This window comes from Erythrobacter epiphyticus, from assembly GCF_034653295.1.
GTDB lineage: Bacteria > Pseudomonadota > Alphaproteobacteria > Sphingomonadales > Sphingomonadaceae > Erythrobacter.
Map to the genome: position 1 here is coordinate 675204 of NZ_JAYEEU010000007.1, position 57671 is coordinate 732874.

Genomic DNA, 57671 nt, shown 5'->3' on the forward strand with positions numbered 1-57671 from the left:
TCGATCCCGCCGCGCGAGGTCAGCAGCAGAAAGGCCAGCCCCGCGCTGATCGTCAGCGCGAGAATGAACAGATAGGCGCGCGCCCGTTCTGGCCCAAGCCATTCTGCCTTGCGAAGAAGATTCCAGTTCATCCGTCTTGCCCCTGCCCTGCGTCGCTGCATCATGGCTGACGCAGGATTAGGCAAGCCCTGCGCGCGCGGAAAGGCGATACGAAGGCTTGTGGACAGGCAGCCCGCGTGCCCCGCCACAAGCATTTTGCAAACCCTATTTTCGCACCGCCGGTGAAAATTCGTAAGTAGATGCGAGACTCCAGCGAAAAAATATGAGACTTTTGATTTGGGGGCTGAGTCAAAAAAGGGGAAAACTCATGAGTAAAATGCGTTATCTAACTAGCGCCGGACTGATCGGTTTGGCGGCGCAGGCATGGGCTGTTCCATTGCAAGCGGCCGAAGTTGAAGAGGGTTCGCGCGAAGATATTGCTCTTGAGGCACAAGGAACTTTCCAAGGATTTACAGATAATTCGCAGATCATGGCTGTTACGGCGCCCGATGTGTCCGTGCTGCCCGATTTCATGGTGCGCCGCACCCTGGATGCCGTCCCGGTTCGACCAACCCCCGAACTGCTCATGCGCGATGATGTCGGCGTCAATTTCGGCGATCCGACAAATTCGCAGCCCGCGGTTGTCCAGCTTTTTGTCCAGGACAACCAGACAGGCGGCGTCTTTCTCAATTGTACCGGCACCTTGATCAATCCGCGCACGGTGCTTTCCGCGGCGCATTGCTTCAACAGCCGCTCCTCCGAAGCCTATGGCTTGCCCGGGCAGACGCCCTTCTCGTTGCTCGTTGCGACGGGGCCGAACACGCAGGCGAGCGTGTTCAATTATATCCGGACAGGGGCACGCTACAGTCAGGGCGGGGTGGCGACGAGCACCGATGTCGTGATCCATCCGACCGCGAATCTGGACAATGGCGGCCTGCCCTTCCCCTGGGCGGATGTGGCTTTCGTGGCGCTCGATGAGCCGATCACCGATGCCGGGGCGATGCCGTTGCTGCTGTCGCCGCTTACCGAACTCACGCGCGTCATTCAGGTCGGCTATGGCACCAATGGCACGGGCAGCGGAACGGCTGCGCCCGGTTCGAGCTTCCTGCGCCGGGTTGGCGAGAACCGCCTCGGCCTGATTGGCAGCTTGGGCGATTTCATCGACGGGGTGTTCCCCGATTTCGCCCCTTCGACCCAGGTTCTCGGGTTTGAGTCGCAAGCGTTCTATTGGACGGATTTCGACAACCCGGATCGAACCCCAGAACAACAGGCGGGCTGCGACTTCACTGGCAGCAATATCAGCTGCAACAGCATTGATGCCGTGCTGGCGATTGATTTCTTCGATGATGATGCGCTGCCGCTCGAATCGGGCACGGCGCCCGGCGATTCCGGCTCGCCGCTGATTATTGCAGACAAGTATGCGTTCCCCGTGATCGCTGGCGTGCTTTCGGGCGGCTTCGATTTCTTCGGGCTCGGCGGAGTCTATAGTGATGTAAGCTTCTACAACCCGCTTTATCCTTTCTTCCAGTTCATTACCGAAAACACGCCCTACAAATATGTTGCGGCCAAGCGGGGGAATGGCGACTGGTCTGACCCCAATCACTGGACGCAGGAACTCGATCCGGGCTTCTTCATCGATGATGGCAATGGCAATCTGGTGAACGGCATTCCCGCCGGGGCTGAACCGGGCATCCTCGAAAGCGGTCCCAAGCTCGGCACGGTGCTGGGCACGGACATTTCCGGGAATACGGGCGCACCAACGCCGGGGTTCGAGAATTTCGATACCAGCCTGCCGAAATCCTCGGCGCTGCTCGGGCCGGGTTCGACCGGGTTTGTCCCCAACAACACCGATGGCACCCCGGGCACAGCCTTTGCCGCACCGGCGCAATATTTTGACGTGATGCTCAATCGGCCCGGTCGCACAACGGTCGATATCAATGTCGAGATCGATAAGCTCGCGCTGGATAACTGGCTCGCCAAATTCGTGCTGCCTCGCGGGCAGACCTTCACAACGATCATCGGCTATGAACAGTTCAGTGGCCGGGCGCAGATTGATGGCCAGTTCAATGCCGGGCTGGTCGCGCTGTTCGGCGGCCTCACCGAAGGCGAAGGCACGATTGCGAGCGAGGCGGTGTTCAACTTCGGCGCGGGGATCGCCCCGGGCGGGTTGTTCAATGTCGGCACGCTCACCATTGATGGCGACTATATCCAGCTGGCCGACGGCGCGCTGGTGATTGACGCCAGCAAGCGGCGCCAGACCATCACCAGCGATCTGCTGGCGATTACCGGCGACGCGAGCCTTGCGGGCAACCTGCTGATTACGGGAACCGGCAATATCCGGTTTGGCGATACCTTTACGGTGCTGAACGCGAACTCGGTAGCCGGGGCCTTTGACAACACGGTTCTGCTGACCCTGTCGCCGCTGCTCTTAGCCAAGTCGCGGACCGAGGGCGGCGAAGTGATTGTCGATATCACCGCGCGCCGCTTGGCCGATTTGTTTGCAGGGCGCAGCGGCAATCTGCAATCGCTCGGCGCGGCGCTTGACGCGCTGCGGTTCGGGGGGCGCTACACCCAGTTTGCGGGCCTGTTCAATATCATCGACGCGGCCGGGTTTGAATCCTTCGTGCCGACCCTGTTCTCGCTTACCCCGGTGAGCGCGTTCAATCAGACGATGATCGCGACCAACTTCTCGCAGCGCTTCACCGGCCAGCTTTCGCAGCGCACCTTGTCGTTGCATGGCGGCAACAAGGCGGCAGCCGGGTTCTCGGCCGCGGGCGGTGCGGTTGCGGGCATTGCCCAGACCAACGCCACCGAACCGGGCAAGATGGGCTTCTTCGGGACGGTGAGCGGCAGCTTCCTTGTCAGCGCGCAGGAGCGCAATTCCGGCATGAATGCGCTGGAAGAAGCGGCCTTCACGCAGGCCGGGGAGCTGACCCTGGGTGCCGATATGCGCCTGTCGCAAGACCTCACGGTCGGGTTCGCGATGACCAGCATCCGCAACGGCATGGCCATGGCCGGATCGCAGCCGCGGGCAGACGATACCAGCGTCTCGGGCGCGGCCTATGCTGCGATGCGGATGGGCCGGGGCTTCAGCGACATGTATGTCGGGTTCTCGCGCCAGAACTTTGCGCTGTCGCGCGCCGCGCAGGGGGATTTTCGCTCGGCCTTCGACATGGTGCAGGGCGATGCGGATGGCATGCAGAGCTTTGCCGGCTTGCGTCTGGGCTATGCGTTCCGCATTTTGCCGGGGCTGGAAGCCGGCCCGGTGGCCAGCATCGACTACGTGCGCAACGACCTCGGCGGCTATTCAGAGTTCGGAGCCGGCAATTTCAGCCTGACCGTGCTTGAGCGGTCGTTCACCTCGGTCGGCAGCAAGGCCGGTGTGATGGCATCGCTGAACACCGGGATCGGGCGTCGCGGCCGCTTGAGCGCCTTCGGTTCGGTCGCCTATGCCCGCGAACTGGCTGACACCAGCGATGCGGTCACGGCGTTCTTCGCCGGTGCTGCTGATGTGCCCTTCACCATTGTCAGTGCGCTCGAACCGGACTGGGTGTCCGCCACGCTCGGGGCGGACCTTTCCCTCGGCAAGCGCTTCGGTGTCGGGGTCTCCGGTCACTCCGACTTCGGCCGCGGGGTCCTGACCAACAATCAGGCGCGCTTCAACCTGAACTGGAAGTTCTGATTGCTGCTTTGGCGATGGCGGCTGTGATCACAACGCGAAACCGTTGGTGAAAGCAGCGCCTTCGCCACCACCAGCGCCGCCCCCATCCGCAGTGGGGGCGGCGTTGCCTTTTCTGGCCGCTGATGGGGGCATGTTCTGTCCGCTCCGCGGGAAGGCGTGTTCTCAGTACTACTAAGGAGATTTTCCTGCTGTCTGGCAGTGTCCTGTTAAGCAAGTGGGTTTATCAGCGGAGGAAAACCAATTGCTTACAAGAGGCCGTTATGCGTCTTCCCTCCGTTTTCAAGGCCCGCTCCGCGTCTCCTGTTGAGGTGCTCGAAGGTGACGAGGTGCCTCCTGCCCCATCCCCTGAAAGTCGGGTCAAAGAGGCCCGCGATGATTTGTTGGAACGCATCAGTGCGTTTGTCACTCAGCATGACCTGGCGGTAACGGCACAAAACATGGCGACCATATGCGGCGCACTTTCAGGCTCGCATCCGCAGCTTTCCGAGGCATTTGTAGCGCGCGAGATTTCCGGCGATCCGATCGATCAGCGCTGGCTCGACACGCTTGCGCGTTTCGACCCCGACGGCCACAGCCGTATTGCCGAGATCGAGGCTCTGATGGACAAACTCGAGTATGCGCTCATGCGGTTTGCCCAGACGACGCGCTCGGCCCAATCGGAGACCAGCGATCACCGCGGCGCTCTCGGCGTCCATATTGATGATCTGGCCGAAATTGCTTCAGCCGGGGATCAAGCGGGTGATCTGGCAGCAGTGCTCGATCTGTCGCGCGCCATGCTGGCCCGGATCGAACAGGTTGAAAGCATCATGTCCCGCAGCCAACGCGAAACCGAACAACTGCGGGAAAGCCTTGCCAAGGCGCGCATGGAGGCAGACGTCGATCATCTCACGCGGTTGCCCAACCGCCGTGCATTTGAGCGCAGGCTGGTGTCTGCCGCCCTGGAGGCGCGCGCCAAGGGCGAACCTCTCAGCCTCGCATTCTGCGACGTTGACCATTTCAAGATGATCAATGATCGCCACGGCCACGACGCGGGCGACCGCGTGCTGTGTGCGTTGGCGGCGACACTCAATGAATATGGCGGCGATAGCTGCTTTGTCGCCCGGCATGGGGGCGAAGAGTTCGTGTTTCTGTTCTACGGGCTGGACAAGGAAGCGGCCCGATCCCGCCTTGATGGCATTCGCCGCGCGCAAGCGGCTCGGCGATTGGTCAACCGGGACACGGGGAAGGGCTTTGGCCAGATCACTTTCTCTGCCGGGGTTGCCGAGATAACCGAGTATAGTGATACACGCAGCGCCTTGGCCCGCGCTGACGCGGCGCTGTACCGCGCGAAGAATGAGGGGCGCAACCGGGTGGAGCTCGGTTGACGGAAGGTCTGTCATTCGCCTGTGCGGCCTGATCGCTGGATGCCTCGCGATGCCGACCTGCCGAATGCGCCGTGAATTTTAAAATTCCATGATAGAGGCACTGTGCGCATTTCCGGTCGTCGCCGATCAAGGCGGGATTTCCTTTGGGGTACGCCCGATAGGCTGTTAAGGGCGCCCCAATGCTTACAATCGACGGTGTCACAGTGCGGCTTGGTGGCCGGGCCATTTTGGAACGCGCCAGCGCAACCGTGCCGGTGGGCGCGCGCGTCGGGTTGATCGGCCGCAATGGCGCGGGCAAGTCCACGCTGATGAAGGCGCTGATCGGCGAGATCGAGCCGGACGATGGCGAAATTTCCAAGCCCGCCCGCGCCAGGATCGGCTATATCGCGCAGGAAGCCCCGAGCGGTGCGATGACGCCCGAAGAGGTCGTGCTCGCCTCCGCCACCGAACGCGCGGAATTGCTGGCCGAGCTGGAAACCTGCACCGACATGGACCGCATGGGCGACGTGCACGAACGCCTGCTGGCCATCGACGCCTATTCCGCCCCGGCGCGCGCGGCCAAGATCCTCAACGGGTTGGGCTTTGACGAAGAGATGCAGCAACGCCCGGTCGACAGCTTCTCGGGCGGGTGGAAGATGCGCATTGCGCTCGGCGCGCTGCTGTTTTCCGAGCCCGACATCCTGCTGCTCGACGAACCGTCGAACCACCTCGACCTCGAAGCGACGCTGTGGCTGGAGAACTTCCTCAAGTCCTATCCCGCCACGCTGGTGGTGATCAGCCACGAACGCGACCTCCTCAACAAGGTGGTCGATCACATCCTGCACCTGCAAGGCGGGCAGCTGACGCTCTATCCGGGCGGCTACGACGCCTTCGAAAAGCAGCGGGCCGAGCGCGCGGCGCAGCTTGCCGCGGCCAAGGCCTCGCAGGAGGCGCAGGCCGCGCGGCTGCGGGATTACGTCGCCCGCAACTCCGCCCGCGCCTCGACCGCCAAGCAGGCGCAATCGCGCGCCAAGATGCTGGCTAAGATGCAGCCCATCGCCGCGCTAATGGAAGACCCGACGCTGAGCTTTGATTTCCCCGATCCGGCCGAGATGAAATCGCCGATGATCACGGTGGAACAGGCGGCGGTCGGATACGGGGAGGCGCCGCCGATCCTCAAGCGGCTCAATTTCCGCATCGAGGCCGATGATCGCATCGCGCTCTTGGGCCGCAACGGCAACGGCAAGACCACGCTGGCGCGGCTGCTCGCCTCGCAGCTTGTCCCGGCGGAGGGCGCGGTCAATGCGCCCGGCAAGCTCAAGGTCGGATATTTCACCCAATATCAGGTCGAGGAGCTGGCGGGGGAGGATACCCCGCTCGATCTGATGAACCGCGCGATGGAAGCACAGTCGCAAAGCGCGGTGCGCGCACAGCTGGGGCGCTTCGGCTTTTCCGGCCCGCGCGCGACCCAGCGGGTCGACAAGCTTTCGGGCGGGGAGCGCGCGCGGCTGGCGCTGGCGCTGATCACCCGCGACGCACCGCATCTGCTGATCCTCGACGAGCCGACCAACCACCTCGACGTCGATGCGCGCGAGGCGCTGATTCAGGCGCTCAACACCTATTCGGGCGCGGTCATCCTCATCAGCCACGATCGCCACATGGTCGAATTGACGGCGGACCGCCTGATCCTCGTCGATAGCGGGACGGCGCGCGAATATGCCGGCAGCATGGAGGATTACATCGACTTCATCCTCGGTAGGAACCAGCCTAAGGGCACAAGTAACGGTGGCAAGGCGAAAGGGCAGCGCCGTACCGGCCCGGATCTGCGCGCGGCGCAGGCCGATCTGAGCCGCGCCGAAGCCTGCGTGACGCGGCTGACGGCTGAGCTTGAAGAGCTTGATGCGCACATCCTTGCGCAAAGCGCTGCGGCTGGCCCCGCCATCCAAAGCCTGCTGAGCAAGCGGGCAACCACCGCCTCTGCGCTCGCCGCAGCGGAAGAAGCCTGGCTTGCTGCCGGGTCGTTGCTGGAGGCGATCGAGGCGGCGTAGTGCAACGCCCGATCGGGGCACGCGCGGCGCCCTTTCCGGTCATCCCGTAAACCTCGCAAAGTTTTCGCAAGCCGTGCGCGCCAAATTGCGCTAAGGGCCGCGCGAACCCTGCGGGATGCGCGCTGACATTGTCTCCGCTTCCGCCTTTGACCGCCCTTCCAGCCTTTCCCTGCACATTGCTGCGTGACCTTCGCAGGCATGCGCCGCAAACCCCATGATTCGAGCTTTCTGATATGACGACCTTTCCCACCCTTCCCGCCGCCATCGAAGCGGCGCTTGCCGAACGCGGCTATAGCAGCGCCACCCCGGTGCAGGCCGAAGTGCTCCGCCCCGAAGCAGCGGGGCGCGACCTTGTCGTCTCGGCGCAGACCGGTTCGGGCAAGACCGTCGCCTTCGGCCTCGCGATGGCGGGCGATCTGCTCGATGGCGATGGCCGCATCGGCTTTGCGCCGGCCCCGCTGGCGCTGGTCATCACCCCGACGCGCGAACTCGCCTTGCAGGTGAGCCGCGAACTCGCCTGGCTCTATGGCCGCACCGGCGCGCGCGTAGCGACCTGCGTCGGCGGGATGAACCCTTCGGCGGAGCGCAAGGTGCTTGCCTCCGGCCCGGCCATTGTGGTCGGCACGCCGGGGCGCCTGCGCGATCATTTCGAACGCGGCGCGCTCGATCTCTCGGCGCTGGCCGTGGCTGTGCTCGATGAAGCCGACGAGATGCTCGACATGGGTTTCCGCGAAGAGCTCGAAGCGATCCTCGATGCCACCCCGCAAGGGCGCCGCACGCTGCTGTTCTCGGCCACCATGCCGCGCCCGATCGAAGCGCTTGCCCGGCGGTATCAGCATGATGCCTTGCGCATCGCGACGATCAGCGAAGGGCGCGGGCATGGCGATATTGCCTATCAGGCGGTCACCGTGTCTCCGACCGAGATCGAGAACGCGGTGGTCAATCTGCTGCGTTTCCATGAGGCCGAAACCGCCATCCTGTTCTGCGCCACGCGCGAAAAGGTGCGGCATCTCCATGCCACCTTGCAGGAGCGCGGCTTTGCCGTGGTCGCGCTTTCGGGCGAGCATTCGCAGTCCGAGCGCAATCAGGCGTTGCAGGCCTTGCGCGACGGGCGGGCGCGGGTGTGTGTGGCGACCGATGTCGCCGCGCGCGGCATAGATCTGCCGACGCTCAGCCTTGTGGTGCATGTCGAAATTCCGCGCGATGCCGAAACCCTGCAGCACCGTTCGGGGCGCACCGGACGCGCGGGGCGCAAGGGCGTGGCCGTGCTGATCGTGCCCTTCTCGGCGCGCCGCCGGGTTGAGGCGATGCTGGGCCGGGCGCGGATCGCCGCCGAATGGCAGGATGTGCCCGACCGCGAGGCTATCGGTGCGCGCGATCGGGCGCGGCTGCTGGAAAGGCTGCTTGCTCCGGTCGAGATTGAGGAAGCAGACCGGGCGCTCGCACTGCATCTGCTGGCCGAGCGTTCGCCCGAAGACATCGCGGCGATGCTGGTGCATGCGCACCGCGCCAGCCTGCCCGAGCCCGAAGACCTCATTGCCAACACGCCGCAAGCCCGCGCTGACGCGCAGAAGGACCGTCACCGTCCCGGGTTCGAGGACACGGTGTGGTTCCGCATGGATATTGGCCGTAGCGACAATGCCGATCCGCGCTGGATCCTGCCGCTGCTGTGCCGCCGTGGTCACATCACCCGCAACGAAATCGGCGCGATCCGCATTGCCCAGGAAGAGACCTGGTTCCAGATCCCGCGCGCCATTGCCGACAAGTTCGCTGCCGCTGCCGCGCGCACCGGCGAGGCCGAAAGCGATGAAGCCGCGCTGGTGATCGAACGCTCCGAGGCAGGCCTGCGCGAAGTGGCCCGCAACAATCGCCAGCGTCGCCCGTCGCGCAGCACCCCGGATAATGGCTTCGTCAAAGCCAAGCCGGTGGCGCGCAAGTTCGGCAAGAAGCCGCACCCGCGCCCGGCCTCGGCCGCGCCTGCGGGCGGCAAGCCCGCAGGCCGCCCTCACGCCAAGAAGCCGCACAAGCGCAAGCAGCCCTGAGGCGCGCGCGTTCGAATCGCTGGAAAACTTCGCGGGCTGGCTTTGCGCCAGCGCGGCGGCTGCCTAATCCGGTCGGGTGAGTGCACCCATCGACATCGGCCGCGACGCGAGCGGGCAGAGCCTCGCGATTGATCTCGAGGAGCTGCTTGCCACGCGTCTGCTGGTGCAGGGCAATTCGGGATCGGGCAAATCGCACCTGCTGCGCCGCCTGCTTGAGGAATGCGCCGGCACCGTCCAGCAGGTGGTGATCGATCCCGAGGGCGACTTCGTGACCCTCGCCGATCATTTCGGCCATGTGGTGATTGATGGCGCGGCCTATGCGCCGCGCGAGATTGAGGCCTTGGCCCTGCGGGTTCGCCAGCACCGCGCCTCGGTGGTGTTGGCGCTTGATGAGCTTGAGGTTGAACAGCAGATCCGCTGCGCCGCCCTGTTCCTCACCGCCCTGTTCGATGCTCCGCGTGAGCATTGGTATCCCGCGCTGGTGGTGGTGGACGAAGCGCAGATGTTCGCGCCGGCGGTGGCGGGCGAGATCAGCGATGATACCCGGCGGCTCACCCTTTCGGCGATGACCAACCTGATGTGCCGCGGGCGCAAGCGTGGGCTTGCCGGGATCGTCGCCACCCAGCGCCTCGCCAAACTGGCCAAGAATGTCGCGGCGGAAGCCTCCAATTTCCTGATGGGGCGCACCTTCCTCGATATCGACATGCAGCGCGCCGCCGATCTGCTCGGCATGGACCGGCGGCAGGCCGAACGTATCCGCGATCTGCAACGCGGCCAGTTCCTCGGGCTCGGCCCTGCGATCAGCCGCCGCCCCGTGGCGGTTCATGTCGGCCCGGTTCGCACCGCGGCGCGCCGCGCGGCGCAAATGCTGGTGCCGCTGCCCGATGCGGCAGGCGAGGCAATGGAAGCGCTCCTGACCGACCGGCTAGCCGAGGCGGCGAGCGAGCCCGCGCTGCCGCTTCGTCCTGCCCCGTCGCCGCGCCCCGCCGCCGAGATTGAGCGCGCGCTTTCCGCCGCGCCCGCGGCCCCGCTGGTGGCGCCTTCCGAAACGCGGGTGGACGTGCCTGCACCAAAGGTTGAAGTGCTGCCTCAATCCGCCGATTCTGACGGCGACGCGACTGTTGATGATGTGGTGCGGATGCTCGCCGCCGAGGATGGCGCGACCTTCACGCCCGCCGCCCAACTGTTCCGCGATTTCGCGATCCGCTGCCGCCAGCGCGGCATCGCCAGCGCGCATATCGACATCGCCCGGTTCCGCCGCCTGTTCGCCTGTGCCGTGGGCGGGCTCGATCGTCTGGATGCGCCTGCGCGGGCATCGGTCGAACAGATGATTGATGGCATCGCGGATGATGTGCTCGCGCCCTATCTCGCGATGCTTGTGGCTGCCTCGCTTGGTGAGCCCATGCCCGATGAGGATGCGCTCGCACGCATTTATGGCAGTGCCTCGCCCAGCCGCGTGCGCCGCATGCTCGATCATCTCGAACGCAGCGGGCTGATTGTGGTGCGCGAGGAATTTGGCGGCGAACGCCGCATCACCGTGCCGGGCGTTCCGGGGCGCGCGGCCGCCGCAAAAGTCGCCTGATTTCCCGCGTCATACGCAGGCGGGCGTCGGCCTGTTCACGGGCTGTTGTACCCGAAGGCGATTTCTGATTTTCGGGAGAGACCATTTGGTGCGCATAAGAGGGCAAGAATGGGCACTCAAGCCATTGAAAATAATATTTAAAATGCTATTCACCCCCTGAACGAGACGAGGTGCAGATAGACGGCCTGTTGAAGGGAAGGTGCGCGATGATGCGGGGCAGAAGCGCGGTGCCAGTAAGCGCACCGGTCTTTCGCTTTACTTCTGCCTTTGCAGCATTCCGATGTTGTGCCGATTTGCTTTGATTTGCTTCGGCCACTGCCATAGACAATGGTGGAAAATGATCCAAAGAAATCTGGCAAAATGAGTGCTAGCGCAGAGGGTTGCGCACGATTTCAATGATGTGCTTCTGGACGGCGGAATCGAGGCTGGGGAAAAGAGGCAGGCAAAGGACGCTTTTCGCGGCGCGACGCGCCACGGCTAATGCTTCAAGACCTGCGGAAGGGGCGTCCGCGAATGGAGGAAAGTCAGTAACGATCGGATAAAAATATCTTCTGGCGGAAATCCCGTTTTTCTTCAGGTTTTCGTACAACATGTCGCGCGTTATCGGATATTCCGCTTCGACAATAATGGGGAACATATATCCATTGTGCGCAACATTTGGCGGCGGTTGGATAAAGCGCAATCCACGAACGCCTGACAATCCCTCTAAATACGCATCGACCAACGTCAGACGTTTCGCAATCTCATCTGACACATAAGGCAACTGTGCCAAGCCAATTGCTGCACGCAACTCACTCATTTTGGCATTCAGACCTACATCATTGACTTTTTCTTCGTCGATGATGCCATTATTGGCAAGACGCCTAATGGCTTGATTGAGTTGAGGGTTCGATGAAAAAACGGCTCCGCCCTCAAACGTGTTGAAGACCTTTGTGGCGTGGAAACTGATGATTGAGCAAGTTCCGTAGTCGAGAATAGACCGGCCCCCGACCTTAACTCCAAAGCAGTGCGCCGCATCATAAATCAGTGGGATGCTGTGGCGGTCAGCGATCGCTTGCAGTGCTTCGACGTCGCACGGGATCCCGTAGCAGTGCACCGCCAGGATCGCTTGCGTTCGTTCCGTTATCTGCTCGGCGACAGCCTTCGGAGAGAGGTTCAAGGTCATTGGGTCGATGTCGGCAAATACGGGGGTCGCACCCGCTAAGACAATCGCGTTGGCCGATCCGACGAATGTGTAGGGTGAAGTGATCACCTCACCCGTTATGCCCAAGGCTCGTAGAGCCAAGAGTATCCCGAGCGTGCAGTTTGTCACAAGGCTGACATTTGGCACGTCGAGATAAACCTTAAGCTCCTCTTCCAGTCGATTGACATAAAACCCCCCGTTTGTGAGTTGTCCGGAAGACCATATGTCTTGAAGATAAGGGAGCAGATCCTCCAATGGCGGCAAAGACGGGCGAGTCACGGGAACGGAGGCAACTGGAGGCGGATCCAGATGGATTAAATCGCTGAAAGACATCCCATTCCTTCCGGCCCGATCCAGGGGTAAGTTAAGACTCGACACTCAATTTTACCCAAGCTGGGGTTAACGAAATGCGGTCACTTTGCGCAATCGCGCGGCTTAAGCAATTGGCTGCGTAAGGTGCGTGGAAAAAGGCCATTGATTATCGAGTTGGGCAGCGACGGACGCCGATAAAGCTTCTCGTGAGCCTAGGGTCGTGTCGTCGCCCGACATCTCTTCGACAACCCATTGGTGATCAGCATCGAAGGCAACTATCTTTCGCCTGTAATTCATAGCATGTAATCACTAAGCGTTTCCCCACTTCAAACCGCCAGGCCGTGCCACTGCGCCATACAAGAAATCTGCCGATTAGGTTGGGACTGCAATGAACGGTCCTGATCGAAGAGCCTGCGCAAAACGGTTTCGCAATTGATCTTAGTGATTTGGTCCGCTTGCTAGAGAGGTTGGCTTCATTCCATGTCTTTCACAGGGTCAAAGGCGAATGAGCTGATCTTGTTGCCTGTCCTGAAAGCGAACCAGGCCATATCTGGGCGTTTGATTGTCACCCAAAAATACCTGAACGGAGCCGCGGAGTTCGCCAAGTCTTGGCCTGGATCGGTCAACAGTCTATTCGATGTCTCCCCCTCGGCGTCCACTGATTTCGATCAGGTAGAAGTGACTGGCGACATAAGGGGACACAACGTTGAGTTGCGACCACGCGATCCTGAAGCGCTTGCCCGGCGTCTTGCATCAGCGTCCGTGGTTGTCAGCTTCCTTTCCCCATTCGAGGTCGCAACGACGGAACTCTGCAATCGCATTGGCGTGCCTGTGATCCAGGTTTCCGAGTACACTCTGCGAACCGAGTGGCAGATCATAGACGCAAGCGGGGCGAACTCCATTCTGAAACTCCGCAGGAAGCTTTGGGCTTGGCAAGCAGAGCGCCTGCGTCGGTACCTAATTGGCATCTCTGCGGGTCTGCAATGCAATGGCGTTCCTACATATAGAAATTATCGCGAATTATGTTCGGACGCGCTTCTCTTTTTTGACAACCGGGTGAAGAAATCTGACGTCATTGCTTCTGAAAGACTTGCTCAAAAAGCCGATGAGATCAGGGCAGGAATGCCGCTACGGCTAGTCTTCGGCGGAAGGTTTGTCCCAATGAAGGGTGTCCTGCATCTCCCGGAAGTTGCGCGCCACCTTCGACAATTTGGCGTCCCGTTTGAATTATCGATCTTCGGCGCTGGCCCAGAGGAGGGCAAACTTCGCGCGGCGATCTCCCGCTATGCGCTCGAAGATCAGGTTTCGATTTGTCCGCCGATCGACTTCGAAGAAGGCTGGGTCCCATTTTTGAAGCAAGCAGCAGATTTATTCGTATGCTGCCACATGCAGGGTGATCCTTCGAGCACTTACACCGAGGTCATGGCATGCGGAGTACCGATTGCTGGCTACCATAATGAGGCTTTTAAGGGTGTCGCCGAACTCTCGGGAAGCGGCTTCCTTGCCCCTATGGGAGATCCCAAAGCACTGGCACATGTGATTGCGGATTTACACAAGGATCGCAACCGCCTCGCCAAAGCCGCACAGATCGGGCGCTCATTTTCCATAGAGCACTGTTTTGAAAACACTTTTGCGCGCAGGGTCGAGCACTTCAGGGAGCGTAGCCGGCACCAAGGTGCGTCTGTTTGGGTTTGATCTAGCGCAAATCACCCAGCCTTGCTGGAGCGTCGCTCTGAGGAGGCGATCTGTGCGTCATTGATGGTATGGCAGAGAGCTGCGAACGAGGGACCCTTGCGGTCCACGTGCAGTGCCTCGAATTTGGCCAAGCCGGTCGCTTCATCCCCCCCAAAAAAGCAAACTCAGAGCGATCATCGTCGACGATCAGCTGTGGAACGCGGTGCAAACGCGGCTGCAAGAGAAAGCGCCGCCCCGGAAGCAGAAGGGCACTCACCGCCATCGCCAAAGCCATTACAGGCAGCCATCGTAACGGCCCCGCGTTCTTCGGCCTCACCGGAGACGGCGCATGAAGCCGCTGCGCTGTGCGGTCTACACCCGCAAGTCGACCGAGGATGGCCTTGAGCAGGAGTTCAACAGCCTCGATGCTCAGCGCGAGGCCTGCGAAGCATATATCCTGAGCCAGCGGCACGAAGGCTGGTCGCTGGTTCCGAACCATTATGATGACGGCGGGTTCTCGGGCGGCAACATGGAGCGGCCCGGTCTCAAGGCGCTGCTCGCTGACATCGATGACGGCCTCTTGGATGTGATCGTGGTCTACAAGGTCGACCGGCTGACGCGCAGCCTTGCCGACTTCGCGAAGATCGTCGAGCGGCTCGATGCGAGGCAGGCCAGCTTCGTCAGCGTCACGCAGGCATTCAACACCACCACCAGCATGGGGCGGCTCACGCTCAACGTCCTGCTCAGCTTTGCCCAGTTCGAGCGCGAGGTCACCGGCGAGCGCATCCGCGACAAGATCGCTGCCTCGAAGAAGAAGGGGCTGTGGATGGGCGGACCGGTCCCGCTTGGGTATCAGGTGATCGAGCGCAAGCTGGTGCCGGTCCCCGAGGAGGCCGAACGGGTGCGCGCGATCATGCGGCGCTACATCGCATCAAACTCGGCCAACCAGCTGATTGCTCACCTCGAGGCGGAAGGCCTCAGAACCAAGGTCCAGCACCGCACCAGCGGACCGCACAGAGGTGGCATTCCCTTCCGGCGGGGCAGCCTGTTCCACCTGCTTGCCAACCCGATCTATCGCGGCAAGATCGTGCACAAGGGCAAGGTCTACGATGGCGAGCATGAGCCCATCGTTGACGAGACGCTCTGGGATGCGGTGCAGGCGCGGCTGCAGGAGAAAGCACCGCCACGCAAGCGCAAGACCAACGATCCGCAGGAGGCGATGCTGCGTGGTCTGCTGATCGATTCCGAGGGCAGGCAGATGGTCCCGACCTACACCAAGAGGGGAACGCGCCGCTACGCCTACTACGAGACCAGGAAGGACTTTGCAGCGAAGCCGGGCGCCGCTGCTTCGACCCGCATCGCGCAGTCCAGTATCGAGCGGCACCTCGTCAGCTATCTGACCTCCCTTCTCGACGATGAGCATGTGCTGCGGCGACTGACCGATCTGGAGGAAGCGAGCCAGCTTACCGCGCTCTTCGAGGCGGCAAGGCTGCGCAGATTGGAATTGCAGCATCCTGCGACCCGCGACGAGACCGTCCGGGCGTTGATTGCCAGCGTTGCGTTTGGGACGAGCAACTTGCACATCAGCACCAACCTGGTAGCGCTCGGGTTGATCGGCGAGGCGCCGCTCGAACTGCCACTTCCCGAGCGCAAGCCGTTCCGCGAGGCAAAGCTGCGCATCGACACCGCCGCTGCCACTGATCAGATTGATCGCAAGCTGGTCAGTCTGATCGCTGAGGCTATGGAGGTTCGGGCGCTGGTACTGGCTTCGCCTGAGCTCAGTCTCAACCAGCTCGGCAAGCGCGAGGGCCGCTGCCGCACCCGGCTTGGCAAGCTGTTCCGGCTGTCATGGCTCAGCCCGCGCCTCATCGAAGCGATCATCGACGGAAGGCAGCCTGTGCGGCTCGATCGCAAGCGGCTACTCGACGCCGACCTTCCCTTCTGCTGGCATGCGCAGGAACGGATGCTCGGGTTCGTTGGCTGATGCAGCCCGGCCGCACTTGCGGTCAGTTTTTTCCGGACAGAGATATGGAGAGAAAGAAGCCGGATGAACCGGCTCTCTTTGCGTGCTCTGGCACAGGCTGGGCTTCAGTCGACGCCGGAATGCCGCAGAACTGCGCCGTTTCCGGCACCGTCCATGCCCGAAGGCAAAATCACGATTTCGGGAGAGACTGTTTGGTGCGGTCGAGAAGACTCGAACTTCCACGGGCTTTCGCCCACAACGACCTCAACGTTGCGCGTCTACCAGTTCCGCCACGACCGCACTCGGGTTTGCCGGGGCAGCCAAAGGCCAGTCCCCGCGGTAGGAGCGCGCCCCTAGCAAGCACACGAACCATGCGCAAGCGGTTTGACGAAGGATAATGCCCCGGCGCGCAGCGTTCTTGCGAACAGGCCTTACTTGGGGGACCAGCCGATCTCGGCGAAGACCGCTGCGGGCGGGATATCGGCGATCGCTTCGGTGACATTAAGGCTTTCGCCCGGGGCCAGTTCTGCCTTGGCCGGGCTGACCACCCAATTGGCCACCTGCCGATCACGCTCGTCGCGAAAAACGATCAACAGATTGGGCACGGCAAGCGTCTCGCGCGCCGTGTTGTTGATGGTGCCGCGCACGCGGAAAATGGTTTCGCCATTGTCGAGGGTTTCGCTGCGGTTCTGTTCAGGCGGGAAATTGAGCTCAAGCCCCGGCTTGCCCATGCCGAAGGTCGGCCGGGTAAAGGGCGCCCAATCAGGCAGGCCGTAATAATTGGCGACGACGATCGTGCCGGTCGCGAGCAAGGCAAAGATCGCGGCGGCGAGCGTCCAGACCTTGCCGGTGACCCGGCGGCGGCTGAAGGGCGCGCTGTATCCGAACTGGGAGTATTCTTCTGGGGGCTCGTCTTCGCTCGCCTCGGCGACGGGCGACGCCATCTGCTCGGCTGCGCTGGCGGCGGCGACGGGCGGATCATCGCTTGTGACAGCTTCTGTGCGGCCGCGGCGGAGCGCACGTACGGCAGAGGAGACTGCATCGCTTTCGGATGCGAATTCGACATCATCACTGCGCCAGTGGCTGATCGAAGGTTCGGGGACCGCCGCGGGCGCCGGGGCTGGTTCGGGTGCCTCTGCCGGTGATACCGTCGCTTCCACAGATTGCGGAGCAGTGTTTGCTGCCGGTGTCGGCGGCGCTGGCGGGACAGCAACCGGAGCCGGTTCGGGTGCGGCAACCTGCTCGTCCCGCGCGGTGGCTATGGCGCTCTCAGCCGGTTCCTGAAACCAGCTATGTTTGCATTTGGCACACCGCACCGTGCGGCCTTCCAACCCGATGGCCGTATCGGGCACTGCATAGCGTGTTCCGCAAGCTGGGCAGGCGATGATCATTGCGCCTTATGCATGATGCTTCGATTCGTCAGAAACAAGAGCGCGGGGCCGGATCGTTGCCAATTCGCCACCTTTTTCCACATTGGCAGACGCTGAACGGCATGGGCAGCGCTTGCAGAGTGCGGCATCTTCGCCCAATCCCTGTCCAGTTGTGGGGCAAGCGCATGATTGAGCGGCCGGGCGAAATCGTTAAACTGGACAATGTCGGCCTGCGTTATGGCAGCGATCCCGAGGTTTTGAGCAATATCAGTTTCACGCTCTATCCCGGCAGTTTCTACTTCCTCACCGGCGCCAGCGGGGCTGGCAAGACCAGCTTGCTCAAACTGCTTTATCTCGCCCAGCGTCCGACCCGCGGGGGTATCCGGATGTTCGGGCAGGACCTGATCACCATGCCGCGCGACCGCCTGCCGCTGGTGCGGCGGCAATTGGGGGTGGTGTTCCAGAACTTCCGGCTGGTGCCGCACCTTTCGGCCTTCGACAATGTCGCGCTGCCGCTGCGCCTGTCGGGGGCGGGTGAGGGCAAGGTGATGAAGGCCGTGTCCGAATTGCTCGAATGGGTCGGGCTGGCGCACCGCGCCCATGCCATTCCGGACTCCATGTCGGGCGGGGAACAGCAGCGCGTGGCGATTGCCCGTGCGGTGATTGCCCGCCCGCGGATGCTGATCGCTGATGAGCCGACCGGGAATGTCGATCCGGAGATGGCGCTCAAGCTGCTGCGCTTGTTCGAAGCGCTCAACCACCGGGTCGGCACGACCGTGGTGGTAGCGACCCATGATGTGCACTTGCTCAAGAAAGTGCCGGATTCGCTGATCCTGCGGCTGCATAGGGGGCAATTGTCCGATCCGACCGGCGTTTTGCGCTATCCGCCGCGCCCGGCAGCGCCGCGCGTGGCGAATGAGGCGGAAGGATGATCAGTCCCGGCTTTTCCGCGTTGGACGAGGAAGAGGAAGAGGAGGACGCCCCCGCGCGCTTGCTGCGCCCGGCGCGTCGCGCCAATCTGCTATCGCAGCCGCGCCTTGCGGGCGCGATGCCGTGGGTGATCGCGATCCTCATCGCACTGGTGTTGATCGCGGCGGCGGGGGGGCTGGCACTGCGCAACCTTACCACCGCCGCGCGCGCCGATCTTGCGGCGGCGGTGAGCGTCCAGATCATCGAACCCGATGCCGAGGTGCGCGCGGCCCGCGCGCGCGCTGTCGCCGCACGCTTGGCGGATGCGCCGCTGGTGCAATCGGTGCGGATCGTGCCGGAGGCCGAACTCGCCGCCTTGCTCGAACCTTGGCTGGGCGCCGGCGTTGCGAGCGCGGATGTGCCGATCCCGGCCTTGATCGACGTCGAGCTGACCCGGCAAGCCAGTCCGGCGGAGATCGCCCAGGTCGAAGCCGTGCTCGAGGACGCCGGCAAGGGCCTCAGGGTCGATGCGCAAAGCCAGTGGCTGCGCCCGGTGCATGACGCGCTGGCTGCGCTGCAATATCTCGCGCTGGCGCTGATTGTGCTGGTGGCGCTTGCCACCATGGCAGCGGTGTGGCTGGCGGCGCGCAATGCCTTCACCACCAACCGCGAGACGGTCGAGATCGTGCATCTGCTGGGCGGCACTGATCGCCAGATCACGGATATCTTCACCCGGGCGGTGCTGCGCGAGGCGGTGTTCGGGGCGGTGCTGGGCACGGCGCTCGGCGGCGCGGCGGTGTGGCTGCTCGGCCAACCCTTCGCCGCGCTTGGCAGCGGGCTGGTGGCAGGGGGTGGGCTCGCGCCGGTCGATTGGCTGGTGCTGGTGGCGGTTCCGCTCGCCGGGGTGCTGCTGGCGCTGGTGACGGCGCGGATAACCATTGCCTTGGCCCTCAAAGCCATGCTCTAGGGCCGGATATGATCCGGCGCATTGTGGCATTCCTGTTTCTCGGCTGGGCCGCGGGCTTCCTGTGGTTCGTTGTCGCCCTGCCCGGGCCTGCCGGGGCCGAGCGCAGCGATGCGGTGATCGTGCCGACCGGCGGGGCGGGGCGGATCGCGCGCGGGCTGGAAGTGCTTGATGATGGTCTCGCCGAACGCTTGCTGGTGAGCGGCGTCGATCCCGAAGTGCGCGCCGCGGAATTCGCGGCTGAATTCGATGTCGCACCGGCCCGGATGGAATGCTGCGTCACGCTTGGCTTCAGCGCGGTCGATACGCGTTCGAATGCCTCGGAAACCGCCAAGTGGGTGGCCCAGAACGAGATCACCTCACTGCGGCTTGTTACCAGCGACTGGCACATGCGCCGCGCCGCGGGCGAGCTTGATCGCGCTTTGCCGCCGCATGTCACCGTAATCCGCGATGCGGTGCGCACCGAAGGCAATTTCGCCGTGCTGCTGCTCGAATATAACAAGTTGCTCGCCAGCCGGGCGGCCGGGCTTGCGGGCTACTGAGGCAGGTCGTGACCTTCCTGCGCAATCTTGCCTTTTACCCCCTGTTCTACGGGGGGAGCGCCTGTTTGGTGCTCGCCTCGGTCGTGGCGGTGCTGGCGCGGCGGGCCTGGCTGCGCCCGATTGTCGGCACCTGGGGCCGCTGGCACTTGTGGTGCGTGCGCAAGCTGCTTGGCATTGACGTGGTGCAGGAAGGCACCATCCCGGACGAGCCGGTGCTGATCGCGGTCAAGCATGAGAGCTTTTTCGAGGCGATCGATACCCCGCGCCTGTTTGGCTTCCCAGCGGTGTTCGCGAAGCAGGAATTGTTCCGGATTCCGGGCTGGGGCTATTCGGCGCGGGTCTATGGGCTGGTGCCGGTTGCCCGTGACCAAGGCGCGCGGGCCCTGCGCGCGATGATTGCCAGCGCGAAAGACCGCGTGGCTGCTGGGCGTCCGCTGGTGATTTTTCCCGAAGGCACCCGCGTCGCCCACGGCACCCGCCCGCCGCTGCAAGCGGGCTTTGCCGGGCTGTACAAGCTGCTCGGCCTGCCGGTGGTGCCGATCGCGGTGAACAGCGGGCCGACCTATCAGCGGGTGCTCAAACGGCGCGGCCAGATCACTTATAAGGTTGGGGAGACGATCCCGGCGGGCCTCCCGCGCGAGGAGATCGAAGCGCGCGTGCACGCCGCGATCAACGCGTTGAATTGATTTTTTGCTTATGCCCTCAAGCGCCGGGCGGCGGACGTCCGTCCGCCTTGGCTTTCGCGGCATAAGCCGCGGTGCGCGGTCGCGCTTGCGGCCGCTGCGCGGCCGGGATCAACCATAAACGCAAGTCTAAGTCCCGTGCTCGCGCCCGAAATCGGGGCGCTCGTCATCCTGCCCTTGCTCGATCACCTGCCGCCGGATCGCGCGGGTGCGGGTGAACAGATCGAACAGGGTATCCCCGTCGCCCGAACGGATCGCGCGTTGCAGCGCAGTGAGATCCTCGGTGAAGCGCCCGAGCATTTCGAGCACCGCGGTCTTGTTTGTCAGGAACACATCGCGCCACATCACCGGATCGGACGCCGCGATGCGGGTGAAATCGCGGAAGCCCCCGGCCGAATATTTGATGACTTCGCTCTCGGTCACATCCTCGAGATCGCTCGCCGTGCCCACGATGGTGTAGGCGATGAGGTGCGGGATGTGGCTGGTGACAGCAAGCACGAGATCGTGGTGGCTTGCATCCATCAGCTCGATCTTCGATCCGAGCGCGCGCCAGAAGTCAGCCAGCGTCTCGACCGCGGCGGCATCGGCCCCTTCGGGCGGCGTGATGATGCACCAGCGCCCGGCAAACAGCGTGGCAAAGCCCGCCTGCGGCCCGCTTTGCTCGGTCCCGGCGACGGGGTGCGCGGGAATGATGGTGTGGCCGGGCAGCGCGCGGGCGAGCGCTTCGGCGACCGCCTGCTTCGACGAGCCGACATCGCTGATGATGGCATCGGCTTTGAGGCCCGGCGCAATCGCGCGCGCGGCGTCTTCCATCGCGCCCACCGGCACGCACAGGATGACAAGATCAGCCCCTTTGACCGCGGCTTCGGGCGTATCATGTACCGTGCCGACAAGCCCACGTGCGGCAGCTTCGGCCCGCACGGCTGCGGAGCGATCATAGCCGGTGGTCACGATCTGCGGGCTGCGGGCTTTCACCGCCAGCCCGATCGACCCGCCGAGCAGGCCGAGCCCGATAATCGCAACGCGGCGGATCGTCATGCCGCCTCCCCGCACAGCCGCTTGAGGCAGGCGATCACGCGGCTCATGTCGTCGGACTTGCCGATGGTGATGCGCAGCGCATGGGGCAGGCCCTGCGAGGGCAGATGGCGCACGGCATAGCCTTCCTCGCCCAGCGCTTCGAGCGCAGCGGCGGCGGTGACACGCCCCTCGAACAGCACCAGCAGGAAATTGGCCTCGCTCGGCACGAAGGACAGGCCATGATTGCCGAGCATCGTCACCGCTTCGGCAAGCCGCGCCCTTTCGCGGGCATTATGTTCGCGGCTGGCGGTGACGAAAGCCTGATCGCCGAGCGCGGCCAGCGCAGCGGCTTGCCCGCTCGCCGTCACATTGAACGGCCCGCGGATGCGGTTAAGCACATCGATCAGCGGCGCAGCGCCGGTGGCCCAGCCAATGCGTTCGGCGGCGAGGCCGTAGATCTTCGAGAACGTGCGCGTCACCAGCACGTTGCCATGGCGCGCGGCGAGTGCCAGCGCAGCGGTCTGGTATTCGGGCGCGACATATTCGCCATAGGCTTCATCCACCACCAGCAGCACATCCTGCGGCAGGCCGGCATGGAGCCGCGCCACTTCGGCCGGGGGCAGCCACGAGCCGGTCGGATTGTTCGGATTGGCGAGAAACACCACGCGGGTGCGCGGGGTGACAGCGGCGAGCAGCGCATCGACATCGGCGGTAAAGGCCGTGTCGGGCGCTTCCACCGGGGTGGCGCCGCAGCGCCGCGCCGCAATGTCATAGACTGCGAAGGAATGGCGCGAGAACAGCACCTCATCGCCTGCGCCTGCAAAGCCCTGCGCGGCAAGGTTGAGCAGCTCGTCCGATCCTGTCCCGCACACCACCAGCGCGGGATCGAGCTCGTGCACCGCAGCGATCTTTTCGCGCAGCGCCAGCGAATCGGGATCGGGATAGGTTGCCGCTTCCGCGCGCACGGCCGCCAGCGCGGCAAGCGCCTGCGTGCTTGTGCCCAGCGGGTTTTCATTCGCCGAAAGCTTGATCAGCGGCTTGCCCGTCGCCGACTTGGATTTGCCCGGCTGATAGGCATGAATCCCGAGGATATAGGGCTTGGGCTGGGGTGTAAGCGCGGTCATGATGGTTGGGCGGCCTGAAGAAAAGACAGTGCTGGGGCAAGTCCGTCATGAAGGGGAATGCAAAAAATCCCCCTAGCGGCTCGTCCCAAGCTTGTCGAAGGGCTGTTTTTCGGCTTTCGCATTTCGATCATGAACGCCGCCCCCGCTTCTCCGGTCTATCGCATTCCCCAACCCCTGCCGCTGGATAGCGGGCAGATGTTGGAGGCGGCGGAGATCGCCTATTGCACCTATGGCACGCTGGCGCCCGACAAGGGCAACGCGGTGCTGGTGTGCCATGCACTGACCGGCGACCAATATCTCGCGAGCGCGCATCCCATCACTGGCAAGCCCGGCTGGTGGGAACGGATGGTCGGCCCCGGCAAGCCGATCGACACCAACCGCTTTTTCGTGGTCTGCGCCAATGTCATCGGGAGCTGCATGGGATCGAGCGGCCCGGCATCGCTGGCGAGCGACGGTGCACCTTACGCGATGCGCTTTCCGGTCATCACCATCCGCGACATGGTGCGCGGATTGGTCGCGCTGCTCGATGGGTTGGGGATTGACCAGCTTCACGCCGTGGTTGGCGGATCGATGGGCGGGATGCAGGCGCTGAGTCTTGCCGCCAACTGGCCTGAGCGTGCCGCGCGGGTGCTCGTGATCGCCTCGACCGCGCGCCATTCGGCGCAGAACATCGCCTTTCACGAAGTGGGGCGGCAGGCGATCATGGCCGATCCCGCCTGGGCCGAGGGTGATTACTACACGCGCGAGGCCAAGCCCGATAATGGCCTCGCCGTGGCGCGCATGGCCGCGCACATCACCTATCTGTCCGAAGCGGGCCTCACCGAGAAATTCGGGCGGCGCTTGCAGGACCGCGAGGCGAAAAGCTTCGGCTTCGACGCCGATTTCCAAGTGGAAAGCTATCTGCGCTATCAGGGCAGCGGCTTCACCCGCCGGTTCGATGCCAACTCGTACCTCTATATCACCCGTGCGATGGATTATTTCGATATCGCCGAAGAGCATGGCGGCAAGCTGGCCGATGCCTTCGCGGGCACGCAGGCGCGCTTCTGCATCGTCAGCTTCGATACCGATTGGCTCTATCCCACCGCAGAAAGCCGCCATGTCGTCCACGCGCTCAATGCGGCCGGGGCCAAGGTCAGCTTTGTCGAGCTTTCCGCGCCCAATGGTCATGACAGCTTCCTGCTTGAGCATGATCAGCTTGATCGCGTGGTGGAAGGGTTCCTAGCATGACCTTGCGGCCTGATCTTGCCGCGATTGCCGCCAATATCGCGCCGGGTAGCCGCGTGCTCGATATCGGCTGCGGGGACGGGGCGTTGATGGCCGAGCTGGAAAGCGCCAGCGGCTGCGATGCGCGCGGCATGGAACTTGATGCCGCGCTGGTCGAACGCTGCGTTGCAAGGGGTCTCAGCGTGGTGCAGGGCGATGCCAACAGCGATCTTGCCGATTATCCCGACAAGGCGTTCGACTACGCGATCCTCAGCCAGACGCTGCAAACCGCGACCCGGCCCGATCTGATGCTTGATGAGTTGCTGCGCGTCGGGCGGCGGGCGTTTGTAAGCTTTCCCAATTTCGCCCACTGGCGCACGCGCGGGGCGCTGATGTTCGGCGGGCGGATGCCGGTGACGCGCGCCTTGCCGGTGAGCTGGTACGAAACGCAGAACATCCACCATGTCACGGTCGAGGATTTCCGCGATCTCGCGCGGTCCAAGGGCGCGCGGATCGAACGGGCATGGTTTTTCTCGAACGAGAAACAGATCGGCGCGCCAGCGGCGAACTGGCGCGCCGAGTTTGCGGTGTTTGAACTCAGCCGTTAGGTCTGCCGTTCACGTCAGTGAACCCGAAGACAAATCACGCGCGGTGCAGCATGCACAGCTTGTGCCCGTCGAGATCGCGGACATAGCCAAGGTTGAGCGTGCCCATCGCGCCCGTGCGCGGCCCCGGCGCGTCTTCGATCGAGGTGCCACCCGCAGCGACCGCGGCATCATGGAACGCCTTGACCTGTTCGAGGCTGTCGCAGGCAAAGCCGATGGTCGAACCATTCGAGGCCGTTGCCGGCTCATTGTTGATCGGCTCGCTGATGCCGAACATCCCGCCGGCGTGCATCCAGAACGCGCGCTTGTGGCCCGTAGCCGCCACGTTGACCATCCCCGGTTTCACGCCGAGCGTCGCCAGCACGCTGTCGTAGAACGCCTTGGCGCGGTCGAAATCATTGGTGCCGACCATAATGTGACTGAACATGAAATCGCGTCTCCTCTCATCAGACAGGTTTCAGATTAGGACGGATCGGTGTGCGCGGCAATCGTGATTTGAGCGGCGTTTTGCGCTAGGCAAGCGTTCAGCTTTCAAGGCATAGAAGGGCCTATGCCCGCTGCTCTTCTCACCGCGCTTGCCCCGGCCTTTCTGGCGCAGGCTTCTGTCGCTGCGCCGCCGATCACCGACCTTGCGCAATTGCCCGTCACCGAGGCGACCGCGCCGAGCTGCGCGATTGCTTTTGCGCTCGTCGGCCAATGGCAGAAAGCGGGTGAGGCGCGCGGACAGGCCTGGCCCGATATGGCCACCAGCGGCGCCCGCGAGTTTTTCGTGCAGGCCATCGCCCAGTTGATGGATGCACGCGGGCTTGATCGCCCGGCGGTGCAGGGCATGGTCGCCCGCGAAAGCGAGCGTTTGCAGGCCGCAGGCGATGCCCGGATCGCGGCGATGATGCCCGCCTGCCTCAGCATCAAGCAGGCGGCCGGGTTATAAACCGCCAAGCTATGCCCACCCGCTGGATTCGCCCCGTGAAATAGGGCAGAGCACCGGGTGTCATGTGGCTGCTCTATCAATTCCCGCTATGTCCCTTCTCGCGCAAGATCCGTTTGCTGATGAGCGAGAAGAACATTCCCTATGAACTGCGCCGGGAAGACCCGTGGGCAGCCACGGATCTGTTCTTCAATCTCAATCCGGCGGGGCGCACCCCGGTGGTGGTGAACGAGCAGAAAAGCCTCGTGCTCGCCGATAGCCGCGCGATTGCCGAATATTTCGAGGAAACCGTCGATCACGCACCGATGATCAATGGCACGGCGGCCCAGCGTGCCGAGATCCGCCGTCTGGTCGCGCTGTTTGATGAGAATTTCTACGCCGATGTCACCGCGCCGCTGTTGTCGGAGCGGATGAAAAAGCGCCTCGTGCTGCGGCAGCCGCCCGATAGCCGGGTGCTGCGCGAAGCGATGAAGCTTGCCCACGGGCATCTCGATTATCTCGACTGGCTGATCGACAACCGTCCGTGGGTGGCGGGTTCCACCATGAGCATGGCCGATCTGGCGGCGGCTGCGCAGATTTCGGTGGCGGATTATCTCGGCGGGATCGACTGGGCAGGGCATGAACAATCGCGCGGCTGGTATGCCGTGTTCAAGAGCCGCCCGAGCTTCCGTCCGCTGCTGGCCGAACGCATGGACGTGATCAAGCCGCCGCCGCATTACGCGCTGCTTGATGGCTAACATCCTCACTCACCCGCCCTTCGGGCGCGTCGCTGCGGGCGGCCGGTCGGCCTTGCAGTTCATCTTCGATGAACCGATATAGTGGCCGCCAGAGAGGATAGATTATGACCGAGGATCCCCGCAGCATCAGCGATGCCGAGTGGCGCGAGCGGCTCACCCCGATGCAATATCATGTGCTGCGCGAAGCCGGCACGGAACGCGCCTTCACTGGCGAATATGACAAGCATTTCGACGAAGGCGAATATAGCTGCGCGGCTTGCGGCACGGTGCTGTTCTTCAGCACCGCCAAGTATAATTCGGGCTGCGGCTGGCCTGCTTTCACCGCGCCGGCCAGCGACGGTACCATCGATGAACACCGCGATGTCAGCTATGGCATGATCCGCACCGAAGTGCGCTGCGGCAAGTGCGATAGCCACCTTGGCCATGTCTTTCCCGATGGTCCGCCGGATCGCGGCGGCCTGCGCTATTGCATCAATTCGGCTGCCCTGCTGTTCCACCCGGCAGAAGACTAGGGATGACGACGCGACAGGGCTTTCGCACCGCTGCTGGTTCAGCTGCGGTTAGCATGCGCCAGTGCACCGCGCTGCCCTTGCTCAACCGTACGCGGAACTGAACCAGCGCATGTCGAAACGGGGTGCCTCATTGCAGAACAAGGGCCAGCGCGGCGCGCGGCGTGCGGCGGCCGAGCGCGAGGCGCGGGTGCACAACGGCCCGCGCGGGCCGGGCAAGCCGCCGTCACGCTTCGGCGGATGGTTGCGCCGCGCGCTGGTGTGGGGCGCAGGGATTGGCGGTGTCGGCCTCGTCAGCCTGCTGATTGCCGTTGTGCTGGCCGCCAATTCGCTGCCCGGCTATTCGGAATTGCAGGCGATCCAGACCGCGCAGACGATTGTGGTGCGCGCGCGCGACGGCACGGAAATCGTCGAGATCGGGCCAAGCTACGGCGAATGGCTGCGCTTCGAGGAAATCCCCGACAGCATGAAGAATGCGATGGTCGCGGTTGAGGACAAGCGCTTCTATTCGCATTTCGGCATCGACTTCTACCGCACGGCCGCGGCGGTCATCCAGAGCTTCACCAAAGGTGAGCGGATTGGCGCGACGTCCTCGATCACGCAGCAATTGGCGCGCAACATCTTTCTCAACTCCAACCGGAACCTCGATCGCAAGGCGCGCGAAGCCTTGCTGGCGCTGGCGCTTGAATGGAAGTTTTCCAAGGAACAGATCCTCGAGCTCTATCTCAATAAGGTCTATTTCGGCGGCGGCGCCTACGGCATTGATTCCGCCTCGCGCAAATTCTTCAGCCACCCCGCGACCGAGCTGAGCATCGGGGAGGCGGCGATCATCGCTGGCCTTGTGAAGGCACCCAGCCGCTATTCGCCGACCGCCGATGTCCAGGCCGCGGTTGACCGCGCCACTGTGGTGCTGCGGCTGATGCAGGAACAGGGCTATATCTCGGCCGATCAGGCGCAGGTCGATATCAGCGCGGTGCAGCTGAAACAGCAAAGCGGGCAGAATTCGGTGCGCTATTTCACCGATTGGGTGCTGCCGCAGCTTGATCTGTTCCTGCCCGAGACGGCGGAGCCGATCGAAGTGTGGACCACGCTTGATATCGGGATGCAGCGGGCAGCGACGGCGGCGATTGAATCCAACACGCCGGGCGCGGCACAAGGCGCGCTGGTCAGCATGGATCGCGATGGGGCGGTGCTCGCGCTGGTCGGCGGACGTGATTACGTCGCCAGCAATTACAACCGTGCCACCAGTGCCCAACGCCAGCCGGGCTCGGCGTGGAAGCTGTTCGTTTACCTCGCCGCACTTGAGGCGGGCTATGTGCCCGAAGACACCGTGGTTGATGAACCCGTGACCATCAACGGGTGGAGCCCGCGCAACGCCAATGGGCGCAACGTTGGCGAGACCACCCTGCGCGCGGCCTTCGCCTTTTCGATCAACACCGTGGCAGCCCAGCTCGGCAACGAAGTCGGCTTTGGCACCGTGGCGGCGATGGCGCGTCGTTTCGGCATTACCTCGCAGGTGAACACCCTGCCTTCGATGGTGCTGGGAACCTCCGAAGTGCGCCTGATCGACATGACCCGCGCCTTTGCCGCAGTCTCCGCAAAGGGCCGGAGCGTCGAGCCCTACGGGATCAGCAAGGTGACGACCACCAGCGGGGAGCTGCTCTATCGCCATGCCACCCCGACGCAGAGCCAGTTGGTGCCCGACTATGTGATCGCCGGGATCACCGATCTGTTGCAGGCCGCGGTCCAGACCGGCACGGGCAGCGCGGCGCAAATCGGGCGGCCGGTCGCCGGCAAGACCGGCACGACCTCATCGAACAAGGATGGCTGGTTTGTCGGCTTTTCTTCTGGGATTACCACCGGCGTGTGGATGGGCCGCGATGATGCCAAGGCGGTTCCGGGCCTGCAAGGCGGGCGCGCACCGGCGCAGGCCTTTGCTGCCTATATGCGCTATGCGGTGAAGGATCGCCCGGTCGAGGAATTTGATGTCACGCTCAATCTGCCGGATTGGCTGGCCGAGCCTGACGAGGAAGCCCTGTTCGGCGATCCGGACGAATATTACTATATCGACGAGAACGGCAATCTGGTTGAGCCGGGCCGCCGCCAACCCGGTCAGGGCCCGCTCCTGCCTGATGGGGAGCGCACCCCGCTGCCGATCCCGCCCTATAATGAAGGCCGTCCGCCGCGTGCGCCGCCCGCCGCAAGCGATGAATTCCTCCAGCAGGCGACCGGCGGGCCCACGCCCCCTTGATCTGACGCGTGCCGGTGGCGTGCTGCCAAACAAAAGGCGCCGGGATTGCTCCCGGCGCCTTGTCGTTGTTCCGCGCTGTGCGGTGAGACTTAGCGCAGCCGCACCGGCACAAAGGCCGGGGGCTGGCCGCGCCGCTGCACCCGCAGCAGGATGGCATCGCGCTTTTCCGCCTTGGCGGCAGAGATCTGGGCAAGCAGCGCCTCGACCGTCGCGACATCCTTGTAATTGGCCGACAGGATCACATCGGCGCGGCGCAGTCCCTTACGCGCCGCATCCGAATTGGGATCGACTGCGGCAACCACCACCCCCTTGGTATCAGGCGCCACACCGATCGAGCCCGCGATCTGCGGGGTCATGGCAAGCACCTGAAGGCCAAGGCTCTTCTCGATGGTTTCGTTCGACTGGCCCGGCGAGACCGGCTCTTCCGAATCCGGATCGAACGGCTGGGCCTGCTGGCGCAGTTCGGCCTCGCTCGGACGCTTGCCGAGTACCGCCGTCAGCGACACGCGCTGGCCTTCGCGCAGCACTTCGATCGGAACGCGGGCACCCGGTTCAAGATTGCCGACAACATAGGAGACGCCCTGTTCCGGGGTCACATCCTTGCCGTTGATCCGCACGATGATGTCGCCCGGCTTGAGCCCGGCCTTGGCCGCGGCACTGCCGTCCTGAATGGATTGCACGATCTCACCGCGCTTCTTGGGCAGGCCGAGCGCGGTTGCCATGTCATCATCGACCGGGCCAAGCCCAACGCCGAGGAAGCCACGCTCGATCTCGCGACCGGATTTGAGCTGTTCGACAATCGGTGCGGCGATTTCAGAGGGGATCGCAAAGCCGATCCCGACACTGCCGCCGGTGGGCGAGAAGATCGCGTTGTTGATGCCGATCACCTGACCCTTCATGTCGAACAGCGGCCCGCCCGAATTGCCGCGGTTGATGCTGGCATCGGTCTGGATGTAGCGATCATTCGGGCCGCCTTGCCCGGTGTTGCGATAGACTGCCGAGATGATCCCGCTGGTCACCGTGCCGTTCAGGCCGAAGGGGTTGCCGATCGCCACCACCCAGTCGCCGGGGCGGGCCTTGCTCGAATCCCCGAAGGTCACGAACGGGAAATTGCGGTTCGCCTTGATCTTGAGCACGGCAAGGTCAGACGTCGCATCCGCGCCCACCAGCTCGGCCTCGTATTCGGTGCCATCCGACAGGGTGACGGTGATCGATTCCAGTGTTGCGCGGTTATCGGGCGCGACCACGTGATTGTTGGTCACGACGTAGCCATCTGCCGAGATCAGAAAGCCCGAGCCCAGCGATTGCGCCTCGCGGGTTTGCGGCTGCCCGCCACCACGCCGGCTGAACAGCTCGGCAAAGGGCGTGCCCGCAAAGGGATTGTTCACCACCTCGATTCGCTGGCGCGTGGCGATGTTGACGACTGCTGGCTGCAATTGCTCGGTCAGATCGGCAAAGCTCGCCGGGGCGCCCGCTGCGGGCACGATCCGGTTCATCACCGCCCCATCATTCTGTGCGACCTGCGCGCCGAGCGGCTGGCCCGTGATCAGCGAGATCGCTGCGCCGCCCACCAGCAGGGCGCTTGAAAGTCCGTAGACATACCGCACTGTGTTCACGTCCTTCTTTTCCTCATTCTGTGTCAGGAACGCGCAGGGTTTGCGCCCTGTTCCTGTCTGCGTTTGATTGGTCATCATGGCCCGCACGGGCTGACCAAAATGTGCGCGCAAAATGCGCTGAGCCCCGCTTAACCGCGATTGAACGCCACTGACGCTCATCCGCGCCGCATGGCGGTTGGTCGAAGGGCGCAAGGCAGGAGGTTCACCTACCGCGGGCAAACCTCCCGCCTCTTCATTTCTTGCCGCCGCGGAACTGGCGGAAATATTCGCTGTCTTCCGACAGCACCATCGCCGAACTGCCCTCGCCATTCAGGAAGGTCTGGCGATAGGACTGCATGGCACGGTAGAAGTCGTAGAATTCCGGGTCCTTGCCATAGGCCTCGGCATAGATGCGCGCCGCTTCGGCTTGCGCTTCGGCCTGGATGATCTGCGCATCGCGCTGACCGGCCGCACGGATCGTGGCCGCTTCTTCCTGACGATCGGTTTCCATCCGGGTGAAGGCGGCATCAAGCGGGCGGCCTTCGGGAAGATCGGCCGCCTTGATCCGCACATCGAGCACCTGCGCGCCATATTGGCGGGCCTGGGCATCCAGCGTCTTGGTGATGTTGGTCATCGCGGTGCCGCGCTCGGCGCTCACCATCGTAGCAAAGGGGCGACGCCCCAATTCCTGCCGCAACACCGAGGTGAGGATCGGCACCAGCTGCGCTTCGAGCTGCGATTCCGTGCCTGCGCGCTCGACAAAGCGCTTGGGATCAATAATCCGGTAGCGGGCATAGGCATCGACCTGCAAACGCTGCTGATCGCTGGAAAGCACTTGGGTGCGTTCCATATCGAGATCGCGCACGCGGCGATCAACCAGCTGCACTTCCTCGACGAAAGGAATGCGGAAATTGATCCCCGCCCCGGTCTGGCCGAAGGGCACATCGGGCTTGAACATGTTGAAGATGCGATCCGGTTGACCGGTGCGGATCACCACGCCCTGATGGGTTTCGGGGATGATCACCACGCTGCTGGCAAGGGCCACCAGCGCCACCGCTGCGGCGACCAACGCCATGCGATATTTCTGGAAGGTCATGTCCATGTCACTGGCCCTGCTTGGGGGTTGCAGGCTGGGCGACGCTATCGCGGGCCCGGCGTTGCACTTCGGGAAGAGGCAGGAACGGCATCACATTGCCGCCGCCTTCGACGATGGTCTTGTCGGTCTTCGACAGCACCGCTTCCATGGTTTCGTAATAGAGCCGGCGCCGCGTCACTTCGGGAGCGAGGCGATATTCGGCGTAGATGTTGTTGAACTCGGTCGCATCGCCTTGCGCGCGGGCCAGCACCTGCTGCGCAATCGCGCGGGCACGGTTGGTCGCGGCGTCGGCATCCTGCTGCGCCGAGGAGACATCCTTGAAGGCTTCCTCAACCCGTGCGGGCGGATCGGTCTTGTTGATTTCGATACCTTGCACGGTGATCCCCGAACGATAGGCGTTGAGCCGGTCCTGCATCTTTTCGCGCACTTCCTGCTCGATCTCGGCGCGTCCGGCACCGGTCAGCACCACATTGAGCGGTTGCTTGGCCACGGCGGCGCGCATCGCGGCTTCGCCGATTTCGAGCAGCGCGCTGCGCGGATTGGCGAGCTGGAACTGATAGTTGGTGAGATCCGAAATGTTCCAGCGGATCACATAGGACAGATCCACAAGGTTCTGATCCTGCGTCAGAATCAGCTTTTCCTGCCCGTTGGCGGGAATCGATTCGGAACGGATCTGGGTCACGTTTTCCTTTTCGACCATCTGGATCGGATAGGGCGCGGTAAAATTCGTCCCCGAATCAAAGGTGCGCGAATATTTGCCGCCCAGCCATGTCACCACTGCCTGTTCGCCCGGCTGGACGAAATGCACGCTGGTAGCCGCCAGCCAGATCAGGCCAAGCGCACCGAACACGATTGGCAGCCAGCTCTTGCCGCCGGGCCGTTCGGGAATGCGGAAGGTCGGCCCGCCGCCGCCGCCACCGGCGCGGCGCGGACCTTCGGGGCCGCGGTTCTTGAAGATATCCTCGATGCTGGCCGAACGCCGCTTGCCACCCTCGCCCGTGCCGCCGCCGGGCAGCCACGGATTGCGCGGGCCACTGTCGCCCCCGGGGCCGCTTTCGCCCTTGGGCTCACCCGGGTCGTCGTTGCCGCCGCCCCAGGGGTTATTCTTGCCAGCCATAGCAAGGCCTTTGGTGGCCCAGCCAAGTCGCTCTCTCAAACCGTCGAACACTCGCATTCTGTCCTTATAGGTTGCCTTACCGCGAAAAACAGGGGTTCCCTGCGTGATTTTGCGGCTTGGCCCTGCATATCAATACGTCCTAGAGGCGGAACAAGATGACGACACCTGAAATTCCCTCCGGTCAAGCTGCTGCGGACGAGGCCCGACTGCGCGCCGCCCTTTCGCCGGCGACCGCTGCGCGCCTGCGTTCCGCACGGCTTGTTGCAGGCCGCGCGGTGATTGTTGCCGAGGCGGGCGATTTGTCCGCGCAAGACCGCACCGCGCTCGAAACCGAGATCAGGCAGGCCCTCACCTGCCTTGAAGGGGTTGCGGATGTGCGCATCGCCCTGACGGGCGAACGCCGCCGCACCCGGCTGATTGCCGTGGGCTCGGGCAAGGGCGGCGTGGGCAAATCCACATTGACGACCAACCTCGCGGTCGCGCTCGCCAAAATGGGGCGCAAGGTCGGCGTGATCGATGGCGATATCTACGGCCCGTCGCAGCCCAAGCTGCTCGGCACCGAAGGGCAAAAGCCGCAGGTCGAAGCAGATAAGCTGGTGCCGCTGCAAAGCGCCTTCGGGGTGAAGGTGCTTTCGATGGGCCACCTTGTCGCCCCCGGCAAGGCGCTGGCGTGGCGCGGGCCGATGACCGGCAAGGCGCTCTCGCAACTGATCGAGGCGGCGTGGGACGATACCGACATCCTGTTGATCGACTTGCCGCCCGGCACCGGCGATGTGCAATTGTCGATGCTCTCAGCCCACCGCCCCGACGGCGCGGTGCTGGTCTCCACCCCGCAGGATCTCGCACTGATCGATGCCGCGCGCGCCGGGCAGTTGTTTGATTCCGGCAATGTCCCGATCATTGGCCTCGTGGAGAACATGGCGGGCTTTTGCTGCCCGGAATGCGGCCATATCAGCGACCCGTTCGGTTCGGGCGGGGTCGAGAAATTCGCCGCCACGCTCGAAATTCCCTTCCTTGGCCGGGTGCCGCTGACGCTCGAAACCCGCATCAGCGGTGATGCCGGAACCCCGCCTGCGGCCGGCGAGGGCGAGGGGGCGGCGCCCTTTATCGCGATTGCCGAAAAGCTCGCGCGCTGGCTCGATACCGGGGCGGTGTAGCGCGATGCAGCTGACGCGCCGCGGAATTCTGGCTGGTGCTGCTGCGGGCGGCGGGCTGCTGGTGGCGTGGTGGCTGATGCCGCGGCGCTATCCTGTGCCCCTGGCGGCTGGCGAGGGCGAGCATGTGTTCGGCGCATGGCTGCGGATCGGCGAAGATGGTGTGGTGACGGTGGCCGTCCCGCAGCTCGAAATGGGGCAAGGGATCACCACGCTCTTGCCGCAGATTGTTGCGCAGGAATTGGGGGCCGATTGGCGGCAGGTCGCGGTCGAGCCCGCGCCGATTTCCGGTGCTTATGGCAATATTCCGCTGGCCCGCAAATGGATCGCGCTGTGGGATCCGGCAGGCATGGGCCTGTCTGATCGCAGCGACGCGATGCTGGCCACGCGCTTTGCCGGGTCGGCGCGCTTCATGGCGACCGCCGATGGCACTGCGCTCGAAGCCTATGAAGCGCCGTGCCGCGAGGCAGCGGCCTGCGCCCGCGCGATGCTGGCGCAGGAAGCGGCGGATCGTTGGGACGTAGCCTGGGAAGAATGCGAGGTTTCAGGGGGCTTTGTCCGCCACGGCGACAAGCGGGCCGCGTTCGGCACGCTGGTCGCCGCCGCGGCCGCGCGCGATGTGCCCGATCCCCCGCCGCTGCGCCCCGAAGCCCCGCGGGAAGAGCCGCTGCCCACCGGCAGCGAGGCGGCGATTGCCTTTCCCCGGCTTGATCTGCCGTCCAAGGTTGATGGGACCTGGCGCTTTGCCGGGGACGTGCGCCTACCGGGCATGGTGTTTGCCACGATCCGCCATGGCCCGGTGCTCGAATCCGAACTCAAGAGCTTTGATCGCGAAGCCGCGGGCCGGGTGCGCGGGCTGGCCGGGATCGTCGCGCACAAGCGCTGGCTGGCGGCAGCGGGCACGACATGGTGGGCCGCCGAACAGGCGCTCAAGGAGATGCGCCCGCGCTTTACCGTCACCGCGCCGGTCGACACCGATGCGATCACCGCGCAGCTTGCCGAAATGGTGCGCAGCGGCCCCGGCTTCACGCTGGCGGACACCGGGCTGGGCGGCGATGCGCTGCGCCGTGTCGACATGGCGCGCATCTACGAGATTGATCCTGCCTATGCCGCCCCGCTCGAAACCGCGACGGCGACTGCGCGGCTGGCCGATGGCAAGCTTGAGTTATGGATCGCGAGCCAGGCGCCCGAGCAGGCGCGGATCGCAGCGGCGCGGGCGATTGGCCTCGCGCCCGAAAATGTCGTGCTCTATCCGATGGCGGCGGGCGGCAGTTTCGATGCGCGGCTTGAACATGATCATGCGATCGAGATCGCGCAGATCGTCGCCGCGCTCGCCGAGGACGGCATCAATGCGGTGCAGCTTACCTGGCCGCGCCGCAGCGAGATGATCCGCGCCCGTCCGCGTCCCCCGGCTCATATCATGATCGGGGCGCAGCTCACGCAGGATGGCTTTGGCGGGATCGAGGCGATGCGCCTGCGGCTGGCCTGCCCGCCTGCCGCGCTCGAATTCGGGCACCGCCTGTTCGGCAATCTGACTCCTGCTGCCGCGATCCGCGAAAGCACGGGGCGGATGGATCCGCTGGCTTGCGAGGGCGCGGTGCCGCCCTATGCCATTCCCGGCGTGACGGTGGAGCATATCCCGGTCGAAATCGGGCTTCCGGTCGGCCGGGTGCGCGGCAATGCCTATGGCTACACCACCTTTGCCATCGAGAGCTTTATTGATGAGGTCGCCGCCAAATTCGGGCGCGAGCCGCTGTCGTTCCGCATGGCGATGTTGGGCAATGATGTGCGGCTGGCGGCCTGCCTCCAGCGCGCGGCCCGGCTGGCGGGATGGGATGGCGGCGCCGACCAGAGCGGCGAGGGGCTGGCCTGCATGCGGCTTGGCGATCCGGCCCATGGCGCGCGGATTGCGCTGGTCGCTTCCGCGCGGCCCGGCGAAGGCGGCGGGCTGCGCGTGACGCGGCTTTCGGCAGCGGTCGATATCGGGCGCATCGTCAATCTCGATATTGCCCGCCAGCAGATTGAAGGTGGGTTGCTGTTCGGCATGGGCGTGGCGCTGGGCAACACGATTCGGCTGCGCGGCGGCATGCCCGAACGTCTCGATTACGGCGCTTTCGGCTTCCCCGCCTTGCCCGAATGCCCCGAAATCACGGTGGAATTCATCGAAAGCGAGGCGCCGCCTGCCGATCCGGGCGAGCTTGGTGCGATTGTTGCTCCGCCTGCGATTGCCAATGCGTTGTTTTCTGCTAGGCCCTTGCGACTGCGGCGTCTGCCCCTACTTTCCGAAGGGATATGACCCGGACACCCTTGTTCCTCCCGGTCCGGGCCACGTGGCGGCTGCGGATGTTAAACCCCTGCCGCGCGTTGGGCCGATAATGACCTGGCAACCTCAAAGCCTTCCTTCCGATCATCCCCCGGTGAACAGCAGCGCGATTGGCGTGTTGCTGATCAATCTCGGCACGCCCGATGGGCCTGATCCCGAATCGGTGAAGCGCTATCTCAAGCAGTTCCTGTCGGATCGCCGGGTGATCGAGATTCCGCCGATTGCGTGGCAGCCGATCCTGCGCGGCATCATCCTCAACACGCGGCCCAAGAAAAGTTCGGAAGCCTATTCCAAGATCTGGACCAAGCGCGGCTCGCCGCTGGCCGATATCACCGCGCAGCAGGCCGAAGCGATCACCGGCGCCTTTGGCGACAAGGTGATTGTCGATTATGCGATGCGCTACGGCAAGCCATCGATAGAAATGCGCCTCGCCAAGCTGATGGAGCAAGGCTGTGATCGCATTCTGATCGCGCCGATGTATCCGCAATACTGCGCTGCGACGACCGCCACCGTGTTTGACGAAGTGGCCCGTGTGCTCGGCAGCATGCGCTGGCAGCCCGCCTTGCGGTTCGTCCCGCCCTATCACGATGATAGCAATTATCTCGATGCGCTGGCCGATGATCTGACCCGGCAGGTGGCCGCGCTCGCGTTTCAGCCCGAAGTGATGCTGCTCAGTTTCCACGGGATGCCGCTGCGCACGCTCGAAAAGGGCGATCCCTATTACTGCCAGTGCCAGAAGACCGCGCGTCTGCTGCGCGAACGGCTGGCGAGCCGCCCCGAATTTGCCGGCGTGCGGTTTGAAACCACTTTCCAGTCGCGCTTTGGCCCGGCGCGCTGGCTTGAACCTTCGACCGACACGACGCTGATCGAGGAAGGTCAGAAGGGCACCAAGCGGCTGGTTGTCGCCGCGCCCGGCTTTGCCGCCGATTGTGTCGAGACGCTCGAAGAACTCGCGCTCGAAGGGCGTGATGAATTCATCGAAGCGGGCGGCACGGATTATGCCGTGATGGATTGCCTCAATGTGTCCGAGGCGGGTGTGGCCATGATCAAGCGGATGATCACGCGCGAGCTTTCGGGCTGGATTTAGCGCGCGAGACTATTTACACCAAGGTCAGTTGCAAACACGAACCTGATACGGAGCCACGCCCTCATGGCTACTCTTGCCGATCCCGCACCGCGCGAAGCCCGCGTCATGCAGGGCTTTCCGCAAAGTCTCGCGCACTGGGGGCAGGGTCGCCTGTCCGAGTCCGATCTGGCGCATATCCCCGGCGATGCGGGCTGGCCGCTGGTCGGCAACACCTTCACCATGCTGGCCGATCCCCATGCCTTCGCCCAGCGGATGATCGACACCCACGGCCGGGTTTACAAGAACCGCGCCTTTGGCGGCTGGCAGATCGCGCTGATCGGTGCCGAGGCGAACGAGCTGTTGCTGTTCAACAAGGAAAAGATCTTTTCCAGCGAACAGGGCTGGGGGCCGGTGCTCGATCAATTGTTTCCGCGCGGGCTGATGCTGATGGATTTCGATCATCACCGGATCGATCGCCGCGCGCTGTCGATCGCGTTCAAGCCCGAACCGATGCGGCATTATGCAGGCGCGCTCAATCGCGGGATCGCCTCCGAAGTGGCCAAGTGGGAAGGGCTGCTTGCCTTCTATCCCGCCATCAAGAAGCTGACGCTGGATCTTGCGGCTGACAGTTTCATCGGCATTCCTTGGGGGCCGGAAGCCGACCGGATCAATGTCGCCTTTGTCGATATGGTGCAGGCCTCGGTCGCGCCGATCAGAAAGCCGCTGCCTTTCACCCAGATGAAAAAGGGTGTCGACGGGCGCGCCTATCTGGTCGACTATTTCACCCGCGAAACGCTGCGCCGGCGCGAAGAAGGCGGCGGGCAGGACATGTTCAGCCAGTTCGCCACCGCGACGCGTGAGGATGGCAGCCTGCTGCCGGTCGACGAAGTGGTCGATCACATGAACTTCCTGATGATGGCCGCGCATGACACGATCACGTCATCGGCAACTTCGCTGATCTACTACCTCGCGCGCGAGCCGGAATGGCAGGAGAAGCTGCGCGAGGAGATTTTCGCTGTCACCGGCGGGCCCGACGGGCAGGGCAATCCGCGCCCGCTCGATTATGATGATCTCGGCAAGCTTGATCTGACCGAAATGGCGTTCAAGGAATCGCTGCGCATGATCCCGCCGGTGCCTTCGATGCCGCGCCGGGCTTTGCGCGAGTTCGAATTTGGCGGCTATCGCATTCCCGCGGGCGCGATGGTGGGGATCAACATCTACTGGACCCACCATTCCGAGGACTACTGGGACAGCCCCTTCACCTTCGATCCGCTCCGCTTCACCGCCGACAAGGTGCGCGAGCGCCACAAATATGCCTGGGTGCCGTTCGGCGGCGGCGCGCATATGTGCTTGGGGCTGCACTTTGCCTATATGCAGGTGAAGATCCTGCTCGCCCAGCTTCTCCAGCAATACCGGATCGAGGCCGCGCCCGGTTACAATCCCGCCTGGCAGGCCTGGCCGATCCCCAAGCCCAAGGACGGGTTGCAGGTTAGCTTTCGCAAGCTCTAATCGTCATTGCGAGGAGCCGAAGGCGACGCCGCAATCCAGAGCGTGTTGTGTGCCCCTCTGGATTGGTTGGACCTTGGCCAGCTTCGCTTCCGCTCCGCTCGCAAGGACGAGGCATTCTAGAAATCTACGGCAATCCCGTCGCCCCGCTCCCAGTCACCATAGCGGGTGGGGGAGAGCTTTTCGTCGTTTTTGACCGCCTTGGGCGCGGGCACGGGATCATTCGTCCAGTGCGCAGGCTTCTTGAAGTTTTTCGCGGCTTCGGACTTTTGCTTGGTCATACACGCCAAATGCGCGTGCTGGCGGTTTGTTTCAATAGAGGATAGGGGGCCGGGGATGCCCCAGACCCCCGGACTTCCCGTGCGCCGCGCTGCGCTCCGCCTGCTTGATGCCGTATTCCGGCGCGGGGAGACGCTCGAACAGGCCGAAGGCGCCGCTCTGGGCGAGATGCGCAAGGCGCCTGATCGCGCGCTGGCCAAGGCGATTGCGGGCGAGACGCTGCGCTGGCTCACCGATCTCGACGCTCTGATCGACAGCGCGACCAAGCAGAACCTGCCCGATGATGCCAAGGCGCGGATGGTGCTGCGGCTGATGCTGGCGCAGGCATGGCGGCTCGACACGCCGCCGCACGCGGTGATCGCAACCGGCTTGCCGCTGCTCGCCGGCGGCCCGCGGCGGTTGGCGCACGGGGTCTTCTCGGCGCTGGTCAAGGAAGGAGCGGCGGGCTTGTCCGCTGTGCCGACCTTGCCCGAAGCGGTGCGGGCGCGCTGGGGCGAAGAGCGCGCCGCCGCGATTGCCCCCGGCCTCGCCTTTCCGCCCGAACTCGATCTCGCGCTCAAGGATGCGAGCCAGACCCAATCCCGCGCGGTGGCGATGGGCGGCATTACCCTCGCCCCCGGGCATATCCGCCTGCCGCGCGGCGCGGCGGTGGAAAGCCTCGCCGATTTCAAGGCGGGCGATTGGTGGGTGCAGGATCTCGCCGCCTCGCTGCCCGCGCGCCTGCTCGGGGCAGGGGAAGGGCGCTCGGCGCTCGACTTGTGCGCCGCCCCCGGCGGCAAGACGATGCAACTGGCCGCCGCAGGGTGGAAAGTGACCGCGCTTGATATGAGCAAGCGGCGGCTTGATCTGCTGAAAGACAACCTCAAGCGCACCGGCCTCAAGGCCTCACCGGTGCGTGCCAATGCCCTGCAATGGGAGCCCAAGCACCGCTTTGACGCAATCCTGATCGACGCGCCATGCACCGCCACCGGCACCTGCCGCCGCCACCCCGATGTGCTCCACCGCATCGGCCCGCGGCAGATTGCCGAGATGGTCGAATTGCAGCGCGCTCTGGTTGCCAGGGCGGCGGAATGGCTGAATCCCGGCGGGGTGCTGGTCTATGCCGTCTGCTCGCTGGAAGCCGAGGAAGGCGAGGAACAGGCCGCGTGGATCGATGCGAGCCTCGGCCTGACGCCGCAGCCGATCATGGCGGATGAACTCCCCGCTGGCCTTGCTCCGACGCCCGAAGGCTGGCTGCGCACCCATCCCGGAATGCTGGCGGATCAGGGCGGGCTGGACGGGTTCTTTGTGGCGCGGTGGGTGAGGGTCTGACCCTATCGTCTTCCCGGGCTTGACCCGGGATCCCGCTTTCTTTTGCCGAGGCCAAAGGCAGCGGGGCCCCGGCTCGGGGGCCGGGGAGACGATGTTGGTAATCCCCCTATTTCACATACTTCTGGAAACTCTTCCTGAGCTTCATCAGCTTGGGCGGGATGACCGCGAGGCAATAGGGGTTGCGCTGCCCTTCGCCGTCCCAATATTCCTGATGGTAATCCTCGGCCGGGTACCACTCTGCCGTCTGCACATCGCCCGCAAGGCCTTCGATGGAGGTCACGGCCACCTTGCCATGCTCGGCATTCCAGCGCGCGATCGCGGCTTCGGCTTCGGCGCCCTGCTCGCCCGAAAGCGGGAAGATTGCGCTGCGATACTGCGTGCCGATGTCATTGCCCTGACGGTTCAGCTGCGTCGGATCATGGGTGCCGAGGAACACGTCGTAGATCTCGGCAAGGCTGATCGCATGGGGATCGAAGGTCACCCGGATCGCTTCGGCATGGCCGGTGTTGCCGGTGCACACTTCCTTGTAGGTCGGATTGGTCTTGGTGCCGCCAATATAGCCGCTTTCCACCGCGCTCACGCCGACCACGTCGCGGAACACTGCCTCGGTGCACCAGAAGCATCCGCCCGCAATGATCGCCTGCTGTAAACCGCTCATCGAAATCTCCGCTGTTTTATGCCTCGTCCAGATAGGCTAGACCGCGAAAATTGCTACGCCCCGCAGTGCAGTTTTGTCGCATCCCAAGGAGAGACCCTGATGAAGAAATTCCTGATTGCCGCCGCAGGCGCGGCAAGCATCCTCGCGCTGAGTGCGCCTGCGCTCGCCGATCATCACGGCAAGAAGGATGATGCCGCAGCGGCTGCCTTTGCCAAAACCCATGCCGAAGCCTTTTCCGGCGCGATCAATCACCCGACCCGCAAGGATGATCGCGCCCGCGATCAGCACCGTCATCCGGTCGAGACCCTGAGCTTCTTCGGCGTTGCGCCCGATATGAAGGTGGGCGAGTATTCGCCCGGCGGCGGCTGGTATTCGCGCCTGCTTGGCCACTATCTCGGCGGTCAGGGCCAGTTGGTCGGCGTCTATGCCAACCCGCTGACAGCCACCAGCGACCCCGCCCGCCAGCAGCGCATCCGCGATATGGCGGCCGGTTTCGGCAAGGAAGTGGCGGGTTATACCGGGCTTCCGGCGGAGCGGTTCTCGGGCCTCACGCTCGATGCCATTCCCGCCGATCAAAAGGGTACCTTTGATCGCATTCTGGTGATCCGCGCGCTGCACAGCCCGATGCGGATGGGCACCGCCGATACCGAAGTCCGGGCGATGCGCGAATTGCTCAAGGATGATGGCATGATCGGCATCGTCCAGCACCGCGCCAAGCCCGATGCGCCGTGGAGCTATGCTAATGGTTCGCGCGGCTACCTGCGTGAGGCTGATCTGATCGATTTCATGCGGATCAACGGCTTCGAACTCGTCGGCAAGAGCGAAGTCAACGCCAACCCGATGGACACCGCCAACCACCCCGAAGGCGTGTGGGAAATGCCGCCAACGCTGGCGACCAAGCGCGAAGACCTCAAGGACAAGGGCGAAAGCGACCGCATGACGCTCCTGTTCAGGAAGGCCAAGTAATCGCACTCTTGATGCCCGCGATTTCCGGGCCGCTGGGTGTTCCACCCGGCCCGAAATCGCTCTATGGGGCGGCGGCATGAGCACCATCACTGTCGCCGCCCTGCAATTGCCGCTTGGTTCTTCGCGTGAAGCGGAGAATATCGCTGCGGTCAGCGCGCTGGTCGAACAGGCGGCCGCGCAAGGCGCGCGGCTGATCCTCCCGCCCGAGCTGTTTTCCGGCCCCTATTTCTGCCGCGAAGAGGATGAAGCGCTGTTCGCGCTCGCCCGCCCGACGGCAGAACACCCGAGCGTTATCGCGATGCAGACGCTCGCGGCCAAGCTCAAGGTGACGATCCCGACCAGCTTCTTCGAACGCGACGGGCATCACTATTACAACACGCTCGCGATGATCGGCCCGGATGGCACGATCATGGGCACCTATCGCAAGAGCCATATCCCTGACGGGCCGGGCTATGAGGAAAAGTACTATTTCCGGCCCGGCAACAGCGGTTTCAAGGTGTGGGATGTGCCGGGCGATCGCGGCCAGACCGTGCGCGTCGGCATAGGCATCTGCTGGGACCAGTGGTATCCCGAATGCGCGCGGGTGATGGCGCTCCATGGTGCCGAACTGCTGATGTATCCCACCGCCATCGGATCGGAGCCCTATGATGCGGATCTTGATACCTCGCGGATGTGGCGGCGCGCGATGATCGGCCATGCCGTGTCGAACTGCATGCCGGTGATCGCCGCGAACCGCATCGGGGCCGAAGGGCCGGAAGGTGCGGTGCAGAATTTCTACGGCCATTCCTTCATCGCTGATGAATGGGGCGATCTGGTTGCCGAATATGGCTATGGCGAGACCGGCGTGCTGGTGGCCACGCTTGATCTGGCGCGGGCGGCCACGCACCGCGCGGGCATGGGCTTTTTCCGCGATCGTCGCCCGCAGCTTTACGGCCGGATCGCCGAAGACATCTGAGGTGAGCAGCACCTATCTGATCGCGTTGGGGAGCAACCGGCCGCACGTCCTTTATGGGCGACCGGCGGGGGTTCTGTACGCCGCGATGGAGGAAGTCGCGGCGCTCGGCATGGTGACGGCGCGCTCCAACGTGGTGCAGACCGCGCCGCTCGGCCCGGCGCGGCGCCGCTTTGCCAATGCGGCGCTGGTGCTCGACAGCGAATTGGCCCCGCCCTCGCTGCTGGCAGCGCTCAAGCGGATGGAGCGCGAATTCGGCCGGCGCGGGGCGCAGCGCTGGGGTGATCGCGTGCTCGATTGCGACATCATCCTGTGGAGCGGTGGGCGCTGGCGTTCGGCGGTTCTCACCATCCCGCACAGCGCCTTTCGCGCGCGCGATTTCGTGCTTGGCCCGGCGAGCACCATTGCGCCTGCATGGCGCGATCCGGTGAGCGGCCTCAGCCTCGCGCAGTGCAATGCGCGCTTGACCCGCGCGCGCCCGCTCCCTAGGTGAGCGCCCCGCAGCCGCGTGCGCGCGGACAGCATGTGGGCCCGTAGCTCAGTAGGTAGAGCAGCTGACTTTTAATCAGCGGGTCACAGGTTCGAATCCTGTCGGGCTCACCAATTTTTTCCGCTATCGCTGCGCTGCTTCCGCGCAGGTCACGTCCGCGGCACAGCCACCCTTTGGCATGTCATCGGCGCCATGCGGCCGACAGTCCAGGTCGCCTGTCCACCCTTGTCCCAGAATTCATGGCGCGGGGTCATGTATTTGGCGCCCGAAGCCGCCTTCACCGCCGGAAGCACCACCGGGGCAGCATCATTCATCTGCACCTGGATGCGATCACCGCTCAGATTGTCGACCTTGAGCCGCGTGCCATTGTCGCAGTCATAATAAGCGCTGACGCCCGGCCCGCCGACCTCATTGGTCATGCAGCCCGAAAGGCCCGCAGCCGCCACGCCGAGAACCCAGATTGCTGATCTTGCCATGATAATCTCCCCTTCGGCGGGAAAGATTATGCCACTGGCCGGGCAAGTCAACCGCGCGCGTCGAGCCTTCCGACCAGCCGCACCGCCAGCGTGATCAGCACCGGCACCAGCACCAGCGACAGCGTGACCTTGGCGATCACCTGCCCGATCAGCAGTCCGGTGATGTCAAATTCGCCGTAGAATGCGAGTGTCACGAAAATCACCGAATCAATCGCCTGGCTGAGCGCCGAGGCAATCGCGCCGCGCACCATCAGTCCGATGGTGCTGGTCTCGCCGCTGCCGCGCAGGCGATCAAAGATCCACACATTGAGCAGGAGCGAGACGAGATAGGCGACCGGCCCCGAGGCCACGACGCGCCAGAACTGCCCGTGCACCAGCTCGAAGGCTTCGATCGCCCCCGGACGGCCTGCCACCATGTCGGGCGAGACCGGCAGCGCCAGCACCAGCGTCATCAAGCCGATCGAGAAGGCGAGCGGCAAAAAGCCCCACCACACGATCTTCTGGGCCAATTCCTTGCCGTAAAGCTGGGCGATTGTGCTGGAAATCACCACCAGCAGCAGAAACGCGAAGATCCCGGCCTCGACCGCCAGCGTGGTCGGCCATAACTGAACCTGCTTGAAGGCGAGAAACCCTGCCAGCACGGCCATGCCGCCATAGAGCAGGGCGGCCACAAACAGGCCAAGCGGGATCACCGGGGTGCGGGCCGGCGCGGCGAGGGCGGTGGATTGCGTGGGTTCCATGGTCCATGGCCTAGTCAGAGCCTGCCCAAAAGAAAAGCCGTTGCCATGCGGCTGTCACCCGCGGGATCGGGAAAGGCCAGTTTGCCGGTTGCGTTGCGTCCGACAAACTGCCAACCCTCTGACCCGCGCGCGGCGCGCGGGATGCGCTGCCTGCCTTCACCATGGGGTCGTATCAGCAGGGGCCATCCGCACCGTGAATTCCAGTGTTTTTTCCAGCCTGTCCAGTCTTGCAGGCATTCTGGCCATTCTTGCGATTGCCTTCGTGCTGTCCTCGGGCAAGCGCCGGATCAATCTGCGGGTTGTCGGATCGGCCTTTGCGCTGCAAGCCGTCACCGCGCTGCTGGTGCTGCGCACCGATGCCGGGGTGGCGGTGATCGGCGGGCTTTCGCAAGGCGTGATCGCGCTGCTTGATTTCTCGAAAATCGGGATCGCGGCGGTGTTTGGCCCGATGGAGAGCAATCCGTTTGCCAACACCTTCGTGATCGCCGCCTTGCCGGTGATCGTGTTCTTCGCCGCGATTGTCTCGATCCTCTATCATCTCGGCGTGATGCAGCGACTGGTGCGCTGGGTGGGCGGCGCGATCGGCTGGATCACCGGCATCAGCAAGGTCGAAGCGCTGGGCGCGGCGGCCAATATCTTCGTCGGGCAGTCGGAAAGCCCGCTGGTGGTGCGCCCCTATCTGGCGGCGCTGCCGCCCGCGCGGCTGTTTACCCTGATGAGCGTCGGCATGGCGGGCGTCGCCGGCACGATCCTTGCCGCCTATGCAAGTTTCATCGGCGAAGAAGCCGTGCCGTTCCTGCTCGCAGCGGCCTTCATGTCGGCCCCGGGCGGCATCCTGATGGCCAAAATCATCATGCCTGATGACGGGCCGCTGGCAGAGGCATCCCCGTTGGCGCAAGCGGGCACAGGTGGCGTCGCGAGCGATGGCGCCAGCGATGCGCTTGCCCTGCCGCAAGTCCGCATCAGCGCGGTTGGCCCGGCAGCGATCACTGAAGGCGGGCTCAAATCGGATGAAGTCAGCGCCGCGGAAACCTTCGAGGAAGGCCAGCGCCCTGCCAATATCATCGAAGCCGCCGCCCAAGGCACGCAGACCGGGGTGAAGCTGGCGGTGGCAGTCGGCGCGATGGTGATGGTGTTCGTCGCGCTGGTGGCGCTTGCCAATGGCATGCTGGCCGGCGTCGGCGGAGGGATCGTGAACCTTGCCGCGCAGGTGGGCGCTCCTCTTGATCCCGCCACGGCCCAATGGCTGGCCGACCTCAGCTTCCAGAAGTTGCTTGGCTACCTGTTTGCCCCGGTAATGTTCCTGATCGGCATTTCCGATTGGCAGCAGGCGCAGATTGCAGGCGGGCTATTCGGCACCAAGATCGTGCTCAACGAATTTGTTGCCTTTATCGATCTCGGCGCGATGCAGGCTGGCGAGCTCACCGCGCGCAGCCAGGCGATCATCACCTTTGCGCTGTGCGGCTTTGCCAATTTCTCCTCGATCGCGATCCAGATGGCGGTGACGGGCGGGCTCGCGCCCAACCAGCGTCCGGTGATTGCGCGGCTCGGTCTGAAGGCGCTCGCAGCGGGCAGCCTCGCCAATCTCATGAGCGCCGCGCTCGCCAGCCTGTTCCTGCCGATCTAGCCCCCTGCGCGGGGGCGCTTGGCAGGCATGCCCTGCCGGGTGTAAGGCCGCGGCCATGACCAACACCCAAACCGAAATCGCCAGCGTTTCGCTGGCACAGCCGCTCGAGGATATTGCCGATGAGCTGGGCCGCAGCTTTGCCGAATACGGCTTTGCCGTGGTGCGCGATCACGGCATCCCACAAGACCTGATCGACCGCGCCGAAGCCGCCGCCAAGGCGTTTTTCGCGCTGCCCGATGAGGTAAAACGCGCCTACAAGATCGCCGGTTCGGGCGGCGCGCGCGGCTACACGCCCTTCGGCACCGAGAAGGCCAAGGACGCCGATGTCTTCGATCTCAAGGAATTCTGGCACGTAGGGCGCGATCTGCCCGAAGGCCATCCGCTGGCCGAATTCATGGCGCCCAATGTCTGGCCCGCCGAAGTCGCCGGTTTCCGCGAGGTGATGAGCGCGCTTTACGCCGCATTCGAAGCCAGTGGCCGCACCGTGCTCGAAGCCATTGCCCTGCACCTCGGCAAGCCGCGTGATTTCTTTGCCGCCAGCGTCGAGGACGGCAATTCGGTGATGCGCCTGCTGCATTATCCGCCGCTGGGTGAAGGCGCGCCCGAAGGTGCGATCCGCGCGGCGGCGCATGGCGATATCAACACCATCACGCTGCTGCTGGGTGCCGAGGAAGCCGGGCTCGAACTGCTGACCAAGGCCGGGGAATGGCGCGCGATTGATGTGCCCCCGGGGGCGTTGGTCATCAATGTCGGCGACATGCTCGAACGGCAGACCAATGGCCGCCTGCGTTCGACCACGCACCGGGTGGTGAACCCGCGCGGCGAGGCAGCCAAGCGCGCGCGTTATTCCATGCCCTTCTTCCTGCATTTCCGCCCGGATTTCCTGATCACGCCGCTGCCCGAATGTGTCTCGGCTGAGGATGCGGCGTCGGCGCCTGCGCCGATCAGCGCGCATGATTTTCTGATGCAGCGTCTGCGCGAGATCAACCTCGCCTGACCGCAGATTCGCAGGGCCCGGCGGTGCCTGATGGCCCGCCGGAAGCCTTTCGGATGCCTGCGTGAAATAATCCCGTTCCGTTGCGCGCATGCAACACTGCGCGCAAGAGGGTGTTGAAATTGGCCGTTTTCTCCCGTCCGTTTGGTGGCGGGCGTGCCGGGATCGCTTGCGCCCGTTGTCAGTTTCATCAAAACGTCACAAATCTGTCGCTTTGCCGCAGTGCAATAAAACTAGGGGCGGATGCAGCCGGTCAGGCCCATCCTTTTTTCGTCATCAGGGGCTTTCTTATGAAACTCAGATATCTTCTCGCCGCGAGCGTTGTCAGCCTCGCCGCCACCACCATGGTTGCTGCGCCGGTCGCTGCGCAGGAAACCACCTCGGCCGTCCGCGGCACTGTCACCGATGCGGACGGTAACCCGATCCCCGGTGCCAGCGTGACCATCACGCACCAGCCTTCGGGCACGCGTTCTGATGTCACCACCGACGCCGGCGGTAACTTCAACGCGGTTGGTCTGCGTCTTGGCGGCCCGTTCATCGTCGCGGTTGCGGCAGATGGCTATGAAGGCGTCGAAGAAGAAATCGGTTTCCTCTCTGCCGGTCAGGCCCAGCGCGTTGGTATCGCGCTTGCTCCCGCCGGTCAGACGATCGTGGTTTCGGGTGCTCGCCAGCGTTCGGCGATCAGCCTTTCGACCGGCGCTGCCACCGTGCTTTCGGCCCGCGACGTGTTTGGCGTGGCCAACGTCAACCGCAGCCTGCAGAACCTTGCCCAGCGCGATCCGCTCGTGACCATCCAGCCGGGCGGCCAGGGCATCCAGATTGCAGGCCAGAACAACCGTTTCAACCGCTTCACCATTGATGGTGTCGACTTTGGCGATCCTTTCGGTCTGGAAGCAGGCGGCCTCGTGTCGACCCGCGGCCCGGTGCCGCTTGATGCGATCGGCGAATTCTCGGTCGAAGTGGCTCCGGTCGACATCCAGCAGGGCAACTTCCTGGGCGGTGCGATCAACGCGCAGCTCAAGTCGGGCGGCAATGATTTCACCTTCCTCGGCGCGGCCTTCTATCAGGACGACAGCCTGCGCGGCACCCGTGCGCGCAACTTCACCCGCACCGGCGCCTTCGAATCGCAGATTTACACGGCGCAGGTCACTGGCCCGATCATCAAGGACAAGCTGTTCTTCGCGGTGACTTACGAGCGCACCCGCGACACCGTTCCGGCTGCTGTCAGCCCGGCCCAGCTTGGCATCACCGATGCGCAGATCAACCAGATCAGCGACATTGCCAACACCGTTTACCGCTTTGACACCCTCGGCGTGGCCGACAGCATTCCTGAAAAGGACGACAAGCTGATCACCAAGCTCGACTGGAACGTCGCGCCGGGTCACCGCCTGTCGGCAACCTATATCTGGAACGAAGGTTCGGTGCTTGCCGGTCAGACCGGTGTGGGTGCGATCAACTCGAACAACCCGAACTTCAGCCTGCTGTCGAACAATTACACCCAGGGTGCGATCAACCACTTCGGTATTGTCCAGTCCAACAACCAGTGGAGCGACACCTTCTCGACCATGCTGCGCGTGTCCTATGCGGATTACACGCGTCTGCAGGTTCCGATTGGCGGCAACACCACTCTTGGCCAGTTCAACGTCTGTCTTGATGCCGTTTCGACGGCTCCGGCTCTGACTTGCCCGACCGGCGTTCGCGGCCTGACCTTCGGCCCGGACATCAGCCGTCAGGCCAACGAGTTGGAAAGCCAGCGTCTCGCGATTGAGTTCGCGGCCACGCTCAAGATGAACAGCCACACGGTGAAGTTCATCGCCGAGCGCCGCTTGCAGGATGTCCGCAACCTGTTCGCCCAGCGCGTTTCGGGTGCATGGCTGTTCGACTCGATTGCCGACCTTCAGGCCCAGCGTGCCAACGAAGTCGACATCGCTGTCCCGCTGCGCGGCGGCATTGACACCGTCACCGCCGAATTCGCGAACAACCAGTGGACCTTCGGGATCATGGACACGATCGACGTGACCGACGATCTCACTGTCGTGGCTGGCTTCCGTTACGACCTGTTCGACACGCCGGATCGTCCGTTCAACAACCAGGCGTTCTTCGATCGCTTCGGCTTCCCGAACACCGCGAACCTCAACGGTCGTGACCTGTTCCAGCCGCGTTTCGCGATCAACTGGCGTCCCACCGATCGTCTGACCCTGCGCGGTTCGGCCGGTATCTTCGGTGGCGGCAACCCGCTGGTGTGGATTTCGAACAACTATTCGAACCCTGGCCCGACGCTCGGCCGCGCCCAGGTGCGCCGCGCTGACAACGGCACCTTCACCGTTTCGGGCATCTCCGGCCTGACCCCGGCGCAGGTGCAGGCGATCGGCGCTGCCACGCTCAACAACGTGACCGGCGGCACCGGCATTCCGGCCGAGCTCGTGGCGGCGATCCGCACCGCGGGCACCGCTGGTTCGCCGACCAACGCGCTTGATCCCAACTTCGAGCCGCAGTCGCAGTGGCGTTTCTCGGGGTCGGCTGACTATGTCGCTAAGCTCGGCCCGCTTGGCGATGACTGGAAACTCGGCGTTGATGTGATCTACTCGAAGGTGCGCAATGCACTGGAGTGGACTGACCTGCGCTCGGTCGTCACGGGCACGCTGCCCGATGGCCGTCCGCGCTATTCGATCCTGCCGGGCCAAACCGGGGTGAACACCGACCTGCTGCTCACCAACATCGACGAAGGTGACAGCTTGAACCTGGTGGCGCGCGTCGAAAAGCGTTGGAGCTCGGGCTTCTACCTGAACGGTGCCTACACCTATCAGACGGCGAATGATGGCAACTCGGGGACGTCGTCGGTGGCGTTCTCGAACTACACCAATGCTGCTGCGCTTGATCCGAACTTCGCGGCCTTTGGCACGTCGAATTACCAGACCGATCACCAGTTCCGCCTGACGCTGGGCTATGACGCCGAAATCTTCGGTGACAACAACACCAGCATCCAGCTGTTCTACCTTGCCCGTTCGGGCCAGCGGTTCAGCTACACCTTTGCTGATCAGGCATCGGGCAGCAACCGTTCGGCGGTGTTCGGTGTGACCGGTCGTAACGACCGCAACCTGCTCTACGTGCCGAACGTGAGCAGCCCGACGGCTGACCCGCGCGTCACCTATGCGCCGGGCTTCGACTTTGCGGCGTTTCAGCGGTTCATCCAAGGTTCGGAGCTCAACGGGTTCCAGGGCCAGATTGCACCGAAGAACGTGGGTGAAGCGCCGTGGTGGCATCGTGTCGACCTCTCGGTCCGTCAGGATGTGCCGTTTGTCTTCGGCGGCAAGATCCAGCTGTTCGCCGACGTCGAGAACGTGCTCAACCTGATCGACAGCGAGCTGGGAACCTTCCGTCAGGTTGGCTTCCCGTTCTATGCGCCGCTGGTCAACGTGACCTGCGCCAACGCGGCCTGCTCGCAGTATCAGTATGCAAACGCTGCCGGTAACACGATCCGTCAGCCGGTGTTCAACGTTGTGCCGGAAGCCTCGCTCTGGGGTGTGCGCTTCGGGGTCCGCGTGACCTTCTGATCGTTGCACGTCTGACAAGACATCAAGAGGGGCGGCCCGTAAGGGTCGCCCCTTTTTGCTTGGGCTTGTGCGGCGGGGCCGGGCAGAGAATACTGGTGGTGAAGGCATCCAGATGGGAGAGGTCCGGGGATGAACCCGCCGCCACCGCCAGCCCGCTTTGACGCGGTTCGCAAGCCACTCAGCCTGCCGCTGCTGCTCGCCATTGCCGTGCTGCACCTTGCCGTGTTCTATGGTCTGGCGCGGGCGCTGGCGCCCGATCTGACGGCGGCGGTCGAGCAGACTGTGGTGTCGGCCTTCACGCTCGAAGCACCGCCCCCTCCACCGCCGCCGCCCGAACCTGATGCCGCCGAGGAAGGCGCGGCGGGTGATCCGGGCCGCGAAGCGACGGCCAAGCCTGTCGCCGCACCGCCACCCGAGCGTGTGCTGCGTGAAGAGACGCCGCTGCCGCGTGTCGCTTCGACGGGGACGGCCAATCGTTCCGGCGCCGCCGATGCGGATGAGGGCACGGGCGCTGCGGGCAGCGGGGATGGCACCGGCAGCGGCAATGCGGGCAGCGGGCGAGGCAGTGGGCTTGCCTCCAAGCCTGTCCATATTGCCGGCGAGATCAACAATGCGCGCGATTATCCCGTGCCCGAAGGCGGGCGCGCCGCGCGGCGCGGCACCGAAGTGATCGTGCGGGTGATCGTCGGGGTGGATGGCCGCGCGCGCGATTGCAGCATCTATCGCGCCAGCCCCGATCCCGAGGCCGATCGCCTGACCTGTGAACTCGTCGCGCAGCGGCTCGGCTTCCGCCCGGCGCGCGACAAGGCAGGCAATCCGGTGGCGGCGCCGTTCTACTGGCGGCAGCGCTGGTTCTGAAAGGGCTGACCCCGGTTCAGCCCTGCAAGCCGAGCGCGCGCTCCAGTTCGCTTTGGCCATAGGGTTTACGCAGCACGCCGGTCGCCCCCAGCGTGTCCATGTCGCTGGCGCTTTCGGCATAGCCGGTGGCAAGCAGGAAATGCACGCCGCGTTCGCGTAGCGCCGCCGCCACAGGCGCGCTTGATTCATGGCCGAGATTGAAGTCGATGATGGCGAAGTCGGGCGCAGCCTCGTGGATCGCCTGCAAGGCACCGGCGACGCTGCTTTCCACCCGCACCGAGGGCACGCCAAGCCGCTTGAGATTTTCCTCGGTATCAAGCGCGATGATCATGCTGTCTTCGACCACGAGGACATGGCGCAACGGTTTGCGCCCTGCCGCAGGCGCAGCCGGCGGCGGAGGCGGTGCGCTGCGCGTGCGCGCCGTGCTTTGCGTGCCTACGCCGTGGTCGCTTGCTTCGGCAAGGAAGCGGCGCGGGATCAAGAAATCGGCTTCCAGACCGCCCAGCCGGAAGCGCATCTCGGCCTCGCCCTGCAATTCATGCGGGATCGAACGCTGGATGATGGTTGAGCCAAAGCCCTGTCGTCCCGGCGGGGAAACCGGCGGCCCACCCGCTTCGCGCCACGCAATTTTGAGGTCGCCGAACGCACTGCGAGAGAGATCAATTGTCACCATGCCCGAACGCGCGCTGAGGCTGCCATACTTGGCCGAATTGGTGACGAGTTCATGCACCACCAGTGCCATCACCGTGAAGGCTTCGGGGCGGATCAGGACATCCTCGCCGGTGATGTTGAGCCGCGCCTGTCCGGCCCCGAGATAGGCGGCAAATTCGCTCTCGATCAGCACCGAGAGCGGTGCCGGTGACCAATTGTCGCGGGTGATATTGTCATGCGCCGAAGCAAGCGCGGAGATCCGCCCGCCGATGATCGCGGCAAAGCCCGCCACGCTCATCGCGTCCTGCTGCGATTGGGCGACCAGCCCGCGGATCAGGCCGAGAATGTTACGCACCCGGTGATTGAGCTCGGCAATCAGCAAATCCTGCTGCTCGGCGGCGCGCTGGCGCTCGCGCATCACTTCCTCGCTCATGCGCAGGATCACTTCGATCAGCGTGCGGCGCAGCCTTTCGGCGAAATCATATTCTTCCTCGCTCCAGTCGATGCTGCGCCCCTTCACGATTTCGCGCCAGGCAGCAAAGCTGGTGCGCGGGGTGAGCGTCGCGCCGGGCGCGGCCTTGGCCTTGTCCGGATCTCCCGCCCAGATCACAACCTGTTCGGCCGGGCGCCGCCACAGGATCAGGTAATCGCGCGGAGTTCGCGAAAGCGGCAGGATCATCGCCCCGGTCGCGCGGTCCGCAAAGGCGCTGGCGGCGGGAAGCTGTTCGGCAAGCACGGTGGATGCAAGGATCGCGCTGCTCTGCCCTTCGCCAAGCGCAGGGGCCAGAGCCATGAATTCCTCGTGAGTGGGCGCTGCGCCGAGCGCGCGATATTCCCCGCCGACGAGCAGCGAAATCCCGTCATGCACGATGAGATCGCCGATCGACTGTTCCAGCAAGGGCAGATTGGCAACCAGCGATGTGCCGCCTGCCAGTTCGATCATCAGCTGATCATTGAGATTGCGGGCGCGTTCGCGCAGCTTTTCGGCGCGGCGCACCAGCATGCGATCAAGCATCAGCGAGAAAGTCTGGCTGAACAATTCGGCCACTGTTCGCAGCGAAAAGGGCGGCAGGCGGGGCGTTTCGTGATGGCAGGAAATCATCCCCCACAGCCGTTCATGCCGCACGATCGCAATCGTCAGCGAGGCGCCCACGCCCATGTTGCGCATATAGGCGAGGTGCATCTGCGAATGGGCGCGCAGCACGCTCATCGACAGATCAAGCGGCGCACCGCCGGGCCGCACCGCCGGTTCGATGGCCACCGCTTCGGCGGCCATATCGGCGATGACCCGGAAGCGATTGCGGCGGAACAGCTCGCGCGCCTGCTGCGGGATATCCGCCGCCGGATAGCGCAAGCCGAGAAAGGCCGCGAGATCGGTGCGCTTGTCTTCGGCAATCACCTCGCCGCTTTCATCGGGCTGGAAGCGATAGACCATCACCCGATCATAACCGAGCATCTGGCGCACCAGTCGCGCCGCCGCGTCGCACAATTCCTGGGGCTCTCGCAGGCGTTCAAGCTGGGAAATCACCGGACCGATCAGGCCGAGGTGATCTGCGAAATCGCGCAGGGCATGGGGTTCGAACTCGATCACCATCTGATCGCCGCTCGGGTGGACCGCGCAATCGAACAGCCGCCCATCGCCGGTGAGATCGAGCCCGAACAGCCGCTCGACCCCTTCATCGGCGGGCGCGCGGGCGAAGGCTTCATGCAGCGCATCGCATGCTTCGGCGGTGAACCATTCGCGCAGCATCGTGCCCGCCGCGATCGTGGGGGCAGCGGCCAGATCGAGGATCTCGGCCGCATTGAGCGAAGCCTGCGTGATCGCGCCTGCATCATCCACCGCAAACAGCGCACCAAAGGGCTGGACCGCGGCAATCTGGTGGATCGGCTCGCGATCACATTCGGTCAGCGCGCCTTGCACCTGCTGCTGAAGGTTCATGCGGCCACGCCTCCTGCATCCTGCGCGTGGGCGATGAAATGCGCAAAGACCGCGCGCGCCGTCTCGGCGGCTGCGGCAGATTGCGCCGCGCTGGCAGGCTGTTCGAGCCGCGCGCGCAACGCCTGCCAGAACGCCAGCATGGTTTCATCGCCGAGGAAGGCGGCGGGCCAATCGTCGCCGTCAGCGGCACTGGCCCGGCGCATCTGTTTCAGGATCGCCTTGTTGCCGAGCGCTGATCCGGCCAGCACCCATGCCGCGCCAAGAGCTTCGCCCGCGCCTTCGTCTGCCATGCGGAAGGGCGCGGCGGCAGAAGGCAAGCCAAGCCCCAGCGCGGCCAGATCCTGCGCGATCAGTGGGGTCTGGACCGGCGGTTGCAGGGCGACGGGGGCATGCTCTGCCAGCCACGCTTCGATCGGTGCGCGCGCGGCGTGCTGGAGCGTGAGAAAGCGCGCATAATCAGCACGGTTCTGCCAGCCGCTGGCGGCTTGCATACTGTGATCGAGCAGATCATGCGCCGCCATGGTTGCGGCGCGCAGGTGCAGCCTCAGATCCTCTGCTGGGCCTTGGTGAGCCGTGCTGGGCACTTCGCTGCCTTCCTGTCCGGCCTTGTGCCGGTCGCCGGAAAGCGGCGGTCGGTGACCAGACGTGTCAACCCGGCGATGCGCGCGGGCTGTCCAGCAGAAATGACAGATTCTTGCATCAGATGCAACGATACTCAGGCGGGCCATCGCGTCCGCCCGGCGTGTGCCTAGGGCCGCAACAGGCGGCCGCCTTCCTTGCGCACGGCCTTTTCCAGCGCGCCGCGCATCAGGCCGAGAATCGCCGGCAATTGCATTTCGATGACCACTTCCTTCTCGCGCACATCCACCCCGCCGGGGATGGTGTAGCCGACCACGGTGGCGGTGATCTCCATACGGTCCTCGTTCGGCCAGCTGGTGGAAACATCGGCAAGGCCCGGGGGAAAGAAGCTGGCGATTTCGTCGGCATGGGCGTGCATCCGGCGGCGCACTTCCTCGCGCGGGAGATCATGGGGCAAGGTCACGCGCATGGCCTTAACGCTCCTGCTTGGCGGGCGTGGCGGAGAAATCGGGCAGCGGCACGCCGGTGTCCGGGGTGCGCAGATCTTCCAGCGCTTCGGCCCCGCCGTAGCGATATTCGAGATAGCGGGACTTGATCGCCAGATCATCCAGCGCGCCTTCGGCCAGCTTGCGGGTGACACGATCCAGCTCGCCCGAAAGCTTGCCGAGGCTTTCGGTCAGGCGATCATCTGCGCTTTTGCCGATATGCGCTTCCTTGCGCAGGTGCGCGGGGATGCGGCGGTAATTCTCGATGGTCTCGGGGATATATTCCCCCACCAGCTCGCGCACTTCGGCCGCCGCCGGATGGGCCGGATCGATATGCTGGAGCTGGAGCCCGAGCGCATCCAATTGCACCCCCATCTGATCGACAATCCGCACCGCCGGCGGCGGGAGCGCCGCGCGCTGTGCTTCGAGCCAGAGTTCGGTGCGCGCCACCATCTGCTGCGGATTGCCCTGCGCCAATTCGGCGCGCTTGGGCACCATTGCTTTGGGGAAGCTTGAAAACAGGCCGACCGCAACCGCCGTCGCGATCACCACCATCATCACGCCCCAGAACCCGATTCCGCCGATGAACGCACCGGCAACGCCAGCCCCGATCCAGATCGCGGCAATCGCCAGGGCGAGGTTGCGCAGCCGGGTGAGCCACAGCTTGCGCTTGGCCGCCGCCGAGCCCTTGCCGATGCTCTTGGCCGGACGATGCGTGCCGCCTTCGCGCTGCACCGCAAGGCTGGTGCGCGCCTCGCGCAGGATCTGATCGGAATGGCGGGTGGTATCGGGCATCAGCGATCCAGCGTGAGCAAGGACGGCTCCGACGCGGCAACCTTGGCCTGGGCCTGCGCCTGACCTTCAGCGCGCGCAATATAGCCCTTCGACTTTTCGACCTCGGAAGACAGGGTTTCGACTGTCTTCTTCATCGAATCGAGCGCGCGCACCTTGAAGTTGTCGACCTCATCCATGGTGTCATAGATGTTCTGGAAGGCGCGTTGCAGCGTTTCGAGCGGGATGGTGCTCGAGGCAGCTTGTTCGTGGATCTGTCCGGTCTGCTCGCGCAGCAATTGGCTGGTCGAATCAATGATGTCGCTGGTGGTCTGGTTGAGCGCCGTGATCTGGCCCAGCACCAGCTTCTGGTTGGTCATTGCCTGGGCGACCGTAACAGCCGTGCGCAGCGCGCCCACCGTGGTGGTGCTCGCCCGGTCGACACCTTTGATCAGTTCGACATTGTTCTTCTTCACGAGATCCAGCGCGAGATAGCCCTGCACGCTCACCGCCATTTGCGTGAGCAAGTCCTGCGTGCGCTGGCGGACATAGAAGAGCGCGGATTCGCGCAGCGCCTTGGCCTTGGCGGGATCGGAGGAATCGAGTTCGTAGGCCTTGGCCTCCAGCCGCGCATCGAGCGTTTTGGCGATGTGGATCATCTGCTCCAATTCGCCCATCGCCGCCCACAGCTTCTGGCGTTCGGTATCGATCGCGGCGTTATCGAGGTGCAATTCCTTCTTGCCACCTTCAAGCCGGGCGAGGATCGACTGGATGTGGCCCTGCGCCGAGGTATAGCTGTCGAAATAGTTCTTCAGCTTGTTGCCGAAGGGAATGATGCCGAGCAGCTTGCGCCCCGTCATCTTGCCCTTGCGGCCGGGATCGAGATCCTCGACCGTGCGGCGCAATTCGGCAAGATCCGTGCCCACGCTGCCATCGCCATCCATCGCGCGCACCGGGCGATCGAGGAAGCGGTTCGACATCGCGGCGGCGGCGCGGATCTGCTCCTGCCCCATGCGGGTGATCTGATCGACCTTCTCGCCGAATTCGGGCGAATTGGCATCGGAGGACACCAGATCATTCACGAAAGCATCGACCTTGCTGTCGAGCTTGGATTTCTGCTCGGTCGAAACCGGCACCAGCCCGATCGCCTGTTCGGGCGCAACCTGCGGCACCGGATCGGGCGGGGTGAGCGAGAAGTCCGTCGCCGTCTTGGTCGCTGTGGCGATCGAGGCCGCAGTCTGGTTATCCGTGCTCATCCGCTATCCTTGCCTCCTCTTGCCGGTGGGTTACAGCCCGTCTCCGCGCTGGTCCGCACCTGCCTGTGCAACTGTATTAGTAACCTAAAACACAGCTTTCAAGGTCAGCGCCGCTTGGGGCAATCTGGCTTTCCGGCAATGCTTGGCCCTATAGATATGGAACAATACGGCATTGCATGCGCTTCTCACACCGAAAAAGTGCATCACCAGAGGATGATCCATGAACGACATAGCCGCATCTGCCGAAGGTGCTGACACGCAGCGTGACTCCGTCTCGGCGTCGGGCGGGCTGCGCAGCACCCTGGGGGCTATCCTGTTCGGCATCCGGCGCTGGTGGCTGCGCGATGTCATTTCCGAGGTCGAACATGGCGATGTGATCGACAAGCGGCGCGAGGACAGCGCGCTGTCGCATCGCTACCTCTTCATGATCGCGATGAGCGCGGGGATCGCCATTCTCGGCCTGCTGCTGTCGTCGCCCGCGGTGGTGATCGGGGCCATGCTGCTGTCGCCGCTGATGG

General features: G+C 64.0%; 48 protein-coding genes and 2 tRNA genes (2 of these 50 cut by a window edge). 31 read left to right on the top strand and 19 right to left on the bottom strand.

Annotated elements, in window-relative coordinates; translation table 11 throughout:
• Positions 1–131, bottom strand: the 5' portion of a protein-coding gene (locus tag SOQ14_RS08800; RefSeq protein WP_322897699.1) for a glycosyltransferase family 87 protein. Its footprint begins 1093 nt before the window's first position; the window shows 131 of its 1224 coding nt (coding positions 1–131); it begins with the start codon at positions 129–131; its stop codon lies beyond the left edge, outside the window.
• A gap of 398 nt (positions 132–529) precedes the next feature.
• Between SOQ14_RS08800 and SOQ14_RS08805 the strand changes: the two genes are divergently transcribed.
• The 5 genes from SOQ14_RS08805 (at position 530) to SOQ14_RS08825 (ending at position 10736) form a co-directional block, all read left to right on the top strand.
• A complete protein-coding gene (locus tag SOQ14_RS08805) occupies positions 530–3721 on the top strand; it encodes an autotransporter domain-containing protein (RefSeq protein WP_322897700.1) in 3192 nt (1063 codons plus the stop codon).
• 122 nt (positions 3722–3843) lie between these two features.
• Positions 3844–5085, top strand: coding sequence for a GGDEF domain-containing protein (locus SOQ14_RS08810; protein ID WP_322897701.1), 1242 nt, complete (start codon positions 3844–3846; stop codon positions 5083–5085).
• A 179-nt stretch (positions 5086–5264) separates the two neighbouring features.
• Complete coding sequence (locus SOQ14_RS08815; protein ID WP_322897702.1) at positions 5265–7112, top strand: ABC-F family ATP-binding cassette domain-containing protein; 1848 nt, start codon at positions 5265–5267, stop codon at positions 7110–7112.
• 233 nt (positions 7113–7345) lie between these two features.
• A complete protein-coding gene (locus tag SOQ14_RS08820; RefSeq protein ID WP_322897703.1) occupies positions 7346–9154 on the top strand; it encodes a DEAD/DEAH box helicase in 1809 nt (602 codons plus the stop codon).
• A 76-nt stretch (positions 9155–9230) separates the two neighbouring features.
• Positions 9231–10736, top strand: a complete 1506-nt coding sequence (locus SOQ14_RS08825) for a helicase HerA domain-containing protein (RefSeq protein WP_322897704.1) — start codon at positions 9231–9233, stop codon at positions 10734–10736.
• Positions 10737–11103: 367 nt separating this feature from the next.
• Here SOQ14_RS08825 and SOQ14_RS08830 read toward each other — a convergent pair whose 3' ends face one another.
• A complete protein-coding gene (locus SOQ14_RS08830; protein WP_322897705.1) occupies positions 11104–12252 on the bottom strand; it encodes a DegT/DnrJ/EryC1/StrS family aminotransferase in 1149 nt (382 codons plus the stop codon).
• 459 nt (positions 12253–12711) lie between these two features.
• Here SOQ14_RS08830 and SOQ14_RS08835 point away from each other — a divergent pair, with 459 nt between their 5' ends.
• Positions 12712–13926 carry a glycosyltransferase gene (locus SOQ14_RS08835; RefSeq protein WP_322897706.1) on the top strand — a complete coding sequence of 405 codons (1215 nt, stop codon included), beginning with the start codon at positions 12712–12714 and terminating at the stop codon, positions 13924–13926.
• Between the two features lie 328 nt (positions 13927–14254).
• On the top strand, positions 14255–15889 hold the full coding sequence (locus tag SOQ14_RS08840) for a recombinase family protein (RefSeq protein WP_322897707.1): 1635 nt from the start codon (positions 14255–14257) through the stop codon (positions 15887–15889).
• Between the two features lie 192 nt (positions 15890–16081).
• On the opposite strand, the gene SOQ14_RS08845 is transcribed toward SOQ14_RS08840, so the two are convergent.
• Positions 16082–16168: transfer RNA gene (locus SOQ14_RS08845), tRNA-Leu, on the bottom strand.
• 131 nt (positions 16169–16299) lie between these two features.
• Positions 16300–17220 (bottom strand): DUF3426 domain-containing protein, encoded by a 921-nt coding sequence (locus tag SOQ14_RS08850; protein ID WP_416232744.1) that lies wholly within the window; start codon positions 17218–17220, stop codon positions 16300–16302.
• Between the two features lie 203 nt (positions 17221–17423).
• On the opposite strand from SOQ14_RS08850, the gene ftsE reads away from it, so the two are divergent.
• Genes ftsE through SOQ14_RS08870 form a run of 4 tightly spaced genes read left to right on the top strand, consistent with a single transcriptional unit; the run spans position 17424 to position 20339 of the window.
• Positions 17424–18170: a cell division ATP-binding protein FtsE gene (gene ftsE, locus SOQ14_RS08855; protein ID WP_322897709.1), complete on the top strand. Its 747-nt coding sequence runs from the start codon at positions 17424–17426 to the stop codon at positions 18168–18170.
• A complete protein-coding gene (locus SOQ14_RS08860) occupies positions 18167–19114 on the top strand; it encodes a cell division protein FtsX (RefSeq protein WP_322897710.1) in 948 nt (315 codons plus the stop codon). The genes ftsE and SOQ14_RS08860 overlap by 4 nt, the downstream gene beginning before the upstream one ends.
• Positions 19115–19122: 8 nt before the next feature.
• On the top strand, positions 19123–19653 hold the full coding sequence (locus SOQ14_RS08865) for a YdcF family protein (protein ID WP_322897711.1): 531 nt from the start codon (positions 19123–19125) through the stop codon (positions 19651–19653).
• 8 nt (positions 19654–19661) lie between these two features.
• A complete protein-coding gene (locus SOQ14_RS08870; RefSeq protein ID WP_322897712.1) occupies positions 19662–20339 on the top strand; it encodes a lysophospholipid acyltransferase family protein in 678 nt (225 codons plus the stop codon).
• Positions 20340–20465: 126 nt separating this feature from the next.
• Here the strand turns inward: SOQ14_RS08870 and SOQ14_RS08875 are convergent, their stop codons facing one another.
• Both SOQ14_RS08875 and hisC read right to left on the bottom strand, forming a co-directional pair.
• Entirely contained in the window at positions 20466–21374 is a 909-nt protein-coding gene (locus SOQ14_RS08875; protein WP_322897713.1) for a prephenate/arogenate dehydrogenase family protein, read from the bottom strand.
• Positions 21371–22477 (bottom strand): histidinol-phosphate transaminase, encoded by a 1107-nt coding sequence (gene hisC / locus SOQ14_RS08880; RefSeq protein WP_322897714.1) that lies wholly within the window; start codon positions 22475–22477, stop codon positions 21371–21373. The genes SOQ14_RS08875 and hisC overlap by 4 nt, the downstream gene beginning before the upstream one ends.
• 129 nt (positions 22478–22606) lie before the next feature.
• Between hisC and metX the strand changes: the two genes are divergently transcribed.
• Together metX and metW are read left to right on the top strand one after the other, a co-directional pair.
• Positions 22607–23704, top strand: coding sequence for a homoserine O-acetyltransferase MetX (gene metX / locus SOQ14_RS08885; protein ID WP_322897873.1), 1098 nt, complete (start codon positions 22607–22609; stop codon positions 23702–23704).
• A complete protein-coding gene (gene metW / locus SOQ14_RS08890; RefSeq protein ID WP_322897715.1) occupies positions 23701–24288 on the top strand; it encodes a methionine biosynthesis protein MetW in 588 nt (195 codons plus the stop codon). Before metX ends, metW begins: the two co-directional genes overlap by 4 nt.
• Positions 24289–24322: 34 nt before the next feature.
• Here metW and SOQ14_RS08895 read toward each other — a convergent pair whose 3' ends face one another.
• Positions 24323–24712, bottom strand: coding sequence for a VOC family protein (locus tag SOQ14_RS08895; protein ID WP_322897716.1), 390 nt, complete (start codon positions 24710–24712; stop codon positions 24323–24325).
• 123 nt (positions 24713–24835) lie between these two features.
• Here SOQ14_RS08895 and SOQ14_RS08900 point away from each other — a divergent pair, with 123 nt between their 5' ends.
• From SOQ14_RS08900 to SOQ14_RS08915, 4 genes are all read left to right on the top strand, one after another.
• On the top strand, positions 24836–25216 hold the full coding sequence (locus SOQ14_RS08900) for a hypothetical protein (RefSeq protein ID WP_322897717.1): 381 nt from the start codon (positions 24836–24838) through the stop codon (positions 25214–25216).
• Between the two features lie 62 nt (positions 25217–25278).
• A complete protein-coding gene (locus tag SOQ14_RS08905) occupies positions 25279–25950 on the top strand; it encodes a glutathione S-transferase family protein (RefSeq protein ID WP_322897718.1) in 672 nt (223 codons plus the stop codon).
• A 104-nt stretch (positions 25951–26054) separates the two neighbouring features.
• On the top strand, positions 26055–26462 hold the full coding sequence (gene msrB, locus SOQ14_RS08910) for a peptide-methionine (R)-S-oxide reductase MsrB (protein WP_322897719.1): 408 nt from the start codon (positions 26055–26057) through the stop codon (positions 26460–26462).
• 109 nt (positions 26463–26571) lie between these two features.
• Entirely contained in the window at positions 26572–28710 is a 2139-nt protein-coding gene (locus tag SOQ14_RS08915) for a transglycosylase domain-containing protein (protein WP_322897720.1), read from the top strand.
• An 89-nt stretch (positions 28711–28799) separates the two neighbouring features.
• Here the strand turns inward: SOQ14_RS08915 and SOQ14_RS08920 are convergent, their stop codons facing one another.
• The 3 genes from SOQ14_RS08920 to hflK all read right to left on the bottom strand — a co-directional run bounded on the left by SOQ14_RS08920 (position 28800) and on the right by hflK (position 32518).
• On the bottom strand, positions 28800–30401 hold the full coding sequence (locus SOQ14_RS08920; RefSeq protein WP_322897721.1) for a Do family serine endopeptidase: 1602 nt from the start codon (positions 30399–30401) through the stop codon (positions 28800–28802).
• Between the two features lie 157 nt (positions 30402–30558).
• Positions 30559–31407, bottom strand: coding sequence for a protease modulator HflC (hflC, locus tag SOQ14_RS08925; RefSeq protein ID WP_322897722.1), 849 nt, complete (start codon positions 31405–31407; stop codon positions 30559–30561).
• A gap of 1 nt (position 31408) precedes the next feature.
• On the bottom strand, positions 31409–32518 hold the full coding sequence (gene hflK, locus SOQ14_RS08930; RefSeq protein ID WP_322897723.1) for a protease modulator HflK: 1110 nt from the start codon (positions 32516–32518) through the stop codon (positions 31409–31411).
• Between the two features lie 155 nt (positions 32519–32673).
• On the opposite strand from hflK, the gene SOQ14_RS08935 reads away from it, so the two are divergent.
• The 4 genes from SOQ14_RS08935 (at position 32674) to SOQ14_RS08950 (ending at position 38570) form a co-directional block, all read left to right on the top strand.
• Complete coding sequence (locus SOQ14_RS08935) at positions 32674–33675, top strand: Mrp/NBP35 family ATP-binding protein (RefSeq protein WP_322897724.1); 1002 nt, start codon at positions 32674–32676, stop codon at positions 33673–33675.
• Positions 33676–33679: 4 nt separating this feature from the next.
• Positions 33680–35968: a molybdopterin cofactor-binding domain-containing protein gene (locus tag SOQ14_RS08940; protein ID WP_322897725.1), complete on the top strand. Its 2289-nt coding sequence runs from the start codon at positions 33680–33682 to the stop codon at positions 35966–35968.
• Between the two features lie 79 nt (positions 35969–36047).
• Positions 36048–37082: a ferrochelatase gene (gene hemH, locus SOQ14_RS08945; protein WP_322897726.1), complete on the top strand. Its 1035-nt coding sequence runs from the start codon at positions 36048–36050 to the stop codon at positions 37080–37082.
• A gap of 63 nt (positions 37083–37145) precedes the next feature.
• A complete protein-coding gene (locus tag SOQ14_RS08950) occupies positions 37146–38570 on the top strand; it encodes a cytochrome P450 (RefSeq protein ID WP_416232745.1) in 1425 nt (474 codons plus the stop codon).
• 116 nt (positions 38571–38686) lie between these two features.
• Here the strand turns inward: SOQ14_RS08950 and SOQ14_RS08955 are convergent, their stop codons facing one another.
• On the bottom strand, positions 38687–38848 hold the full coding sequence (locus SOQ14_RS08955) for a DUF1674 domain-containing protein (protein ID WP_322897727.1): 162 nt from the start codon (positions 38846–38848) through the stop codon (positions 38687–38689).
• Between the two features lie 55 nt (positions 38849–38903).
• Between SOQ14_RS08955 and SOQ14_RS08960 the strand changes: the two genes are divergently transcribed.
• Positions 38904–40157, top strand: coding sequence for an RsmB/NOP family class I SAM-dependent RNA methyltransferase (locus tag SOQ14_RS08960; protein ID WP_322897728.1), 1254 nt, complete (start codon positions 38904–38906; stop codon positions 40155–40157).
• Positions 40158–40263: 106 nt separating this feature from the next.
• Here the strand turns inward: SOQ14_RS08960 and msrA are convergent, their stop codons facing one another.
• On the bottom strand, positions 40264–40815 hold the full coding sequence (msrA, locus tag SOQ14_RS08965; protein WP_322897729.1) for a peptide-methionine (S)-S-oxide reductase MsrA: 552 nt from the start codon (positions 40813–40815) through the stop codon (positions 40264–40266).
• A 99-nt stretch (positions 40816–40914) separates the two neighbouring features.
• Between msrA and SOQ14_RS08970 the strand changes: the two genes are divergently transcribed.
• From SOQ14_RS08970 to SOQ14_RS08985, 4 genes are all read left to right on the top strand, one after another.
• Positions 40915–41781 carry a class I SAM-dependent methyltransferase gene (locus tag SOQ14_RS08970; protein ID WP_322897730.1) on the top strand — a complete coding sequence of 289 codons (867 nt, stop codon included), beginning with the start codon at positions 40915–40917 and terminating at the stop codon, positions 41779–41781.
• 76 nt (positions 41782–41857) lie between these two features.
• Positions 41858–42736: an N-carbamoylputrescine amidase gene (aguB, locus tag SOQ14_RS08975; RefSeq protein WP_322897731.1), complete on the top strand. Its 879-nt coding sequence runs from the start codon at positions 41858–41860 to the stop codon at positions 42734–42736.
• 1 nt (position 42737) lies between these two features.
• Positions 42738–43226: a 2-amino-4-hydroxy-6-hydroxymethyldihydropteridine diphosphokinase gene (folK, locus tag SOQ14_RS08980; RefSeq protein ID WP_322897732.1), complete on the top strand. Its 489-nt coding sequence runs from the start codon at positions 42738–42740 to the stop codon at positions 43224–43226.
• A 34-nt stretch (positions 43227–43260) separates the two neighbouring features.
• Positions 43261–43336 (top strand) — tRNA-Lys (locus tag SOQ14_RS08985).
• A 36-nt stretch (positions 43337–43372) separates the two neighbouring features.
• Here the strand turns inward: SOQ14_RS08985 and SOQ14_RS08990 are convergent.
• The gene (locus SOQ14_RS08990; protein WP_322897733.1) at positions 43373–43699 is read right to left on the bottom strand and encodes an MliC family protein; all 327 of its coding nucleotides are present in this window, start codon (positions 43697–43699) and stop codon (positions 43373–43375) included.
• Positions 43700–43746: 47 nt separating this feature from the next.
• Positions 43747–44439, bottom strand: a complete 693-nt coding sequence (locus tag SOQ14_RS08995; RefSeq protein ID WP_322897734.1) for a queuosine precursor transporter — start codon at positions 44437–44439, stop codon at positions 43747–43749.
• Positions 44440–44632: 193 nt separating this feature from the next.
• Between SOQ14_RS08995 and SOQ14_RS09000 the strand changes: the two genes are divergently transcribed.
• From SOQ14_RS09000 to SOQ14_RS09015, 4 genes are all read left to right on the top strand, one after another.
• The gene (locus tag SOQ14_RS09000; RefSeq protein WP_322897735.1) at positions 44633–46066 is read left to right on the top strand and encodes a NupC/NupG family nucleoside CNT transporter; all 1434 of its coding nucleotides are present in this window, start codon (positions 44633–44635) and stop codon (positions 46064–46066) included.
• Between the two features lie 55 nt (positions 46067–46121).
• Positions 46122–47063, top strand: coding sequence for an isopenicillin N synthase family dioxygenase (locus tag SOQ14_RS09005; RefSeq protein ID WP_322897736.1), 942 nt, complete (start codon positions 46122–46124; stop codon positions 47061–47063).
• A 287-nt stretch (positions 47064–47350) separates the two neighbouring features.
• Entirely contained in the window at positions 47351–50614 is a 3264-nt protein-coding gene (locus SOQ14_RS09010) for a TonB-dependent receptor (protein WP_322897737.1), read from the top strand.
• A gap of 129 nt (positions 50615–50743) precedes the next feature.
• Positions 50744–51472, top strand: a complete 729-nt coding sequence (locus tag SOQ14_RS09015) for a TonB family protein (RefSeq protein ID WP_322897738.1) — start codon at positions 50744–50746, stop codon at positions 51470–51472.
• Positions 51473–51488: 16 nt separating this feature from the next.
• On the opposite strand, the gene SOQ14_RS09020 is transcribed toward SOQ14_RS09015, so the two are convergent.
• The 5 genes from SOQ14_RS09020 to SOQ14_RS09040 form a co-directional block, all read right to left on the bottom strand.
• Positions 51489–54062, bottom strand: coding sequence for an HWE histidine kinase domain-containing protein (locus SOQ14_RS09020; protein WP_322897739.1), 2574 nt, complete (start codon positions 54060–54062; stop codon positions 51489–51491).
• Positions 54059–54646, bottom strand: coding sequence for a biliverdin-producing heme oxygenase (locus SOQ14_RS09025; RefSeq protein ID WP_322897740.1), 588 nt, complete (start codon positions 54644–54646; stop codon positions 54059–54061). The genes SOQ14_RS09020 and SOQ14_RS09025 overlap by 4 nt, the downstream gene beginning before the upstream one ends.
• Positions 54647–54810: 164 nt before the next feature.
• On the bottom strand, positions 54811–55110 hold the full coding sequence (locus tag SOQ14_RS09030; RefSeq protein ID WP_322897741.1) for a polyhydroxyalkanoic acid system family protein: 300 nt from the start codon (positions 55108–55110) through the stop codon (positions 54811–54813).
• A gap of 4 nt (positions 55111–55114) precedes the next feature.
• On the bottom strand, positions 55115–55921 hold the full coding sequence (locus SOQ14_RS09035; RefSeq protein ID WP_322897742.1) for a hypothetical protein: 807 nt from the start codon (positions 55919–55921) through the stop codon (positions 55115–55117).
• The gene (locus SOQ14_RS09040; protein ID WP_322897743.1) at positions 55921–57153 is read right to left on the bottom strand and encodes a toxic anion resistance protein; all 1233 of its coding nucleotides are present in this window, start codon (positions 57151–57153) and stop codon (positions 55921–55923) included. Before SOQ14_RS09040 ends, SOQ14_RS09035 begins: the two co-directional genes overlap by 1 nt.
• Before the next feature lie 220 nt (positions 57154–57373).
• On the opposite strand from SOQ14_RS09040, the gene SOQ14_RS09045 reads away from it, so the two are divergent.
• Positions 57374–57671, top strand: the 5' end (the start) of a protein-coding gene (locus SOQ14_RS09045) for a DUF389 domain-containing protein (RefSeq protein WP_322897744.1). Its footprint extends 1262 nt past the window's final position; the window shows 298 of its 1560 coding nt (coding positions 1–298); its start codon is at positions 57374–57376; the stop codon falls past the right edge of the window.

What these genes read in the sequence shown, in the direction of transcription:
- SOQ14_RS09020 (WP_322897739.1), bottom strand. Translation starts at nt 54,062, where the DNA reads ATGAACCTTCAGCAGCAGGTGCAAGGCGCGCTGACCGAATGTGATCGC.
- SOQ14_RS08940 (WP_322897725.1), top strand. Translation starts at nt 33,680, where the DNA reads ATGCAGCTGACGCGCCGCGGAATTCTGGCTGGTGCTGCTGCGGGCGGC.
- SOQ14_RS08915 (WP_322897720.1), top strand. Translation starts at nt 26,572, where the DNA reads ATGTCGAAACGGGGTGCCTCATTGCAGAACAAGGGCCAGCGCGGCGCG.
- SOQ14_RS08995 (WP_322897734.1), bottom strand. Translation starts at nt 44,439, where the DNA reads ATGGAACCCACGCAATCCACCGCCCTCGCCGCGCCGGCCCGCACCCCG.
- SOQ14_RS09040 (WP_322897743.1), bottom strand. Translation starts at nt 57,153, where the DNA reads ATGAGCACGGATAACCAGACTGCGGCCTCGATCGCCACAGCGACCAAG.
- msrA (WP_322897729.1), bottom strand. Translation starts at nt 40,815, where the DNA reads ATGAGCGGTTTACAGCAGGCGATCATTGCGGGCGGATGCTTCTGGTGC.
- SOQ14_RS08820 (WP_322897703.1), top strand. Translation starts at nt 7,346, where the DNA reads ATGACGACCTTTCCCACCCTTCCCGCCGCCATCGAAGCGGCGCTTGCC.
- metW (WP_322897715.1), top strand. Translation starts at nt 23,701, where the DNA reads ATGACCTTGCGGCCTGATCTTGCCGCGATTGCCGCCAATATCGCGCCG.
- SOQ14_RS08990 (WP_322897733.1), bottom strand. Translation starts at nt 43,699, where the DNA reads ATGGCAAGATCAGCAATCTGGGTTCTCGGCGTGGCGGCTGCGGGCCTT.
- SOQ14_RS08865 (WP_322897711.1), top strand. Translation starts at nt 19,123, where the DNA reads ATGATCCGGCGCATTGTGGCATTCCTGTTTCTCGGCTGGGCCGCGGGC.
- SOQ14_RS08860 (WP_322897710.1), top strand. Translation starts at nt 18,167, where the DNA reads ATGATCAGTCCCGGCTTTTCCGCGTTGGACGAGGAAGAGGAAGAGGAG.
- SOQ14_RS08815 (WP_322897702.1), top strand. Translation starts at nt 5,265, where the DNA reads ATGCTTACAATCGACGGTGTCACAGTGCGGCTTGGTGGCCGGGCCATT.
- SOQ14_RS08840 (WP_322897707.1), top strand. Translation starts at nt 14,255, where the DNA reads ATGAAGCCGCTGCGCTGTGCGGTCTACACCCGCAAGTCGACCGAGGAT.
- metX (WP_322897873.1), top strand. Translation starts at nt 22,607, where the DNA reads ATGAACGCCGCCCCCGCTTCTCCGGTCTATCGCATTCCCCAACCCCTG.
- SOQ14_RS09030 (WP_322897741.1), bottom strand. Translation starts at nt 55,110, where the DNA reads ATGCGCGTGACCTTGCCCCATGATCTCCCGCGCGAGGAAGTGCGCCGC.
- SOQ14_RS09015 (WP_322897738.1), top strand. Translation starts at nt 50,744, where the DNA reads ATGAACCCGCCGCCACCGCCAGCCCGCTTTGACGCGGTTCGCAAGCCA.
- msrB (WP_322897719.1), top strand. Translation starts at nt 26,055, where the DNA reads ATGACCGAGGATCCCCGCAGCATCAGCGATGCCGAGTGGCGCGAGCGG.
- SOQ14_RS08810 (WP_322897701.1), top strand. Translation starts at nt 3,844, where the DNA reads ATGGGGGCATGTTCTGTCCGCTCCGCGGGAAGGCGTGTTCTCAGTACT.
- SOQ14_RS08895 (WP_322897716.1), bottom strand. Translation starts at nt 24,712, where the DNA reads ATGTTCAGTCACATTATGGTCGGCACCAATGATTTCGACCGCGCCAAG.
- SOQ14_RS08960 (WP_322897728.1), top strand. Translation starts at nt 38,904, where the DNA reads ATGCCCCAGACCCCCGGACTTCCCGTGCGCCGCGCTGCGCTCCGCCTG.
- SOQ14_RS08970 (WP_322897730.1), top strand. Translation starts at nt 40,915, where the DNA reads ATGAAGAAATTCCTGATTGCCGCCGCAGGCGCGGCAAGCATCCTCGCG.
- hflK (WP_322897723.1), bottom strand. Translation starts at nt 32,518, where the DNA reads ATGGCTGGCAAGAATAACCCCTGGGGCGGCGGCAACGACGACCCGGGT.
- SOQ14_RS08955 (WP_322897727.1), bottom strand. Translation starts at nt 38,848, where the DNA reads ATGACCAAGCAAAAGTCCGAAGCCGCGAAAAACTTCAAGAAGCCTGCG.
- SOQ14_RS09010 (WP_322897737.1), top strand. Translation starts at nt 47,351, where the DNA reads ATGAAACTCAGATATCTTCTCGCCGCGAGCGTTGTCAGCCTCGCCGCC.
- ftsE (WP_322897709.1), top strand. Translation starts at nt 17,424, where the DNA reads ATGATTGAGCGGCCGGGCGAAATCGTTAAACTGGACAATGTCGGCCTG.
- SOQ14_RS08830 (WP_322897705.1), bottom strand. Translation starts at nt 12,252, where the DNA reads ATGTCTTTCAGCGATTTAATCCATCTGGATCCGCCTCCAGTTGCCTCC.
- hflC (WP_322897722.1), bottom strand. Translation starts at nt 31,407, where the DNA reads ATGGACATGACCTTCCAGAAATATCGCATGGCGTTGGTCGCCGCAGCG.
- SOQ14_RS08935 (WP_322897724.1), top strand. Translation starts at nt 32,674, where the DNA reads ATGACGACACCTGAAATTCCCTCCGGTCAAGCTGCTGCGGACGAGGCC.
- SOQ14_RS08950 (WP_416232745.1), top strand. Translation starts at nt 37,146, where the DNA reads ATGGCTACTCTTGCCGATCCCGCACCGCGCGAAGCCCGCGTCATGCAG.
- SOQ14_RS09035 (WP_322897742.1), bottom strand. Translation starts at nt 55,921, where the DNA reads ATGCCCGATACCACCCGCCATTCCGATCAGATCCTGCGCGAGGCGCGC.
- SOQ14_RS09005 (WP_322897736.1), top strand. Translation starts at nt 46,122, where the DNA reads ATGACCAACACCCAAACCGAAATCGCCAGCGTTTCGCTGGCACAGCCG.
- SOQ14_RS08920 (WP_322897721.1), bottom strand. Translation starts at nt 30,401, where the DNA reads ATGACCAATCAAACGCAGACAGGAACAGGGCGCAAACCCTGCGCGTTC.
- SOQ14_RS08875 (WP_322897713.1), bottom strand. Translation starts at nt 21,374, where the DNA reads ATGACGATCCGCCGCGTTGCGATTATCGGGCTCGGCCTGCTCGGCGGG.
- SOQ14_RS08835 (WP_322897706.1), top strand. Translation starts at nt 12,712, where the DNA reads ATGTCTTTCACAGGGTCAAAGGCGAATGAGCTGATCTTGTTGCCTGTC.
- hisC (WP_322897714.1), bottom strand. Translation starts at nt 22,477, where the DNA reads ATGACCGCGCTTACACCCCAGCCCAAGCCCTATATCCTCGGGATTCAT.
- SOQ14_RS08900 (WP_322897717.1), top strand. Translation starts at nt 24,836, where the DNA reads ATGCCCGCTGCTCTTCTCACCGCGCTTGCCCCGGCCTTTCTGGCGCAG.
- SOQ14_RS08805 (WP_322897700.1), top strand. Translation starts at nt 530, where the DNA reads ATGGCTGTTACGGCGCCCGATGTGTCCGTGCTGCCCGATTTCATGGTG.
- hemH (WP_322897726.1), top strand. Translation starts at nt 36,048, where the DNA reads ATGACCTGGCAACCTCAAAGCCTTCCTTCCGATCATCCCCCGGTGAAC.
- SOQ14_RS08905 (WP_322897718.1), top strand. Translation starts at nt 25,279, where the DNA reads ATGTGGCTGCTCTATCAATTCCCGCTATGTCCCTTCTCGCGCAAGATC.
- aguB (WP_322897731.1), top strand. Translation starts at nt 41,858, where the DNA reads ATGAGCACCATCACTGTCGCCGCCCTGCAATTGCCGCTTGGTTCTTCG.